The organism is Vibrio sp. R12-SG2-ISO1, assembly GCF_059834045.1.
Window position 1 is genome coordinate 1 of the sequence record NZ_JCBDGO010000003.1, and the last position, 41,133, is coordinate 41,133.

Sequence of the window (41,133 nt, forward strand, 5' to 3'; positions counted from 1 at the left end):
GGGGTTAGACTTCGGTCGAAGCTCTTGATCGAAGCCCCGGTAAACGGCGGCCGTAACTATAACGGTCCTAAGGTAGCGAAATTCCTTGTCGGGTAAGTTCCGACCTGCACGAATGGCGTAATGATGGCCACGCTGTCTCCACCCGAGACTCAGTGAAATTGAAATCGCTGTGAAGATGCAGTGTACCCGCGGCTAGACGGAAAGACCCCGTGAACCTTTACTACAGCTTGGCACTGAACATTGAGCCTACATGTGTAGGATAGGTGGGAGGCTTTGAAGCAGGTACGCCAGTATCTGTGGAGCCGACCTTGAAATACCACCCTTGTATGTTTGATGTTCTAACTTAGCCCCGTTATCCGGGGTGAGGACAGTGCCTGGTGGGTAGTTTGACTGGGGCGGTCTCCTCCCAAAGAGTAACGGAGGAGCACGAAGGTGGGCTAATCACGGTTGGACATCGTGAGGTTAGTGCAATGGCATAAGCCCGCTTGACTGCGAGAATGACAATTCGAGCAGGTGCGAAAGCAGGTCATAGTGATCCGGTGGTTCTGAATGGAAGGGCCATCGCTCAACGGATAAAAGGTACTCCGGGGATAACAGGCTGATACCGCCCAAGAGTTCATATCGACGGCGGTGTTTGGCACCTCGATGTCGGCTCATCACATCCTGGGGCTGAAGTCGGTCCCAAGGGTATGGCTGTTCGCCATTTAAAGTGGTACGCGAGCTGGGTTTAGAACGTCGTGAGACAGTTCGGTCCCTATCTGCCGTGGGCGTTGGAAGATTGAAGGGGGCTGCTCCTAGTACGAGAGGACCGGAGTGGACGAACCTCTGGTGTTCGGGTTGTGATGCCAATCGCATTGCCCGGTAGCTAAGTTCGGAATCGATAACCGCTGAAAGCATCTAAGCGGGAAGCGAGCCCTGAGATGAGTCTTCCCTGGCACTTTAAGTGCCCTTAAGGGTTGTTCGAGACTAGAACGTTGATAGGCAGGGTGTGTAAGCGCTGTGAGGCGTTGAGCTAACCTGTACTAATTGCCCGTGAGGCTTAACCATACAACACCCAAAGGGTTTTGATGGACTCAATGAAAGAACATTGAATGTGTATAAAAAGTGACTAGAGACGAGTGACTAGTTGCTAGAGAATGACAGCTTTCCGAATTATTAAGTTCTAGGAACTAGGCACTAGCTTCTAGGAACTTAAACAAAATTTGCTTGGCGACCATAGCGATTTGGACCCACCTGATTCCATGCCGAACTCAGAAGTGAAACGAATTAGCGCCGATGGTAGTGTGGGGCTTCCCCATGTGAGAGTAGGACATCGCCAGGCTTCGATTGTAAATTGTTCCAGTAACTTGCATCTTTTGCTACTGTGATGCTCATGTGCGATTGCACATTGCGCTTATCACACCAAAATCTGCGGCGTTACAGAAACAATTTCCTAATCAAAGCGACCTTTAAGGGTGAGTAAGACTTTGATTAAACAATTTGTGGAGAGATGGCTGAGTGGTTGAAAGCACCGGTCTTGAAAACCGGCATACGTTAATAGCGTATCTAGGGTTCAAATCCCTATCTCTCCGCCACCATTGAAAGCCTCGCTAGTGATAGCGAGGCTTTTTTTATATCTGCGCATATCTATTTTTTCAAATCTATATCTACCGACTGCGACTATCACCATCATGTGTTTTTCGAGTCGCTGCAAACTACCTGTCCTTGACCTTTCCCCTCAAAAACGATACCCACAAACGCCAAATACAAAAAAGCCAGCACTATGGCTGGCTAGATGCGGTCGGCTAGATGCGGTCGGCTAGTTGCGGTCGGCTAGTTGCGACCGGCCAGGTGCGGCCTAGACGCGCTGGGCGACTTTCTCTCTCAGGGCTTGTTTGTCGGCTTCGGACAAAAAGGCCAACTCTAAACCATTGATCTGAGCTTGACGGATGTGCTCTGCTGATAAGCCTGCTTGCGGCGCGGCAACCTCATACTCATAAGGAAGCTCGATGCCCTCAACAGCAGGATCGTCGGTGTTGAGACAAGCTAGCACGCCATGTTCAAGGAAGGTCTTAATTGGGTGGTTGGCCAATGAATCCACGGTACTGGTTTGGATATTAGACGTCAGGCAGGACTCAATGCCAATGCGCTGCTCAGCGAGATAATCCATCAATTTCGGATCGTGGATGGCTTTTACACCGTGGCCAATACGCGTCGCACCAAGTTGGTTAATTGCTTGCCACATGCTTTCTGCTCCCGCCGCTTCGCCAGCGTGAACCGTGACGTTGAGGCCCGCATCCTTCACTTGCTTAAAGTGCTTCACGAAGCGATCACCGGGTTGGCCGAGTTCATCACCAGCGAGGTCAACGGCGACAATGTGATCTTTTTGCGTCAAAATCGCATCCAACTCTTGCTGGCAGGCATCGGTGCCAAAAGTGCGGCTCATGATCCCAATCAGATTGGCTTGAATGCCAAAATCTCGCACACCCGCTTTTACACCATCGACGACGGCTTCCACCACACCAGCCACGGGCAGTTTGTGTTTCATCGCCATGTAGTAAGGAGAGAAACGCAGTTCGGCATAGTCAATACGAGCATTCAGAGCGTCTTCCACGTTTTCGTAGGCGACTCGGCGACACGCGTCGAGATCACCCAAGACCGCTACACCCCAATCAAGCTTGGACAAAAAGGCAACCAATGAAGGCTCTGCTTCCACAATTTGGACGTGGGGGGTTAACGATGCCACATCATACGCGGGCAAGGCGACGCCAAACTTCTGGCCCAGTTCTAAAATCGTTTGAGTGCGAATATTGCCGTCAAGGTGACGGTGCAAATCGGTAAGCGGGAGATTTTTCGTTATCATTATGACGGATCCAATGGGTCTAATTTGAGCTAAGTATAAGAGCCAATGATGTGAGTGTCAGTAGGATAAGCGCGCAAAATCGACCCGATGTGCTGATTATCGCTTCATGTTAACCAGATCTGTTGGCCAATCCTGATAGGTAATGGGGCGGCTGTAGAGGAAGCCTTGACCTAATGGGCAGGCGAGGGAGGTGAGCATCTGCGCTTGCTCTTGGGTCTCGATCCCTTCGGCAACCAGTTCCACTTTCATGCTTTTGGTCATGTTGACAATCGCAGCGACGATCGACGTATCGAGCTGCTCTGGGCGCATTTTGTTGACAAAGGTGCGGTCGATCTTTAGACAATCGAACGGCAGCTTGTGCAAATACGCCAGTGAGCTGTAACCCGTACCAAAATCATCGATGGCGATGTGGACACCAAGATCGCGAATGGCCCGCATGTTTTTGATGATCACTGGGTCATTATCGACAATTCGGGACTCGGTGATTTCCAACGTCAGGTTATCAGCATCGAGTCCGGACTCATCAAGGATGCGCTTGAGTGAGGCAATCAAATCGACATTCGACAGTTGTTTAACCGACAAATTGACGTGGATATGGAAATCCTCATCCCATTTGCCTTCTTGCATCCCCTTCACCGTGTCGTTACACGCTTGACGCAAAATGGTCTCACCGATGGCGCCAATCAGTCCGCTCTCTTCTGCGATAGGGATGAACTCCAGAGGAGAGATAAGCCCAGAGTCTGCGGATTGCCAACGTGCTAGCGCTTCGGCGCCGACCACCTTGCCACTGGCTAAATCGACGATCGGTTGATAGAAAGGCAAAAACTCTTGCTTCTCCACGCCGGATTGGATCTTCGCTTGCATCAGTGTGCGTTTACGCGAAATATCCGCCATCTCAGGTTTGTAGTAACTGATGTTGGACGGCTCTTGCTTAGCGTTACTCAGGGCAATACTGCCGTTTCTCAGCCACAGGGTCATGTTGTGGCTCGGCCCTTCTTCCACAACCCCGACGGAGACATTGACCACCACATTTTCACTCGCCATGGAAAACGGCGAGGCAAACATCTGCAACACTTGGTTGGCGTAGACGTGCGCCGGCTCGTTGTCGCGATGAGCTGGAATATAAATCGCAAACTCATCGCCCCCGATGCGCGCCAAATAGCTGTTTTGTTCAAACCGTGTTTTCAGCCGCTCTGCAATGATCGCCAGCAGTTGATCGCCTTGCAGGTGGCCGAGGCTGTCATTGATATCACGGAATTTGTTGATCCCGACCAACAGCAGGGTCCCCTCGAGCTTTCTTAGGCTATCACAGGTATCGACCAGCCCTTCGCGGCTGTATAAGCGAGTCAGCGAGTCGTACAGCAGTTGCGATTTTAAGGCTTTGAAAGAGGCTTTGAGATTGTTGGCCATTTCGTTAAACGCGAACACCAAGAGATTGGTTTCATAAATATGGCCAGGCTTAGGCATGTGGCTATCCCAATCGCCTTTGGCAAGATGCTTGGCGGCATCAGCGGTTGAGGTGATGGGTTTGACCACTTTGTTCAGCGCGATAAGGCAGACGAGGACCCCCAAGACGCTGACTAATAAACCCGTTAACCAACCGTTGCGCTGACTTTGTGCTAAATCGCCCAGCAAGTCTTGCTCAGCGATGGCGACGCCGATATACCAGGTCAAACCATGCGAGTCGGTGTAGGGCGTAATATGGTTGAAGTAACGTTTGCCGCTGAGCGAGAGTGGGAAACGATAATATTGCTGCTGCTCGAAACGTCCTTGCTGGAATAGGTTGGCCTCGCTGGCGTGCAAGGCACTGGCTTTAACCACCGGATGACCACTCTCGATGGCAAGCAGGCGGTCACCTTTTTTGCTCTGCGTGGTCCCCCAAGAGACGACGCTCCCTTCGGTGGAATGGGCGACTAAACGCTGCTCGGCATCCGTAATGTAAATAATCACGCTGTTCTTATCGCGCTGCTTACGCAAGAAAGCATTAAACGTGTCGATTTTCAGATCGGCGCCCACCACGCCGACAAACTTTTCTTCAGTAAACACGGGCGTGAGTGCGGTCAGAGTGATCTCTTGCCGCTCATCGGCATTGGCGTAAATGGACGACCAGGCACCATGTTGATTGTCTGCGATTGGCGTGTACCAAGGGCGCACACGTGGGTCATAGTTATCGATGACGGAGCGCACTTCGCCAGAGACCTGTTGACCGCGATAAATCACCAGTTTGTCTAAAGTGCGGCGGTCTTTTAGCATCAAGGTCAGCCCTTGATTGGCTTCGCGGCGATAACCGACATATTCAGCGCCTTCACCACCAAAACCAATCGCATCCAAATTAGGGATCGAGCGATAGAGGTCCGAAAAGCTGCTGCGCAGATACGCTTCGATTTGGCGCATATCATCAGGGCGATAGAGCTCACCAAAGCCGATGGTGTGGCTGATCGCTAGACTGGCATCAAAGGCGGGACTGAGAAAGTGATTGAGCTCTAAGGTGACGTTATCGGTCAGTGACGAGAGCGCCTTGTCGCTGACGTTGACGACCATGTCTTCATAACTGCTTTTTTGCACCGCGATAATCACACCCAGTGTGATGATAAAGATCATCACGAATGGGAGAACAACTGCGGTTCTTAGAGTGATTTGTGTCGTCGCCATAAAGTCCGGATTCTTGCGTGTGCGTTAAGTCATCTTATCGGCTTTAAAACGGTCGAGCGAGGAAAAAATCAGAGAAAAATCGAGACCTTGGATCCTTGTCATGCAAAGGGTTGCACCTCGATTTTCTCTTTAAATACAATCAGTAAAGCTCTTTCAGTTTGCGGGTAAGTGTATTGCGCCCCCAACCAAGGAGCTTTGCGGCATCCTGCTTATGGCCGTTAGTATGCTCAAGTGCTGCTTCTAAAAGTATACGTTCAAATTCAGGAAGTGCGTAGGAGAGTAGCTCGGAGTCGCCTTTGGAGAGTGCGTCTCGCGCCCAGCTCGACAGTTGCTGCTGCCAGTTTCCTTCGCCACTGCTTTGCGTCGTATGGCTGTCTTGCAGTAACTGCGTCGGCAAATCGTTGGGCAACACTTCACTGCCACTGGCCATCACGGTCAGCCAGCGACAGACGTTCTCTAGCTGGCGCACGTTACCCGGCCAATCGAGGCGGTTTAAGGTGTCTACTGTGGTCGGATGCAGTGTCTTCACGTCTACGCCCAGCTCTTCGGCGGCCAGTGCTAAGAAGTGCAGCGTCAGTTTTTCAATGTCTTGTTTGCGTTCGCGCAGTGACGGAATCTTGATGCGGATGACATTCAGGCGGTGGAACAAATCTTCGCGGAATTTGTTCTCATGAACCAGTTTCTCTAAGTTTTGATGGGTCGCCGCAACGATACGCACATCCACTTTGATTGGCGAGTGGCCGCCAACGCGATAGAACTGACCATCGGCCAAGACACGCAGCAAACGCGTCTGAATATCGAGCGGCATGTCACCAATCTCATCCAGAAACAGGGTTCCCCCATTGGCTTGTTCAAAGCGGCCTTGACGCACGTTGTTGGCGCCGGTGAACGCCCCTTTTTCATGGCCAAACAGCTCCGATTCAATCAAGTCTTTGGGAATCGCGGCCATGTTGAGGGCAATAAACGGTTTACTCGCTCGAGGGCTATGACGGTGCAGTGCGTGTGCTACCAGCTCTTTACCGGTACCGGACTCGCCATTAATCAGCACCGAAATGGACGAGCGTGATAGGCGGCCGATGGCGCGAAATACCTCTTGCATCGCCGGTGCTTCACCGATGATTTCTGGCGGGCTGTAGGTGTCATGGTCGGCGGTGGCGTGCTCACGCTTTTGCTCGTGGCTGTGCGTAATCGCACGCTCCACTAAGGTGAGGGTTTCGTCGACATCAAAGGGTTTCGGCAGGTATTCAAACGCCCCTTTCTGGTAGGCGTTGACCGCGGCATCCAGATCAGAGTGCGCTGTCATGATGATAACAGGCAGGTCAGGTGAGGCCTCGTGAACCTGCTTGAGTAGCTGAATGCCATCAATGCCCGGCATGCGAATATCTGACACCAATACATCGGGTGACTCGCGCTCAAGAGCCATTAAGACACTCTCAGCATCCGCGAAAGTTTCGCATTTAATATTGGCCGACGATAAGGTCTTCTCCATTACCCAACGAATCGAGCTGTCATCATCGACAACCCAGACGTATCCTTTACTCATAACTTCCTTTCCTCACAGCATCGCCAAATGACAGTCTTTCCCTTCGCCTTTGACGTCGGGCAGCAAATAAATCTCTACCTTAAATGGGCAGATAAATCGTAAATGTGGTTCTTCCTGGCCAGCTTTCGACATCGATTTTGCCTTGATGTTGATCGATAAGGTTCTGCGCGATGGATAATCCTAGACCCGTTCCGCCGTCTCTGCCGCTGACCATGGGGTAAAACAGCGTATCTTGCAGTTCAGATGGAATGCCGGGGCCGTTATCAATCACTTCAATGCGCGCTGCCAGTTTGCAGCGCTGGCCATGGATATTGGTTTGGTGCACCGTTCTGGTGCGAATGGTGATCTTGCCATTGTCTTGCGATGACAAAATCTGTCCGGCATTACTCACGATATTGAGCAGTGCCTGCTCAATCTGGTCGGCGTCCATCAAAATTTCCGGCAAACTTGGGTCGTAGTCGCGTTCTATCTCGATACGCTGATTGACTTCAAGATCCACCAACTGACGGACTTTTTCCAAAATGAGGTGTAAGTTTTCGAGCTGCTTTTTGCCCGGTTTCTGCGGGCCAAGCAGTCGGTCGACTAAGGCGCGCAGGCGATCCGCTTGCTCGATGATGATGTGGGTGTATTCGGTCAGTGTCGGATCGGGCAAGGTGCGCTCGAGCAATTGAGCGGCACCACGCAAGCCGCCCAGTGGGTTTTTGATCTCGTGCGCAAGGCCACGCACCAAGAGTTTAGCGGCTTGCTGCTGCGCATGCTGATTCAACTCTTGTGATAAGCGGCGCTGTTGACCAATCTTACGCATCTCAACCAGCAGCATCAGTTTCTTTTCCCAAGAGATTGGGCTGACGGTGACTTCCAACATCAGCGGTTTGCCATCAACGACAAAGGTCACGTCACTGTCGGTAATGCTTTGACCACTTTGCAGGGGCTGCGACAACAAGGCGAGATCCATCGAAGCGTGCTGAACCAAGTGAGAGAGTGGTTGGCCCACAATGCGTTTCATGCTCTGGGCAAAGAGTTGCTCGGCAGCAGGGTTGGCGTAGCGAACCTGAAGCGACTCGTTCATGATGAGTATCGCGGTCACTTGATGATTCAAGATGATGTCGTTTAATCCACTTTCCACTCGGTTTACCCTCTTCCGTGAACCTGAATAGTGCAATGCACAAAAATGGTGCATTGCAACACCCAAGTATGGCGCAATCCCAGAGAGAGTAAAAGCTCAAAAGCTTGATTTTATGGGCTTAGGGCGAGCTCGGCGCCGCAGCGGTACTGACTCTCTGTAGATGCACCGTAATAGGGTTGGAAGATGCAATAAGCTTGCCGTCTCTAAAGGCTTGAATAATAAAAGAGTGTGAGCCTCTGTCCACATTGGTCAAGGACCAGTTTGGGCGGTGTGTTGGCGCATCGAAGGGTTGACCGTTCATCAACAGTTGAAACTGCTCGCCAATCGCCAGTTTTCGGTTGGCTTCGCCTTGAATCGTCAAACGGCCGCTGTTGCTGCGCACGGCTTGATCGTCACTGGGTGAGATAATCGTCACTTGCAAAGGCGTACTCACTTGCAAAGATGTCGCGGCATGCTCCGAAGGGGCGATTGCGTCTTCTTGGCTGCGCGCGTCTGCTTGTGCGTTGGAATGGTCTGTTCTTAGTACTGGCTGGGCGGAATCAAATTCCGGCTGGGGCGGCGGGGAGTCGACGTCAGGCAAGGTTAACGCGCTTGCCCGCTCATGACCGGGTGAATCACTGAAGTGGCGTACCCCCTCATCATCGACCCAAGTGTAGACAGTCTGGGCGTGACAAAGCGGCAGGCTTACAAAGGATAAACTCAGTAAGATGAACGCAGTGAAAGGGGCTAGAGGTATCATACTTAAGCTCTCACGTTGACGGTGTGAACCCATAGTAGTCAAGAGTGGCAATGTGCACAGATAAAAAAAGCTCGCCTGCGAGGCGAGCCTTAGAATTATGTAACGTGACGAAACGTCGCGACTAGATTTTTTATACCGAGACTTATACTGAGTAGTAAAGTTCGAATTCTAGTGGGTGCGTTGTCATGTTCACTTTCTCTACATCTTGCGCTTTTAGGCCGATGTAAGAGTCGATGAAGTCGTCAGAGAATACACCACCTGCTGTCAAGAACTCACGGTCTGCATCCAGCTCTTCTAATGCGTCTTTCAGTGAGTAGGCAACAGTTGGGATTTCTGCTGCTTCTTCAGCTGGTAGATCGTACAAGTCTTTGTCCATTGCTTCGCCTGGGTGGATCTTGTTCTTGATACCGTCAAGACCAGCCATCAGCATTGCTGCGAAACATAGGTATGGGTTCGCTGCTGGGTCACCGAAGCGTACTTCGATACGACGCGCTTTAGGGCTTGGTACCACAGGGATACGGATTGATGCAGAGCGGTTACGCGCTGAGTAAGCGAGCATAACAGGTGCTTCAAAGCCTGGGACAAGACGCTTGTACGAGTTAGTTGACGGGTTAGCAAATGCGTTGATTGCGCGAGCGTGCTTGATGATACCGCCAATGTAGTAAAGCGCAGTTTCAGATAGACCGCCGTACTTGTCGCCAGCAAATAGGTTCACACCGTCTTTCGCTAGAGATTGGTGAACGTGCATACCGCTACCGTTGTCACCCACTAGTGGCTTAGGCATGAAGGTCGCTGTTTTACCAAATGCGTGAGCAACGTTGTGTACAACGTACTTGTAGATTTGGATTTCGTCAGCTTTGTTTGTCAATGTGTTGAAACGAGTTGCGATTTCGTTTTGACCCGCAGTTGCCACTTCGTGGTGGTGCGCTTCAACAACCAAACCCATCTCTTCCATGATCAAACACATGGCGCTACGGATGTCTTGAGAAGAGTCAACTGGCGCAACTGGGAAGTAACCGCCTTTCACACCAGGACGGTGGCCTTTGTTGCCTTCTTCGTAATCAGCACCTGTGTTCCAAGACGCTTCTACATCGTCGATTTTGTAGAATGAGCCTGACATGTCAGTCGCAAATTTTACGTCATCAAACAGGAAGAATTCTGGCTCAGGACCGATAAGTACTGTGTCAGCAATACCTGTTGAACGCATGAAGTCTTCCGCGCGTTTTGCGATAGAGCGTGGGTCGCGATCGTAGCCTTGCATGGTTGCAGGCTCTAGGATGTCACAACGAATGTTCAGAGTCGCATCTTCGGTAAATGGGTCAAGTACAGCGCTTGTTGCGTCTGGCATCATCACCATGTCTGACTCGTTGATGCCTTTCCAGCCAGCAACAGAAGAACCGTCAAACATTTTGCCTTCTTCGAAGAAGTCCGCATCAATTTGGTGAGCCGGGATAGAGATGTGTTGCTCTTTACCCTTTGTATCTGTGAAACGTAGGTCAACGAACTTAACTTCGTTCTCTTGGATCAGCGATAGAACATTTTCTACTGACATCTTGGAAAACCTCCAGTGTTGATAAAGCGTGAATGACTCGATTTGGAAAAATCCAGCATTGATTAATTCCGTGTCGCTTGATTAACCGATGCTGATCCAAACTAAGCCAAAATCATGCCAAAAAAATTAATCCATTAATTTCAATTAATTAGCGGATGGGGCTTAAGTTTGGTGCACGTTGTTGCACCAAAATGATCTTGTAGTGCATTGTTTTGGTGCAATTTAATTTTTATGCACCAATATGACTCAAGACCGAACACCATTCAGCCTAGATTTTGCTCAATTGTCAATCCGCATTTTTCACCTGCTCTGCGCAGTGCGTCGGCACATGAGGCCATATCGGAACGCCGGTGAGAAAAAAGCAGAGAATAAAGGTGAAAAGAGCCGAACTAGATCACATATTTCTGGGTTTTTTGCGAAAATCTGGTACATTATGGCCGTTTTTTTAATCAAGTAAGCACGCGGTTTGATAGGTATTAAGGCAATGGCCCTTATTCACCTAAGATAAACGGCGTGTTTCTCATATTCGAGTGAATCAAATCCATGGCTACTCCACAGATTGATAAATTAAGAAATATCGCGATCATCGCGCACGTTGACCACGGTAAAACCACGCTGGTTGACAAACTGCTCCAGCAATCAGGCACGCTTGAGTCTCGCGGTGAAGCGGAAGAGCGAGTCATGGACTCGAACGACATCGAGAAAGAGCGCGGCATCACCATTTTGGCGAAAAACACCGCCATCAACTGGAATGACTACCGCATCAACATCGTTGATACTCCAGGACACGCGGACTTCGGTGGTGAAGTAGAACGTATCATGTCGATGGTAGACTCAGTGCTACTGATCGTTGACGCGGTAGACGGCCCGATGCCGCAAACCCGTTTCGTGACGCAAAAAGCCTTCGCACACGGCCTAAAGCCTATCGTTGTCATCAACAAGATTGACCGCCCTGGCGCTCGTCCTGATTGGGTTATGGACCAAGTGTTCGACCTATTTGATAACCTAGGCGCGACCGACGAACAGCTAGACTTTAAAGTGGTCTACGCGTCAGCACTGAACGGCTGGGCTACGCTGGAAGAAGGCGAAACAGGCGAGAACATGGAACCTCTATTCCAAACCATCGTTGATGTGGTTGATGCGCCAAATGTTGACCTTGATGGTCCACTGCAGATGCAGGTTTCTCAGCTAGACTACAGCTCTTACGTGGGTGTTATCGGTGTGGCTCGTGTGACTCGTGGTAGCGTAAAAGCGAACCAACAAGTCACGATCATCGGTGCAGACGGTAAAACGCGCAACGGTAAAGTTGGCACAGTGATGGGCTACCTTGGCCTAGAGCGTCACGAAGTGGAGCAAGCGAACGCGGGTGATATCATCGCCATCACAGGTCTGGGTGAGCTTAAAATCTCTGACACCATCTGTGCACAAAACGCGGTAGAAGCGCTACCACCACTGTCTGTTGATGAGCCAACAGTAACGATGACGTTCCAAGTCAACACGTCTCCATTCGCGGGTAAAGAAGGTAAGTTCGTGACGTCACGTAACATCCTTGAGCGTCTAGAGAAAGAACTGGTCCACAACGTAGCACTACGCGTTGAGCAAACTGACGATCCAGACAAATTCCGCGTATCAGGCCGTGGTGAGCTTCACCTCTCTATCCTGATCGAAAACATGCGTCGTGAAGGCTTTGAGCTGGCGGTATCGCGTCCTGAAGTTATCATCAAAGAAGAGAATGGTCAGCTATTGGAACCATTCGAGACGGTAACGATCGATGTGATGGAAGAGCACCAAGGCGGCATCATGGAGAACATCGGCCTGCGTAAAGGTGAGCTGAAAGACATGTCTCCAGATGGTAAAGGCCGCGTTCGTATGGACTTTGAAATGCCATCTCGTGGTCTGATTGGTTTCCAAACCGAATTCATGACGCTAACGTCGGGTTCTGGTCTTCTTTACCATACGTTCGATCGCTACGCGCCACACAAAGGCGGTAACATCGGTCAACGTGTCAACGGTGTACTGATTGCTAACGCTATGGGTAAAGCGCTGACTAACGCGCTGTTCAACCTACAAGAACGTGGTCGTCTATTCATCGGTCACGGTGTGGAAGTGTACGAAGGCATGGTGATTGGTATCCACAGCCGCGACAACGACCTAACAGTAAACGCACTGAAAGGTAAGCAGCTAACTAACGTTCGTGCATCGGGTACAGATGACGCACAGGTGCTTACTCCGCCAATCAAGATGACGCTTGAGCAAGCGCTAGAGTTCATCGATGATGACGAGCTAGTCGAAGTGACGCCGGAAAGCATCCGTATTCGTAAGAAGTTCCTAACGGAAAGTGACCGTAAGCGTGCGTCTCGCGCAGCGAAGTAATCGCCTTAAGGCATAATGCGTTTAATGAGCCCCGAGTCTGTGACTCGGGGCTTTTTTTCGTTTTGGGGAGAGGCTCTGGGCAGAAATATCGTTTGGAGAGAAAGACCGAATAGGGCTCTATTGCTGCAAAGTTTGCAAGAACTTGTCGGATTCGCTGATCGCCTCGTTCATCTCGGCGATGGCAAACTGAATCTCTTTCTCTAGGTTGGTAAATTCACCCTGCAAAGAACCGATCGCGCTGGCGTTGAGGTTGTGTTTGAGATAGAGCGTATTGTCACGCAGCGTGTTGAGTACCGGGGTCATCTTGCTCTCTGCGCGCTTCATCGCCTTGAGCATGGTTTGGTAAGAGGCTTTGGTCTCGCGTAGCTTTTGCTCGCTTGAGCGGCGCAGCGTCGCGCTGGTGTAGAGATCCAGCTCCTCTTGCCACTCATCAAACAGCGCCTCGGAAACATCTTCAATCGCGGCAATGCGCGCGGCTACCTCTTCAGCCGCCTCTTCACTGGCTTGGTACTTGTCGTTGATTTGCTCGTAGACGCTTTCCAGCTCACCGCCATCAAACTGCGTCAGTACCGAGAGCGCTTCAAGCGCACTGCTGAACTCTTGCTGCGCCTCTTGCTGTGACGTTTTGGCGTCTTCGACCCGATCGATCATGATATCGCGTTTGTGATAGCCTACTTGCTCCATCGCTGAATAGTAGGTGGATTGACAGCCAACCAAGGTCAGCAGAGAGAGCATAAGGGTGAGTAACTGCGGCATAGTGAATTCCTTTTCTGACCGAACACGCGTGCGAGAAGTTTGGCTTATTGCCCCACGGCGCGCACGTTTAGGGTTATACTGTTAATCCTGATAAAGTCATAGGATGACTGAGGAAACAAGGAGATACAAGTTGAAATTGGAGCCTGTCATCAAGCTGGCTGCGCTGTTTGTGCGCTACCTCGCTGCGCGTATTGACCACGACCGCGTCAGTGTGAATGCGGGGTATTTGGCCTACATTACGCTGCTGTCGATCGTGCCCATGTTGACGGTGCTACTGTCCATTTTGTCCTCGTTTGCGGTGTTTGAGAACGCAGGCGAGGTGATTCAAGACTTTGTCATTACCCATTTTGTCCCTGCGGCGGGCGATGCGGTGAAAAACGCGCTGCTGCAATTTGTTACCAATACGGGCAAGATGACGGCGATCGGCAGTGCGTTCTTATTTGTCGCGGCGCTGATGCTGATCTCCAACATCGATAAGAACCTCAACTACATCTGGAGGGTGCGCAAAAAGCGCCGTTTGGTGTTCTCCTTTTCGATGTACTGGATGGTGCTCACACTCGGCCCTATCCTAGTTGGGGCAAGTATCGCTGCGACCTCTTACGTCACCTCGCTAAACATCCTCGAGCATGAAACCTTGTCGAGTATCTACACCTTGATGCTGCGCTGGTTGCCGTTTTTGTTGTCCTTTTTCGCCTTTATTGGGCTTTATATGTTGGTGCCCAATAAAAAGGTCCGTTTTACCCATGCGGTGATCGGCGCGATTGTTGCGGCGCTGCTGTTTGAGGCGAGCAAAAAAGGCTTTGCGCTCTACATTACCCAGTTTCCTTCCTATCAGTTGATTTATGGCGCGCTGGCCGCGATTCCGATTTTGTTCGTTTGGGTCTATTTGTGCTGGCTGATTGTGTTGATTGGCGCAGAAGTGACCGCTTCTCTTGGTGAGCGGGAGAAGTGGAGCCAGACGTTAGCCGTGGTACACTCACGCCCAGATGAGACAGCACAACCAGAAGGAAAAGAGAGTGATAGCGCTGATTCAAAGAGTGAGTGAAGCGGCCGTTCGCGTCGATGGCGATGTCGTGGGTGAGATTGAACATGGCTTATTGGTACTGCTTGGGGTCGAAAAAGACGACGACGAAGCCAAAGCCAAGCGCTTGATGGAGCGCGTCACCGCTTATCGTGTGTTCAGCGATGAGGAGGGGAAAATGAACCTCAACGTCCAGCAAGTGGGTGGTAAGCTGTTGGTCGTCTCGCAGTTCACCTTACCCGCAGACACCAAAAAGGGCACGCGAGCGGGCTTTTCTCGCGGCGCGGCGCCACACGATGCCGAGCGCCTCTATAATTATTTCTCCGATCTGTGTGAGCAAGTACTGCCCACAGAGCGAGGACGCTTTGCCGCGGATATGAAAGTCTCTTTGGTCAATGATGGCCCAGTGACCTTCTGGCTCCAAGCGTAAATACACAGACACAAGGATAGATATGTTTAAGCTAATCACGCCAAAGACGGATAACCAGCTCAACAAGTATTATCATTTTCGTTGGCAAATGCTCAGAGAGCCGTGGCGGATGCCAATCGGATCTGAACGCGATGAGTTTGATCCGCTGAGCCACCATCGTATGATTGTTGATGGCCGTGGCCGACCGATGGCGATTGGGCGCTTATACATTACCTCAGACAACGAAGGTCAGATCCGCTTTATGGCGGTCAAAGGCAATCGTCGTAGCAAGGGTATGGGGTCACTGGTGTTGGTCGCGCTCGAGTCGCTTGCTCGTCAAGAAGGCGCCAAGCGCTTGGTGTGTAACGCCCGTGAGGACGCGATCGATTTCTATGAGAAAAACGGCTTTGAGCGCCGTGGTGAGTTGACGGATGAACGTGGCCCCGTGCGCCATCAGCAAATGGTCAAGCCGCTCGATCCCATGGCAAATGTCCTGCGTAAACCCGAATGGTGCACTGAGCTGCAAGAGCGCTGGGAGCATCAAATCCCGATCAGCGACAAAATGGGCATTAAGATCAACCAGTACACGGGTTATCAATTTGAGTGCGTCTCTCAGCTCAATCCAAACCTCAACCCGCACAACACCTTGTTTGCAGGCTCCGCCTTTACGTTGGCCACCCTGACTGGCTGGGGCATGACTTGGCTGTTGATGAAAGAGCGCAACTTGCACGGTGACATCGTGCTCGCTGACAGCCAAATTCGCTATCGCCACCCTGTGGTACAAAACCCGGTGGCGTCGACCTCCCTGGATGGCATCAGCGGCGATTTGGACCGCTTAGCGCAAGGGCGCAAAGCGCGCATCGTCATCCATGTCACCATCTACAGTGGCGATGTGGCGGCGGTGGAGTTTATTGGTACCTACATGCTGCTGCCTGATTACCGCACTATGCTTGGCGAAGCCGGGCGCGAACTGGCCGTTTAACCCGCTAATTAAGGGCAGCGGTCGAAGATCTGAGTAGTCTGACTGAACACTTCTGACCAAAGGTGCTGACAGCCAGATTCGCTTTTGATCAGCAAGGTGGCAAAGCGTGGTTTGGTCAAATCGATGTGACCGGCAATACTGGGCGCGTCAAACGGCGCGCTCAGTTCAATGCGGCCGCGATCAACGTGGCTGACGAGCGGATCACTGGGCAACGCGAGCTGATACTGCTGCTCACCATCACTGCTGTGCGCTTCCAAGTTGGCTTGATGCATGGCCAATGTCACTTTGCCCGACACGCTGTGCGCCAGCATGTTGTAATCACCCGCTAATCCTGACAGCTCGGCGCTGAGTTCGGCAAATCCGCTCAAGGTAAAGGGCAGCCAGCGCAAAAGCCAGCTTTGCTCTAGCGGCACGCCATCGCCGTGCAAAGTGAGCGACCAAGGACGGCTGATGGTGCGCCTATCGAGGTGACCGTTCGCATCAATATAGCCTGTGGCCAACGGCGCAAAAAAGCGATCCAGATAGACGATGCCTTGCTCCACGCGCGCATTGAGCACCGCTTGCGTCGTCAGCAGCTTGTCGTAACTGGCGTTGTTGGCGCTTACTTCCAGCTCCCCCGCATAGAGTCCAAGCTGGTGGTCTTGAATCAAGGTCAGCCCTTTTCCTCGAACATTGAGGCCGCTGAGCTGCCAATAGGGCGTCTTTTCGACTTGGATCACTTGGCCATTGTTGATGTGTAATTGTTCGATAGAGAGTGTGTCGAGGGTGGAGTGCGAACGCTCAAACCAATTCAGCAGGCTTTGTGTATCCTCCAACCATTTGATGTTATTGAGTTTGACCTCATCGAGCGCCACGTGCGTTGGGCTGACCTTACCGCGCAGCTGCACCCGCCCCTGTTTGAAATCCGCATCCCACTCCTGAACATTGAGCTCACCTTGGCTGAAGGTGATTTTGGTCAGTGGTGAGAGCAATGCCAGCTCGCCATTGTGGATACGATCGGCGCTGAGTGATAGGTAGCCATTGTCTTGTTGCCACAGCGATTGGGTGAGGTCTAGGTTTTCCAGCGAGGCATCGAGATTGTCCAATTGCCAATCTTGATAGCGCAAGGTCGCGCCAAGAATATCTAAGCTGTTGATGTGAACAATCGGCAGCGTCACCGCGGCGAGACTGCGGCGCAGGCGCTCAATGTTGAGCGGCTGATTTTGGTTTGGATGGGTTAACGTCACATTGACCAGTGACCAGCCGTGCGGGTATTGCTCCGCCTGGCCTGACAGTTGCGCGTTATTCCAGTCAAACGAGGCACCATAGACGGTGCTGTTTTGTGCGCGATAGCGACCGTCAATCAGTAGGTTATTCAATGCTTCGCCGTGAATATAGAGCTGCTTCGCCGCCAGTTGAATGTCGCCAAACGGTACTGTTTGCGTATCGGATTGCCAACTTGGTGCTTGAATTTGCAGATCCACATCGCGCGCGGACCAGTGGGCACCGCTCAAATCGACATGCTTCAACGCCAGTTGCTGGGTATGAATGGGCAGAGGGGAACGCGCAGCATCGCGCAGCGGGTTCAACCAATCGCGCAGTTGTGTGACATCCAAGCGCGCTTCTTCTATCAAAACGGCGTCGAAGGCGAGTTTGCTCTCCTTCCACGGCCACTGGCTGAGCCACAGAGTCAGTTTGGGCAACTGGAGCGTGGGTGGGTTATGATCTGTATCGCTAGAGAGTGAATCGGGCTTTCCAGCGGCAAGGCGCAGGGAGACTTGCTCCATTTCAAACTGGTAAGGCGCTGTGTAACGCAGTGACCCAATCTCGATCTGATACGGCGTCAGGGACTCAAGCAACTGCTTGACCACTTGCGGCGCTTTGGCCGTGTGCAACGCAGCAAACAGCGCACCGATAGCCATCATCGCCATCAGTAATATTGAGATCATTAACCACTTGAGTGTTTTCTTCACAGTCCAGTCCGTTGGGGTCACCTTGTGTTTAGAGTGAAACATTTTGCTTCAACAGGCAATCAAAAAGCCCCTCAAATGAGGGGCTTGGCGACAGTTAACGGTGAAGGGTCACGTTATTTGAGTTGTGGCCCTGCCGCAACCAGTGATTGACCTTCGGCGTTGTCGGTGTACTTATCAAAGTTCTTGATAAAGCGCTCGGCCAAATCGTTGGCTTTGCTTTCCCACTGCAACGGATCAACGTAGGTATCACGGGGATCCAAAATCGCAGGGTCGACACCCGGTAAAGAGGTCGGCACTTCGAGGTTGAAGATTGGAATGTGCTTCGTTTCAGCCTGTTCAATCGAACCATCTAAAATGGCGTCGATGATGCCGCGCGTATCTTGAATTGAGATACGTTTGCCACTGCCATTCCAGCCGGTATTGACGAGGTAGGCTTGTGCACCTGCCGCTTCCATACGTTTGACCAACACTTCTGCATACTTGGTTGGGTGAAGCGTGAGGAACGCAGCACCAAAACAGGCAGAGAAGGTCGGCGTTGGCTCGGTAATGCCACGCTCTGTACCCGCAAGTTTGGCGGTAAAGCCAGACAAGAAGTGGTACTTGGTTTGCTCCGGCGTCAATTTAGACACAGGAGGCAGCACGCCGAAGGCATCCGCAGAGAGGAAGATCACTTTGTTCGCATGACCCCCCTTCGACACCGGTTTAACGATGTTGTCGATGTGCTCGATAGGGTAGGAAACGCGCGTGTTTTCAGTCTTCGAACCGTCATCAAAATCGATGGAGCCGTCATTGCGTACCGTGACATTTTCCAACAAGGCATCACGACGGATGGCGTGGTAAATATCTGGCTCGGCTTCTTTCGATAGCTTGATGGTTTTGGCGTAGCAGCCGCCTTCGAAGTTGAACACGCCATCGTCATCCCAGCCGTGCTCGTCGTCACCGATCAGGGCACGTTTTGGATCGGTGGATAGTGTGGTTTTACCTGTACCAGATAGACCAAAGAAAATCGCCACATCGCCTTCTTTACCCATATTGGCACTGCAGTGCATAGACGCGATGCCTTTCAATGGTAAGAAGTAGTTCATCATGGCGAACATGCCTTTCTTCATTTCACCGCCGTACCAGGTACCGCCGATCAACTGCATGCGCTCGGTGAGGTTGAACACGGTGAAGTTCTCTGAGTTGAGGCCGTGCTCTTGCCATTTATCGTTGGTGCACTTCGCGCCGTTCATGACGACAAAGTCGGGTTCAAACGTTGCCAACTCTTCTTCGCTTGGGCGAATGAACATGTTCTTCACGAAATGGGCTTGCCACGCCACTTCAGTGATGACGCGAATACTGAGGCGCGTATCAGGGTTGGCGCCGCAGTAGCCATCAATCACAAACACGCGTTTGCCAGATAGCTGATGGGTGACCAAGGCTTTGAGGTCGTTCCAGACCGCTTGATCGATAGGTTTGTTGTCGTTTTTCACCGCGTCGGATGTCCACCACATGTGCTCTTCGGTGGTGGCGTCTTTCACGATGTATTTATCTTTTGGTGAGCGGCCGGTAAAAATCCCGGTATCAACAGCGACTGCGCCGAGTTCGGTGACTACGCCTTTTTCGTAGCCTTCCAGATCCGCGCGAGTTTCTTCTGCGAACAACATTTCGTAACTGGGGTTGCGTACCACCTCTTTTACGTTGTGAAGTCCGTGCTTGGTAAGATCAAGTGTTGCAGCCTTTGTATGTTCCATAACGGTCATAGGTGCTCCTTATAGGAATATTTTTGTAGGGATTTTGTAAGTATTTTTTTATTTATCTGCTCACCATGCTAGCAATGGGCTTGCTCGAAAACAGGGATATAGTTCAAAGATTAACCGTAATTTTCGTGGGGTTTTAAGCGACTCATCACATATTGGCGCGATCAGTGTATCGTGTGCGCAAAGCATTGCGCTAGAGCGCAAGGGATTATTAATTGCTTAAAATTAAGAGGTTAGTTTATTACGGCTGAAGCGAGTGATTACGGCCATTGGATCACAAAAAGGCCGACACAGAGTCGGCCTTTTGATAGAAAAATTACACGCTTGCTGCGTTATGAAAATTAATGCAGCGTGGAATTGCCATTTGAGGCTTGTGAGAACAGTTCGGCGACTTCGAATTCATCAAACGAATAATTCGTGCCGCAGTAATCACAATGTAAAGAAATTGAACCGGCTTCGGCCAAAATGTCGTTTACTTCCACCCGGTCGAGCGTAATGATCGCCGCGCCGCTGCGTTCACGCGAGCAGCCACAATGGAACGCAACAGGTTGCGGATCAAACAGGCGGACTTTCTCTTGGTTGTATAGACGGTAAAGCAACTCATTGGCTTCAAGTGAGAACAACTCTTCATCTTTGACGGTATTGGTGAGCTGCTCTAAGTGCTCAAAATCATCGGCGCTGCCGGTGCCATCGGGCATCACTTGGATCAACATGCCAGCGGCTTTCGGCGTCCCTTCATATTCACCGGTGCGAATCCATAGGCGCGTTTTCAACTGCTCAGAGTTAGCAAAGTAGCCTTCGAGGATTTCGGCTAAGGTGTCGCCTTCCAGCGCAACGATGCCTTGGTAACGTTCGCCTTGTTTCGGATCGATGGTGATCACCAAGTAGCCTTTACCCATCATATCGTGGATGCTGGCATCATCGGCAATGTCGCCCTCAAAGCGCGCCACACCGCGGATTTTCTGTTTGTTGTCACCGTTAATCACCGCGAGAGAGACCGGGCCATCCCCTTGCAGTTGCAGTGTGATAGACCCTTCAAACTTCAGCGTAGCGGTGAGAAGAGTGGTTGATACAAGCAGCTCACCCAGTAGCTTTTGAATAGCGATCGGGTATTCCTTGCTGGAAATGATGCGTTGGTAGGCTTCGTCCAGTTGTACCAACTCGCCACGTACCGATAGATCTTCAAATAAGTAGCGATTCAAAACATTGCTTGCCATGTGGCGATTCCTCGTAAATTTTTGCCTTGCTGGTGCGGGTAGACATTATTGATGTTTAAATTTGATGATGTCGCGACGCTGCTTTTTATCCGGGCGACGATCTGGGCTTGGGTTGTGAGCATGAAGCTTACGACGCAAGGCATTGTCTTCGCGCTTGGCGATACTTTCTGTGGTTTCACTATATAGAGTTTGCGCTTCAGGGGCGCCGCGGCGTTGATCGGAAATCTTCTCGATCACCACGGTTTTCTCTTCCGTACCTTGGCGCAGAGTGATGACAGCACCAAGTTCCACCGCTTTACTCGGCTTACTGCGCTGGCCATTATAGTGAACTTTGCCACCATCGACCATGTTTCGTGCAATCGAGCGTGTTTTGTAAAATCGAGCCGCCCAGAGCCATTTATCCAGCCTGACGACATCTGTTTGGGAACCCATTGTGGTTTTTACTCTCTAATAAGCGTGCATGAACGTCGTCGTCTCTTTCTTGGCTCTTTATCGAGGTGAAAGAGGCGAAAAAAGGCGACCTCATGCGCGAAAAACATCGAAGTGGGATGCCGATGACCTGGTCACGGCATAACCGATTCGTTAACAATGGTGATGGAGATCCGATTTTTCAAGCAAATCGGCAGATTTTCGTTCGTTAACAGCGCGCCCAGTGGCATTGATAGTGAGCTCATAGCAAACTTTGATACAATGAGAACCGTGTTAACTCCCTGCACAGAGTCGTTTTTCCCGAATATCAGGACTCCCAGGCGCAGACAATAAGGAAATTGAGTGGAATTTTCGGCAACTCGGCTGTCGCAACTCGGCATGTCGCTCAAAAACAGTCAGGTTCAAGCAAAAATCAGTCGCGGGTTAACCGTTGTGCTATTGATGGTGTGCGCTTGGCTGGCGGGCGAGCTGGTCTGGTGGATGGTGGACTCGCCGAGTGTGGACTCGCCGAGTGTGGTGTCACGCTCTATTCGCGCCAGTGGTGAGGTTACCCGAACTGCGCCAGAGCGTTTAAATCTCTCCTCTCTGCAAAATAGCCACCTGTTTGGCCGCTACACCCAAGAGGCCCCAGCCGAGACCGCGCCAATTCAAGAAGCGCCCAAAAGTCGTCTCAATTTGGTGCTGGTGGGCGCGGTGGTCAGCTCCAACAGCGAGAAGAGCTTGGCGGTCATCGCCAACAAGGGCCAGCAAGAGACGGTCGGCATCGGTGAAGCCATTCAAGGTACGCGCGCCAAGTTGGTCCAAGTCCACAGCGATCGCGTCATCATCGACAACGCGGGGCGCAATGAAACCATCATGCTGCAAGGCATCGACTACTCTGCGCAGTCGGCGCCTTCTTCCTCTTCATCGAAAGGGGCCTCTTCTTCCTCATCATCGAGCCATCGAGTGGACATATCCCCTGATACCTTAGAGCGTATCCGAGAAGAGATACGTCAAGACGCCAAACAGGTGTTTCAGTACGTGCGCATGTCGCAAATTAAAGAGGGCGATAATGTGGTGGGTTACCGCCTTTCTCCGGGTAAAGACCGAGAATTGTTTGATGAGGTGGGTTTGCAAAATGGCGATATCGCGGTGCAGATCAATGGCCTCGACCTAAAAGACGCTGCGGCAATGACACAGGTGTTCAACGCCTTGTCTGAGTTAACGGAATTGACGCTCACCGTAGAGCGAGAAGGCCAACCCTATGAGATTTATATTGAATTATAAGACTTGCCCAGCGGCGCGAGTCACAAGGAGAATAATGTGAAGCAGTGGCTTGAGAACTTTGTTTGTAAGCGCTTTTTTTGTGGGGATGTGAGAATTAAGAGCAGTGCTTGGCTGTTAGCAGCAAGCTTATTGACCCCACTAGTGAGCGCCAATGATTTCAGTGCCAGTTTTAAGGGCACGGACATTCAAGAGTTCATTAACATTGTGGGTCGAAACTTAGAAAAGACCATCATCGTGGATCCTGCGGTACGCGGCAAAGTCGATGTGCGCAGCTACGACATGTTGACCGAAGAGCAGTACTACCGCTTTTTCCTCAATGTGCTCGAAGTGTATGGCTTTGCCGTGGTGGAGATGGAGAACGGCGTACTCAAAGTCATTCGCGCAAAAGACGCCAAAACCTCGGCTATTCCTGTGGTGGGTGATGGCAGCGTGCAAGGCGACGCCGTGGTCACTCGCGTAGTGGCCGTGCGCAATGTCTCGGTGCGCGAGCTCTCGCCACTGCTAAGACAGCTCAATGACAACGCCGGTGCCGGTAACGTGGTGCACTACGACCCTGCCAACATCATTTTGATCACCGGACGCGCCGCCGTGGTTAACCGCTTGGCGGACATCATCAAACGCGTCGACCAGGCGGGCGACAAAGAGATCGAAGTGGTGGATTTAGCCAACGCTTCTGCCGCAGAGATGGTGCGTATTGTCGATGCGCTGAATAAAAGCGCCGATAAAAACACCCCAGCGTTTTTGGAGCCTAAGTTGGTGGCAGACGATCGCACCAACTCGATTTTGATCTCCGGCGATCCGCAAGTGCGTGAACGCCTGCGCCGACTGATCAAGCAGCTTGACGTGGAAATGGCGTCGAAAGGCAACAACCGCGTGGTCTACCTCAAATACGCCAAAGCCGATGAAATGGTTGAGGTGCTCAAAGGCGTGTCGGCCAACCTACAAGCGGAGAAAAAAGCTGGCAGCAACAGCAATTCGCAGCGCAACGACGTGATGATCGCAGCCCACCCCGGGACCAACGCGCTCGTACTCACGGCGCCGCCCGATATCATGAACGCGTTGCAAGAGGTGATTTCACAGCTGGATATTCGCCGCGCGCAAGTGCTGATTGAAGCACTGATTGTTGAAATGGCGGAGGGCGATGGCATCAACCTTGGCGTGCAATGGGGCTCGCTTGAAACCGGCGCTGTGATTCAATACGGCAACACCGGCGCGGGCATCGGGCAGGTGATGGTGGGCCTTGAGGAAGCGAAGACTACGACGAAGGAAGAAACCTATTGGGACTCCACTGCTGGTGCGTACAAAACGAGAACCTATGATGAAGAAGGCGACTACTCGACACTGGCCTCGGCACTCTCTGGCGTCAATGGCGCAGCGCTCAGTGTGGTGATGGGCGACTGGACGGCGCTGATCAGTGCGGTATCGACTGACTCCAACTCCAACATTCTCTCCTCACCGAGCATTACCGTGATGGATAACGGCGAGGCCTCGTTTATTGTCGGTGAAGAGGTGCCGGTATTGACGGGCTCTACGGCCGGTTCGAACAACGATAACCCATTCCAAACCGTCGATCGTAAAGAGGTCGGCATCAAGCTCAAAGTGGTGCCGCAAATTAACGAAGGCAATTCGGTGCAGCTCAATATTGAGCAAGAGGTGTCAAACGTGCTTGGCGCCAATGGCGCGGTGGATGTTCGGTTTGCCAAACGTCAGCTCAACACCACTGTGATGGTTGAAGACGGTCAGATGATTGTCCTCGGCGGTTTGATTGATGAGCGCGCGCTAGAGAGCGAGTCGAAAGTGCCACTGCTGGGCGACATTCCTTATCTTGGCCATCTGTTCAAATCGACCAGCACCCAAGTGGAGAAAAAGAACCTGATGGTGTTCATCAAACCGACCATCATTCGTGATGGCATGACGGCCGATGGCATCACGCAGCGTAAATACAACTTCATCCGCGCTGAGCAGCTTTATAAAGCGGACCAAGGTCTTAAGCTGATGGACGATGCGCACATTCCCGTGCTGCCAAAGTTTGGTGATGAGATCCGCCATCCGGTGGAAATCCAAGCCTTCCTTGACCAAATGGATGTGCAGTAATGGAGAGACCGTCCGTTCGTCGCCTGCCGTTTAGCTTTGCCAAGCGTTTCAGCTTGGTGTTGGAAGCCGCGCAGACCGCGCCACCTGGCTTGGTGCTCTATTATGTTGAACCGCTAGCGGTAGACGCCCTGCTTGAAGTGAATCGCGTTGTCGGCGAGCCGTTTGGCATGCAAGCGGTCAGCAGCAGTGAGTTTGAACAACGTTTAACCCGCGCCTACCAGCGCGACTCGTCGGAAGCGCGCCAGTTGATGGAAGACATTGGCGCGGACAGTGACGATCTCTTCTCACTGGCCGAAGAACTACCGCAAGATGAAGACTTGCTGGAGTCAGAAGACGACGCGCCGATCATCAAACTCATCAACGCCATGCTGGGAGAGGCGATCAAAGAGGGCGCGTCGGATATCCACATCGAAACCTTTGAGAAAAGCTTAGCGATCCGTTTTCGCGTCGATGGTGTGCTGCGTGATGTGTTGTCACCCAGCCGCAAACTTGCCCCCCTTCTGGTCTCGCGGGTGAAAGTGATGGCGCGGCTCGACATCGCAGAAAAACGCGTGCCTCAAGATGGGCGAATTTCCTTGCGTATCGGTGGCCGCGCGGTCGATGTGCGTGTCTCGACCATGCCATCGTCGCACGGCGAGCGTGTGGTGATGCGTCTTTTGGACAAAAACGCCACGCGATTGGATCTGCACAGTCTTGGTATGACCACGGCCAATCACGATGATTTCCGCCAGCTCATTGGTCGCCCGCACGGCATCATTTTGGTCACAGGTCCTACGGGCTCAGGTAAATCGACCACCTTGTACGCGGGTTTAAGTGAAATCAACAGTAACGAGCGCAACATTCTGACGGTAGAAGATCCGGTCGAATTTGATATCGACGGCATCGGCCAGACGCAGGTCAATCCCAGAGTGGATATGACGTTTGCGCGCGGCTTGCGCGCCATTTTGCGCCAAGATCCGGATGTGGTGATGGTCGGTGAAATTCGCGATCTCGAAACGGCGCAAATTGCCATTCAAGCTTCATTGACTGGCCACTTGGTGATGTCTACTTTGCACACCAATACCGCCACAGGGGCGATTACGCGTCTGCGTGATATGGGCATTGAGCCGTTTTTGATCTCCTCCTCGCTGCTTGGTGTGTTGGCTCAGCGTTTGGTGCGTACCCTGTGCCCATCGTGTAAAGCGCCCTATCAGGCTGATGCGCAAATTAAACAGTGGTTTGCGCTCGGTGAAGACGAGAACCTCACGCTGCACAAAGCCGTTGGCTGTGAAGCGTGCAACTTTAAAGGCTATCGCGGCCGAACCGGGATCCATGAGCTGCTTAGGGTCGATAGCGAGGTGCAATCGCTCATCCATGATGACGCGGGCGAGCAAGCGATTGAAAAAGCCATTCGCGCCCGTACGCCGAGCATTCAACGCGATGGCCTTGAGAAAGTCAGACAAGGCATCACGACGCTTGAAGAGGTGTTGCGCGTGACCAAGGAAGCGTAATGGCGGCATTTGAATACAAAGCGTTAGACAGCAAAGGCAAAACCAAAACCGGCGTGCTCGAAGCCGATACAGCGCGCCAGTTGCGCTCACGGCTAAAAGAGCAGGGTTTGGTGCCGATGGAGGTCAAAGAGACGCGGCAGAAAAACGCCAAGCAAGCCCATGCAGGGCGCAGCGGTTTTCGTCGTGGACTCAGTACACCAGATTTGGCGCTGATCACCCGCCAGCTCGCCACCTTAGTGCAATCGGGCATGCCCCTTGAGGAGTGTTTGCGCGCCGTGTCGGAGCAGTCAGAAAAAGCGCGCATTCGTTCGATGCTGCTCGCGGTGCGCTCCAAAGTGACCGAAGGGTACACCTTGGCTGACAGCTTGGCGGACTTCCCTCATGTGTTTGACGACCTGTTTCGCTCTATGGTCGCGGCGGGGGAAAAATCGGGTCATCTGGACTCCGTGTTAGAGCGCTTGGCGGATTACGCGGAAAATCGGCAGAAAATGCGCTCGAAACTTCAGCAAGCGCTGATCTACCCTGTGGTATTGGTGGTGTTTGCGATTGGTATTGTGGCGTTTTTGTTGGCGGCGGTGGTGCCGAAAATTGTCGGTCAGTTTGTCCAGATGGGCCAAACGCTGCCGCAATCGACCCAGTTTCTGCTCGCCTCAAGCGAGTTCGTTCAGAGCTTTGGTCTCTACTTATTACTCGCGATCGTGGCGCTGGGCTACGTTATCAAGCTGGCGTTAGCCAAGCCGAGAGTGCGTTTGGCTTATGATCGAAAACTGATTGGCCTACCGATGATTGGCAAAATCAGCAAGGGGCTCAACACCTCGCGTTTTGCCCGTACACTGTCGATTTGCACGTCGAGCGCGATCCCGATTTTGGATGGCATGAAGGTCGCGGTGGATGTGATGAGCAATCGCTACGTCAAGCAGCAAGTCACCCTTGCCGCCGATAGCGTGCGCGAAGGGGCAAGCCTGCGTCGCGCACTCGAACAAACCAAACTGTTCCCGCCTATGATGCTGCACATGATTGCCAGTGGTGAACAAAGTGGCCAGCTAGAAGGCATGCTGACGCGCGCCGCCGACAACCAAGACGCCAACTTTGAATCCATGGTCAATATTGCGCTGGGCATTTTTACCCCGGTATTGATTGCGCTGATGGCGGGATTGGTGTTGTTTATCGTCATGGCGACCTTAATGCCCATTTTAGAAATGAATAATTTAATGGCGGGATGATCCCGCACTCGGAGAGAACAACAATGACAAACAGAATCAAAAAACAGTCGGGCTTTACGTTATTAGAAGTGATGGTCGTCGTGGTGATTTTGGGGATTTTAGCCAGCTTTGTGGTGCCTAACCTGTTAGGCAACAAAGAGAAGGCGGATCAACAGAAAGCGGTCACAGACATCGTCGCCTTGGAAAACGCACTCGACATGTACAAGCTCGATAACAGCGTTTACCCGACCACAGATCAGGGGCTAGAGGCGTTGGTCAGCAAGCCGTCCAACCCAGAGCCGCGTAACTACCGTGACGGTGGCTACATTCGCCGTTTGCCAAGCGATCCTTGGGGTAACGACTACCAATACCTAAGCCCAGGTGACAACGGCAATATCGACATCTTTACCTTGGGCGCCGATGGCCAAGAGGGCGGTGAAGGTATCAATGCCGACATTGGTAACTGGAACATCCAAGACTTTCAATAATGCGTCAACGCGCTCGCGGCTTTACCTTACTTGAAGTCTTGCTGGTGGTGGTGATCGCCGCGCTGGCATCGGCGGCGGTGGTCTCCACCTTGGTCAGCCGCAGTAGTGATGAGGCAAAAAAGCACGCCAGCGCAGCGTTTCATCGCCTGCAACTCCTCAACGAAGAGGCGATGCTGGCAGGGAAAGACTACGGCTTGTGGGTCGATGAAAAACGCAGTCTCTATCGTTTGATGAGCTTAACCGCGAAAGGATGGCAGCGTCTAGACGATAGCCACATTCCGGCAGAGACGGAGCTTGGAGAAAACTTGGCACTCAAGCTAACGATGGGCGGCTCAGCGTGGCAGGTCGAAGATCGCCTGTTTCGACCCGGCAGCTTGTTTGATGACGACCGTTTTGCAGACCTTGAAGAGAAAGACGCACTACCGACGCCGCAAGTCTTTATTATGTCGAGCGGGGAAGTGAGCCCATTTGAGCTCGCGATTGCGCCCAAGGCGAGTAGCCGCCAGTGGTCACAAGAGGCCGCATGGCGCGTGATCGCCAAAGAAAACGGCCAAATTGTGCTGCTGGCGCCGGGAGAGAGCGATGAGTAAACCACACGCGATGATGACACGGCGATTTGCTGCTGCTCGCTACGCCACAGCGCGCGGTTTTACCTTATTGGAAGTGTTGGTCGCGCTCGCCATTTTTGCGACGGCGGCGATCGCCACAGTGCGCTCGGTCAGTCAGCACATCAATACCTTAAGTTACATCGAGGAAAAGACGTTCGCCGCCTTGGTCGCCGACAACCAAATGGCCAAAGTACATTTAGCGGGCGTGAAGCCCAGCGCGCAAAAGGGCACCGCTCAGTTAGCGGGGCGCCAATGGCAGTGGCAGGTGGTGCCAGTAAGCACTACCGGCGATCTGTTGGCGGCGTTTGATGTCAAAGTATCACTGGGCGCGCAAGCGACGCCGATTGTGGTGGTGAGAAGCTATGTGGCGCTCTAGACAAGCAAGCCGGACACAAGGTTTTACCTTGATTGAGGTCTTGGTCGCGATGGCGATCTTTGCCAGTTTGAGCGTCGCGGCCTATCAAGTGCTCAGTCAGGTGCAGCGCAGCAATGCGCTCTCAGAGCAGCGCAGTGCGCGCTTGGGGGAATTGCAGCGTAGCCTTGTCTATCTCGACAATGATTTTCGCCAAATGGCCCTGCGCCAAACGCGCTCCGGCGGTGATTCGCCTTCATCTACCCTGATCGCTTGGCAAGATAACTTGCTCGACAGTGATGAAAAAGGGGTGATGTTTGCACGCCTGGGTTGGTTTAACCCGCAGCAGCAGTTTCCGCGCGGCGAGGTGACTAAAGTGGGTTATCGCATCCAAGATGGCGTATTACAACGAATTTGGTGGCGATACCCAGATACGCCCACCGGGCAGGCGGGCATCGTGATGCCACTGCTCGATAAGGTCGAGCAGTTTGATTTGCGCTTTTTTGATGGCAGTGAGTGGCAGCGTGAATGGCGTGCCAGCAACCAGTTGCCGAGTGCGGTGGCACTCACCTTAACGCTGGAAGATTATGGTGAGATAGAGCGCATTTATTTGACGGGTGGCGGCACATTGGCGGGCGTAGGAGAGAGCGATGAGAACGGCTAGCTCGCAGCGTGGCGTCGCCCTGATTGTGATCCTACTGCTGCTGGCAGTGATGGTCAGCATTGCCGCCAGCATGGCGGATCGGCTCTTTTCTCAGTTTCGCCGTGCCAGCAGTCAGCTCGATTATCAGCAGGCGTATTGGTATAGCTTGAGTGCAGAGGCGCTTGCGCGGGCGGGCATTGAACAAAGCTACCAAGACAGCGACACGGTCAATCTCTCGCAGCCTTGGGCGATAGAAGAGCAGACCTATCCGCTTGATTTTGGCACGCTGCGCGGATCACTGACCGATGGGCAAGCGTGCTTGAACCTCAACGCGCTCTACGCGGTGGTGCAGGTGGCCAACTCCAACGCCACGCCCTATTTGGTTGAGGTGTTGCAAACCTTGCTCGAATACCTAGAGGTGGAGAGTTATCAAGCGCAGGCGATCGCGGAGTCGGTGTGGGAGTTCATTGATGAAGACACCACGGTCAACACCTCTTCCGGTGTGGAAGACAGCTACTATGAGTCGATGTCGCCAGCCTACCTGACGGCCAACTCTTTACTGGCGGATGCCAGCGAGCTGCGCGCGATTCATCCAGTGAGCGCAGAGGTGATGACGAAGCTGCGTGGCTATGTGTGCGCGCTGCCGACCAGTGATTTTCGCCTCAACATTAATACGCTGGATGCGCGCCACAGTGCGCTGCTCGCGGCCATGTTGGCGCCAAACTTGAGTGTCGAACAAGCTAAAAACGTCATCGACAATCGCCCCTATGATGGCTGGCAATCGATCGACGAATTTTATGCCGAGTCGGCGCTCTCTTCGGTCAGCGCTGATGTGAAAAGTCAGGCGAAAGGCTATTTGGATATCGATAGCCGCTATTTTGAAATGGATGCTGAACTGCTGGTCAACGACTCGCGCGTGCGAGTGCGAAGCCTGCTGTATAGTGAAAATCGTGAAACTGCAACGGTGATACGCCGTCGCTTTGGAGGTATCGGTGAACGAGAGTCTGATCGTTCGACTGAGTCACAACCCTAATGCCGCTGTTCAATGGCTGGTCTGGTCTGCGAGCGAGCGCGCCGTGATCGCCAGTGGCGAGTTGGCCAATTATTCACAGCGTGATGCGTTAGCGCAATACGCCAAGGGGCGCGCGACGACTGTGCTGCTCGCTGCGTCCGATGTGGTACTCAAACAGGTTGAGATCCCGGCCGGCGCTGGGCGTCAATTTGAGTCTATGCTGCCTTATTTGCTCGAAGATGAGTTGGCGCAAGATGTCGACGAGCTGCACTTTGTTGTGCTGGCTAAACAAGGCAATCGAGCGCATGTGTGCGCCGCGCCGCGTGTTTGGCTGGCGAGCGTGCTCGATGATCTGCGTGAGCTTGGCTGCTCGGTGCGCAAAGTGCTGCCGGATGTGTTGGCTTTGCCGAAAGAGACGCCGCTGTGCGCCGTGCAAATCGGTGAGCAGTGGCTGATTGGCAAAGGTCAGTGGCAAGGCATCTCGGTAGAGGCGAGCTTTTTACCCTGGATTACCGCCTCTGATTGGGTCAAAGATAGCGCTGGCGAGCCTTTAGCGATGACCGCGCTTACCCCACTGCCTGAGTCTATTATCAAGGCGCATTCCGCTTGGCAAGATTCCGCTTGGCAAGATGGCGTTTGGCAAAACGAGGAAGGCAAGCTCGTGATGCAGGTGCTCGCCGAGCACGCCTTACTCAGCCCAGTCAATGTATTAACCGGTGCATTCAAGCCCAAATCGTCACTCGGCAAATATTGGCGCGTCTGGCAAGGCAGTGCGATGGCCGCGATGCTGCTACTGGCGCTGATTTGCGTCGACAGTATGCTGAAAACCGCACGCTTTGAAGCGCAAGCCGACGCGTATCGCAATGAGAGTGAGCGCCTGTTTCGTGAGGCACTACCGGGGCGCACGCGCATCCCGACCGTCAGCTATTTAAAACGGGAGATGGAGCGAGAAGCGGCGCAACTGTCAGGCGGCAGCAGTGAAACGGTCTGGCTAGAGTGGATGGTGCAACTGCCTGATGCGGTTAGCAAAGTGCCGGGGCTGAGCTTGACCAGTATCAAGTTTGATCGCAATCGAAAAGAAGTGCGCCTTGAAGCGCAAAGCGATGATTTCCAAAGTTTTGAGCGCGCCAAAGCGCAGCTTGAGTCGCGTTTTAAGGTTGAGCAAGGGCAGCTCAGTCGCAGTGGCGAGCGTGTGAACGGCTCGTTTGTGTTAACGCTACGTGACGGCCAGTCGTAAGGAGAGTCATGAAAGCACGTTTTCAATCGAGCCTTGCGCCGCTGTTGGCGCCACTGGGTACCAAGCTGAGCGCATGGTGGTCCGCCATTACCCCGCGTGAGCAGCGCCTTGTGATGGTGTGCGCGGGCCTTGTGATGGCGGGCGGCCTCTACTGGGGCATTGTCGAGCCCTTGACCACACGCGCAGAGCAGGCAGAGCTTAGGATGCAAAGCGAAAAGCAGTTACTGGGCTGGGTCGAAGATCAAGCCGAGACGATAGCGAGTTTGCGCGCCGCCGGTGGGCGCTCGGTATCAACCTTAGCGCTGAATCAGGCGGTCTCCTCAACGGCGAAGCGTTTCAACGTCGAGTTGGTGCGCGTTCAGCCACGCGGTGAGGAGCTGCAAGTGTGGATAAGCCCGATGCCGTTCAACCAGTTCGTCAGTTGGATTGCCTTTTTGCAAGAGACCCACGGCGTGCACGTCACCGCGCTCGATCTCGATAGAGGCAAGCAAGAGGGCGTGGTGGATGTGCGTCGCTTACAGTTGGTGAAGGGGTAGAGGGATGAAAAAACGGCTTCTGCTCGGCGCAGGTTTACTGGGTGTATTTGGCTTGAGCGCCTTGGTGCACATGCCGGCATCGTTTGTTTATCACACCTTAGGCCAGTATGCCGCCATCCCAGCGCAGCTGCGTGTCGATGGCATTCAAGGCACCCTTTGGCAAGGGCGCGCGGCGCAAGTGCGTTGGCAGCGCTACGATTTGGGCGCAGTGAATTGGTCGCTTGATATCGGCGCGCTTTTGAGTGGCCGCTTACAAGCGCAAGTGCGCGTGGGTCAAGGTGGCGGCCTTGTCGTGGGGCGTGGCACACTGGGTCTCAATCGCCAAGGCGCATTCGCACAAAACGTGGTGGCCAGTCTCTCCGTTGAGCAAATCATACCTTGGCTACCTCGCCCGCCCGTACCACTCGATGTGCAAGGGCAGGTGGAGTTCAATATCCAGCACTGGGATTATCAAGCGCCGTGGTGCCGCTCGGCGAAAGGCAGCGTGGTGCTCAATACTCAAGGCGTCGGCACGCCCATCGCCGAATTAACCACAGGCCCAGTTGTCGCGCCGTTTACTTGTCAAGACAGCGCGCTTAGCGTCGCAGGCAATCAGCAAAGCGATCAAGTCGAGAGCGCCTTCACGCTCGATCTCACCCCCGATCGCCGCTACCAAACCCGTGCCTGGTTCACACCACAATCCAACTTCCCCCCAGCGCTCCAAGAGCAGCTAAAATGGCTCCCTGCGCCCACGGACGGAAAGTACGCGTTTGAATATGGGGGGAGGTGGTGAAGTTCCTAGTGCCTAGTTCCTAGTGCCTAGTGCCTAGTTCCTAGTTCCTAGAGGGTGGTTTCTAGGGACTAGGCACTTGTTTTTTCTAGGCACTGATTTCTCTAGGAACTAGGCACTTGTTTTTTCTAGGCACTGATTTCTCTAGGAACTAGGCACTTGTTTTTTATAGGCACTGTTTTCTCTAGGAACTAGGCACTTGTTTTCTCTAGGCACTGTTTTCTCTAGGAACTAGGCACTTGTTTTCTCTAGGCACTGTTTTCTCTAGGAACTAGGCACTTGTTTTCTCTAGGCACTGTTTTCTCTAGGGACTAGGCACTTGTTTTTTCTAGGCACTGATTTCTCTAGGAACTAGGCACTTCTTTTCTCTAGGAACTTGTTTTCTCTAGGAACTAGGAACTTCTTTCTCTAGGCACTTATTTTCCTAGGCACTTCTTTTTCTAGGCACTCCGATTTCCACCGGAAAACTCAACTGCACTTTTAAGCCGCCGCCGCTGCGGTTATTGACGATCACCGAGCCGCTGTGTTGGCTCATGATACGTTTGACAATCGCAAGGCCCAGTCCGGTGCCTTCGCTGCCTCGGGCGGTGTCGCCGCGGGTGAAGGGTTCAAATAATTTGCCGATGTCGCTTTGCTTGATGCCGGGGCCGTTGTCTTCAATGGACACCCAGGCCAGTTTGCTGTCGGCGGTCATGCCGGTTGAGATTTTCACCCAGCCGTTGCCGTAGCGGACGGCGTTGACCACGAGATTGCTGATCGCACGTTTAATGGCAATCGGGCTGCCGCTGATTGGCTTGAGCGCCGGGTGCCAATGGGTGTCAATTTCCATCTCATAGCCGCCCTCTGAGCTGGCGACATCACTGGCAATCTCATTAAGCGCCACCTCCACAAACGACTCTTTATTCACCGGTTTGAGGTAATCCATAAACTGGCTGATGATTTCGTTGCACTCTTCGGTATCGCTGATGATGCCTTCTGCCAAGTAGCTGTCTTCGGGCGACATCATTTCGGTGGCAAGGCGAATGCGCGTGAGCGGGGTGCGTAAATCGTGGCTGATCCCTGCCATCAGCAGCGCGCGATCTTCTTCGAGCGCCTGAATCCCCTTCGACATCTGATTAAACGCTCGCGTGACCGAACGGATCTCTGAGGCGCCTTGTTCCACCAGTGGCGGTGGGATTTCACCGCGACCCACCACTTTGGCCGCCTTCTCTAGTGCGATCAGCGGACGGTTTTGCAAGCGAATAAACAGCCAACACCCAGCAACAATCAGCAGCGCCATGATGACGCTATTGCGAAACAGGGGCGTGAAATCCTCTTCTTGCAGCTCAGAGAGCGGGATGCGCAGCAGCGAGCCGGGCAGGGACTCGATTTTCATCCACAGCACGTAGCTGTCAGTGCCAAGCATCATCCGCACGTCGGTTGCTGAGCCTAGCTCTTGGCTCATCTCCTCGCTCATCAAATCGATGGTCACCGCATGCTCGTACTCCGCAGCAATCGGGCTGTTTTCGGCGTGAATGGTGACACCAAGCTGCTCAAGCACTCGGCGACGCAGCGGCGCGTCCATATCGAGCTCGCTGTCTAAGTTTTGTGTATCGTCGAGCATCAGATTAATCTCATGGCCGAGGATCTTATTGAACTGCTGCAAACTGGGCATCAACGCATAGTTGAAAACGGCGTAATAGGAGTAGACTTGGCTGGCAATCAGCAAGGTCAGAAAGATGAGAATCGATTGAGTGAATGAGCTGCGAATGCGCATGGGGTTTTCCTAGCGGGTCCGAAGGGTGGCTAGGGGATGGGGAACGCCTGTGGTGGGCGCGCCCCGTTCTCTAGCCGCTTAGGCGTCTTTGCCATCAGGGACAAAGACATAACCTAAGCCCCAAACGGTTTGAATGTATCTTGGCTTGCTGGGGTCGACTTCCAACATGCGGCGCAGACGTGAAATCTGCACGTCGATGGATCGCTCCATCGCGGAGTACTCTCGGCCGCGAGCCATGTTCATCAGTTTATCACGCGACATCGGCTCGCGCGCGTTGGTCACGAGCGCTTTGAGTACCGCAAACTCGCCCGAGGTTAACGGCATTGCTTCCTCGCCGCGATGCATTTCACGCGTGCCGAGGTTTAAGCGAAACTCACCAAACTCAACAATCGACTCAGCAGAACTCGGCGCGCCTGGCAGCTCGACCGTTTGGCGGCGCAGCACCGCTTTAATGCGCGCTAACAACTCACGCGGGTTAAACGGCTTAGGTAAATAGTCATCGGCGCCCACTTCGAGGCCCACGATGCGATCGATTTCATCGCCTTTGGCGGTGAGCATCAGAATCGGTAGTGAGCTGCCGGCATTGCGCAGACGGCGACAAATCGACAAGCCATCTTCACCAGGGAGCATCAGGTCGAGCACCATCAAATGAAAGTTCTCGCGGGTTAATAAACGATCCATCTGTTCGCTGTTGGCGACACTGCGTACCTGAAATCCCTGTTCAGACAAGTAACGTTCTAACAATGCACGCAAACGGGCATCGTCATCCACGACGAGGATTTTGTGATTTTCTTGCATGTGTGAATCCACCTATGTCATTCCAATGCGACCGAGTCGATTTGAGTGGGCGCACAGTAAAATGTAACAGAGCGCCGCGCAAAGTGGTGCAAAGAATTGTTAGCGAGTATGACTTTTTTGATATTAAACCGGATCTTAATCGTGGGGTCGGTGAGAGACGCGTATCAACATTCAGGCTTCTGGTAGCTGATGGCGTTGATAAACCACTCTTTGTCGCCCTCAGGGGTGCGAACGGTGAACTCGTCATCGACCTCTTTCTTGAGGAGCGCGCGCGCCATCGGTGAATCAATGGAGATGTAACCTTTGGCGTCGCCATAAATTTCTTCAGGCCCAACAATTCTGAATGTTTTGACCTCACCCGCTTCATTCTCAATCTCGACCCACGCGCCAAAAAAGACTTTACCTTCTTGTTGCGGCGAGTAGTCCACGATAGTTACCTCAGGGAGAAACTTGCGCAGAAAGCGCACTCGGCGATCGATTTGACGAAGCAAGCGCTTGTTAAAGGTGTAATCCGCGTTCTCAGAGCGATCGCCAAGGCTGGCCGCCCAGGTGACTATTTTGGTAATTTCCGGGCGTTTTTCATTCCATAGATGGTCATGCTCGGCTTTGAGCTTGTTGTAACCTTCGCGGGTGATGAGTTTTGTTTTCACTGCTGTAATCCAAGTTATTGAACCATCTTGCTGGCATGCCAAGCAGCCATCGTTGAGCAAGAATCGTTGGTCATCGTTGAGCAAGACTATACTGCCATTTTTTATCTGCTCCAATGCATGCGCACGCAAAATGTGGGTAAGGGACGCTGACCTCAGGGGAAATGACGAGGGTGAGCAAGATAAGCAGAGGGGCCAAGGTGGTGTCCCACTTTGGCCCCTCTAGCAAGGATTATTCGCCGCTTGGCCTTTTCGTCACTAGATAGTCATCATCACTGCTGACCACCACGCCATATTTGAGGAAGTTCTTGCCCAAAATCATGCTGTAGTGGAAGCGGTCGCGGTCTTGCAAATTGACGCGAATCTTCTTCTCTAGCTCGCCGAGCTTCACGCGCATCTCCACCACTGGGCGCACGTTGGCTTGCTCGCCTTTTTTGGCGCGCACGCTCATCTCATGCACCACCGGCAGGGTGAAGGTCTTTTTATCGCCCTGATCGTTTTCATAATCAAAACGCACCATGGCTTGACCATCACGTTCAAAGCGCTCGATGTTTTGCGCGTTCAGTGAGGAGACATCAGCGCCGGTATCGAGTTTCACCGGGAAGGTCAGTCCTTCCACTTGCGCGACTTCAATGTGGCCGGCTTTAAACAGCGGGTCGCGGCTGAGTAATTCTTCACTGCGAGTATTGATCAGCACGCCGCCCTCGGTCATGTTGCGGCCGATGATAAAGTGCTCGCGCGGTTCTTTATCGCCAAGCACCTCAATCGCGTATGGCAGCTCCACCTCTTGCCCTTTTAACATAAACGAGCCAAACACCACTGGGCGCGTAGTCTCCCCCACTTTGAGTTTTTTATGGATCGGTTTGGAGAACTGCTTGGCCTCGCCCTTGCTGTCATTAAGCCCGCTTTTGTTGTCATTGAGCCCGATTTTGTTGTCATTGAGCCCGATTTTGTTGTCATTGAGATAATAAGTGACCCACTCTTTGCCTTTTTGTTGATAGGTCTCAAAGCTGGCGACTTTCAATAGCGGTGTGCCGACCGTCCAAGAGGCCTCGGCGGGCAGGGCGATACCATCGAGCAGCAGCGTTTCTTGCCCCGTGATCTGCAGCGCCGCTTGCGCTTGACGAGTGGCGAGTGTTTGCGCTTTGCCGGCCAATAGATCCGGCGCGCTTGGGTCAATCACAAAGTGCTCGCTGAGCGTCTGTTTACCGAGGCGAATGTCACTGCTCTTGTGGTGGCGGTCGGTGAGATACACCAGCCACTGCTGACTCTTTTGCTCGCCGAGAGTGACAGGCACGTAGACCATAGGGCGCGACTTGCCGCTCACCTTAAGCGCGCGAATCACTGGGCGAGTGAGCGTTGTGCGCTCGCCTTGCGGGCCTTCAATTGTAAAACGCACGTGCATGCCATCGTCACTCACGTCAATGTCACTGGCATCGAGCGCGCTGTAGGCGGCGTTTAATGAGTAGCTGACGCGCTGCGCCACGCCGTCAATCTCTACGGTTTCTTTGCGGCCAATCAGCTGCGCGCTGTGCCACGTTTGCAGATGATCGGCGCCGGCAAACACCCAAGCGTGACCTTTGAGGAACGTTTTACCAATCAAGATTGGCGCTGAAAACTGACTGCGATCGGTTAAGTTGACGTCGGTCTCCACCGTTGTGCCAGCAATGGTCAGCGGCACATTGACCGTCGGACGCAAAATGGGCTCCGCGCTGGAGCGGCTGCGAATTACGCCGACACGCTCGAGAGGCTGAGCCAAGGTGACGCGCTCTCCACTATAGGGGTGAATGATGGAAAAGCGCACGCTGACTTGATACGGCTCAAACACCGCTCGGTTCCAATCGTTGTAATTAATGTCGCGCACTTGCTCGACGTCTTTGACCAGCGCGCGCATCAAGTCTTCATCTTGCCACTGGGCGTAGTCCGGATGTTGGCTAGAGACATGAATGTCGATGGCGTGCATCGAGGTGGTGTCCGCGCCGGTATCAATTTTGCCGGCAAAAGGCACCCCCTTTAGTGCCGTTTGCCCTTGCTCATCTTTGACGCTCAGGGTGACGTTTTCGAGTCGACCGAGCACCAATTTCTCATCGAGGCGGGTGACGGGCGCATCAGTGGTCGCGTCGATGCGCGTATCGAATGTAACGTACGCGGCGTCTGCCAGCGCATACGTCGGCGCCAACAGGGAAAGAAGCGTTAAGGAGAGACTGAGCCAGAGTTTTTTCATCGCATTTCCATCATGATTAGTGAATATCACTCGTTGAAATGAGTGAGAGGGGTGCTGAGTGATTAAGTTCGTGACGTTTTCTAGTTCTGACACAATTTTCACACAATTGCCAACCAGTTTGGCGACTATCTTGACCTTGATACTGTTTGAGGTGCGATGCGTCTCGAATGGAAAATCGTTGCATTTCATCGTGCACACCCCAATATATCGCCCATTAAAGAGAAAAATGAGAGCCAACGGATGAGCCAAGCACTCTGCCAATTGATCGCTCAGGAGTTGAATGTTCGCCCTGAGCAAGTCGTGTCTGCCGTCAAGCTGATTGATGATGGCAACACGGTGCCGTTTATCGCCCGTTACCGTAAAGAGGTGACCGGCGGACTCGATGATACCCAACTGCGTACCCTAGATAGCCGCTTATCTTACCTGCGTGAGCTGGATGACCGACGTCAGACCATTCTGAAATCGATTCACGATCAAGGAAAACTCACTCCGGAGCTCAAAGCGCAGATCGAACAAGCGGACAGCAAAACCCGTCTCGAAGATTTATACCTGCCTTACAAACCTAAGCGTCGCACCAAAGGGCAAATCGCCATTGAAGCGGGGCTCGAGCCGCTCGCCGATGCCTTGTGGCATCACCCTGAACATGACCCGGAGCATGAAGCGCTGCGCTACGTCGATGAAAGTAAAGGGATTGCCGACAGCAAAGCGGCGCTCGATGGCGCGCGCGCTATCGTGATGGAGCGTTTGGCAGAAGACGCCAGCTTACTGGAGAAGGTGCGCGCCTACTTAACCCGCCACGCCGAGTTAGTCTCGCGTGTTGTCGAAGGCAAAGAGCGTGAAGGCGAGAAGTTTAAAGATTACTTTGACCACCGCGAGCCGCTCGCCAAAGTGCCGTCTCACCGCGCCTTGGCGATGTTGCGAGGCCGCAATGAAGGCTTCCTCACGCTGACCATGGACGCAGACCCTGCCCAGGAAGAGGGCGTGCGTCAATCCTATTGCGAAACCCTCATCGCCGATCACTACGGCTTGTCACTGAGTGACGCCCCTGCCGATGGTTGGCGCAAACAAGTGGTGAGCTGGGCATGGCGCATCAAAATTGCCATGCACATGGAAACCGAACTGATGGGTGCATTGAAAGAGCGCGCAGAAATCGACGCCATCGAGGTGTTTGCCACTAACCTAAAAGATTTGTTGATGGCCGCACCGGCGGGCCCGCGCGCAACACTCGGTCTCGACCCGGGTCTGCGTACCGGCTCCAAAATTGCCGTGGTGGATGCCACAGGTAAAGTGCTGGCCACTGAGACCATCTATCCGCATCCGCCACAAAACCAATACGACAAAGCAGGACAAGTGGTGGCTGCGCTGGTCAAGCAGCATCAGGTGGATTTGATTGCAATCGGTAACGGCACCGCCTCGCGTGAGACGGACAGCTTTGTTGCGGATCTGATCAAGCGCTACGGATTGAAGGTGCAGAAAATCATGGTCAGTGAAGCGGGTGCTTCGGTTTATTCGGCGTCTGAGCTGGCGGCGAAAGAGTTCCCGGATCTGGACGTGTCGCTGCGCGGCGCGGTGTCGATTGCGCGTCGCTTGCAAGACCCTTTGGCTGAGCTGGTGAAAATCGACCCTAAATCGATTGGTGTGGGTCAGTACCAACATGACGTGAGCCAAGCGATGTTGGCCAAGCGTTTGGACGCGGTGGTGGAAGACTGTGTGAACGCGGTTGGTGTGGATGTGAATACCGCCTCACCGGCGCTCTTGACGCGTGTGGCGGGCCTAAGCAGCACGTTGGCGCAAAACATTGTCGAATACCGCAATGAACATGGCCGATTTGATGCGCGCAGCGCCTTGAAAAAAGTCGCGCGTTTGGGGCCCAAAGCGTTTGAACAGTGTGCTGGCTTCTTGCGCATTATGGATGGCAAAAACCCACTCGATGCGTCAGCGGTACACCCAGAGGCGTACCCTGTGGTGAAAAATATCGCAGAGAAAAATGGCGTGTCGCTTCAATCGCTGATTGGCGACAGTGCGTTCCTGCGCGATCTGCGTGCGGTGGATTACACCGATGAGCATTTTGGTTTGCCAACGGTGACCGACATCATCAAAGAGCTCGACAAACCGGGCCGAGATCCTCGCCCTGAGTTTAAAACCGCGACCTTTGCTGAAGGCGTCAACAAAATCACCGATCTGGAACCGGGCATGGTGCTGGAAGGGGTGGTGTCGAACGTGGCCAACTTTGGCGCCTTCGTCGACATTGGCGTACACCAAGATGGCTTAGTGCATATCTCAGCGCTGACGGATCGCTATGTCGCGGACCCTCGTGATGTGGTGAAAGCCGGCGATATTGTCAAAGTGAAAGTGATGGAAGTGGACGCTGCGCGTAAGCGTATCGGCTTGTCGATGCGTCTCAATGATGAGCCAGGGCAAGAGCGCCGCGCCAATGCGCCGCGTCGTCAGGGGCCATCGAATGGGCGTTCGCGCGAGCATGCCAGCAAAGAGAACCGAGGCGCGAGTGCGATGGGCGGAGCGTTTGCCGCCGCGTTCGCCAAAGCGAAGCGCTAACCCCAAACCCACTACCCATAACCCTAAACCCCAAACCCAGCATCACCAAGAAACTCCCCGCCACGGCGGGGAGTTTTTTTCGGCATTTCCGAGCGGTGTGTTTGGAGCTTCCAAAGCACAGTG

General features: G+C 53.0%; 32 protein-coding genes, 1 tRNA gene and 2 rRNA genes. 20 read left to right on the forward strand and 15 right to left on the reverse strand.

Features of this window, described 5'->3' with window-relative positions; all coding sequences use genetic code 11:
• The 3 genes from AC6R10_RS03745 to AC6R10_RS03755 all read left to right on the forward strand — a co-directional run.
• Positions 1-1,047 (forward strand): 23S ribosomal RNA (locus AC6R10_RS03745); the annotation flags it as partial.
• Positions 1,048-1,205: 158 nt separating this feature from the next.
• A 5S ribosomal RNA gene (rrf, locus tag AC6R10_RS03750) occupies positions 1,206-1,321 on the forward strand.
• Between the two features lie 162 nt (positions 1,322-1,483).
• A tRNA-Ser gene (locus tag AC6R10_RS03755) sits at positions 1,484-1,574 on the forward strand.
• 263 nt (positions 1,575-1,837) lie between these two features.
• On the opposite strand, the gene add is transcribed toward AC6R10_RS03755, so the two are convergent.
• The 6 genes from add to glnA all read right to left on the reverse strand — a co-directional run bounded on the left by add (position 1,838) and on the right by glnA (position 10,454).
• Positions 1,838-2,842, reverse strand: a complete 1,005-nt coding sequence (add, locus tag AC6R10_RS03760; protein WP_500671490.1) for an adenosine deaminase — start codon at positions 2,840-2,842, stop codon at positions 1,838-1,840.
• Between the two features lie 96 nt (positions 2,843-2,938).
• Positions 2,939-5,494, reverse strand: a complete 2,556-nt coding sequence (gene gepA, locus AC6R10_RS03765; protein WP_500671491.1) for a phosphodiesterase GepA — start codon at positions 5,492-5,494, stop codon at positions 2,939-2,941.
• A 139-nt stretch (positions 5,495-5,633) separates the two neighbouring features.
• Positions 5,634-7,037, reverse strand: coding sequence for a nitrogen regulation protein NR(I) (gene glnG / locus AC6R10_RS03770; protein ID WP_334554965.1), 1,404 nt, complete (start codon positions 7,035-7,037; stop codon positions 5,634-5,636).
• Between the two features lie 79 nt (positions 7,038-7,116).
• A complete protein-coding gene (gene glnL, locus AC6R10_RS03775) occupies positions 7,117-8,163 on the reverse strand; it encodes a nitrogen regulation protein NR(II) (RefSeq protein ID WP_334554963.1) in 1,047 nt (348 codons plus the stop codon).
• Between the two features lie 118 nt (positions 8,164-8,281).
• Positions 8,282-8,902: a DUF4124 domain-containing protein gene (locus AC6R10_RS03780; RefSeq protein ID WP_500671492.1), complete on the reverse strand. Its 621-nt coding sequence runs from the start codon at positions 8,900-8,902 to the stop codon at positions 8,282-8,284.
• A gap of 142 nt (positions 8,903-9,044) precedes the next feature.
• Positions 9,045-10,454 carry a glutamate--ammonia ligase gene (gene glnA / locus AC6R10_RS03785; protein ID WP_334554959.1) on the reverse strand — a complete coding sequence of 470 codons (1,410 nt, stop codon included), beginning with the start codon at positions 10,452-10,454 and terminating at the stop codon, positions 9,045-9,047.
• 543 nt (positions 10,455-10,997) lie between these two features.
• Here glnA and typA point away from each other — a divergent pair.
• On the forward strand, positions 10,998-12,827 hold the full coding sequence (gene typA, locus AC6R10_RS03790) for a translational GTPase TypA (protein WP_500671493.1): 1,830 nt from the start codon (positions 10,998-11,000) through the stop codon (positions 12,825-12,827).
• 117 nt (positions 12,828-12,944) lie between these two features.
• Here typA and AC6R10_RS03795 read toward each other — a convergent pair whose 3' ends face one another.
• Positions 12,945-13,583 (reverse strand): DUF2959 domain-containing protein, encoded by a 639-nt coding sequence (locus AC6R10_RS03795; protein ID WP_500671494.1) that lies wholly within the window; start codon positions 13,581-13,583, stop codon positions 12,945-12,947.
• Between the two features lie 103 nt (positions 13,584-13,686).
• Here AC6R10_RS03795 and AC6R10_RS03800 point away from each other — a divergent pair, with 103 nt between their 5' ends.
• Genes AC6R10_RS03800 through AC6R10_RS03810 form a run of 3 tightly spaced genes read left to right on the forward strand, consistent with a single transcriptional unit; the run spans position 13,687 to position 15,995 of the window.
• Positions 13,687-14,628 (forward strand): virulence factor BrkB family protein, encoded by a 942-nt coding sequence (locus AC6R10_RS03800; protein WP_500671495.1) that lies wholly within the window; start codon positions 13,687-13,689, stop codon positions 14,626-14,628.
• Positions 14,600-15,034, forward strand: coding sequence for a D-aminoacyl-tRNA deacylase (gene dtd / locus AC6R10_RS03805; protein ID WP_334554950.1), 435 nt, complete (start codon positions 14,600-14,602; stop codon positions 15,032-15,034). Before AC6R10_RS03800 ends, dtd begins: the two co-directional genes overlap by 29 nt.
• Positions 15,035-15,056: 22 nt before the next feature.
• Positions 15,057-15,995, forward strand: a complete 939-nt coding sequence (locus AC6R10_RS03810; RefSeq protein ID WP_500628046.1) for a bifunctional GNAT family N-acetyltransferase/hotdog fold thioesterase — start codon at positions 15,057-15,059, stop codon at positions 15,993-15,995.
• An 8-nt stretch (positions 15,996-16,003) separates the two neighbouring features.
• On the opposite strand, the gene AC6R10_RS03815 is transcribed toward AC6R10_RS03810, so the two are convergent.
• The 4 genes from AC6R10_RS03815 to hslR all read right to left on the reverse strand — a co-directional run bounded on the left by AC6R10_RS03815 (position 16,004) and on the right by hslR (position 21,335).
• The gene (locus tag AC6R10_RS03815) at positions 16,004-17,947 is read right to left on the reverse strand and encodes an AsmA family protein (RefSeq protein ID WP_500671496.1); all 1,944 of its coding nucleotides are present in this window, start codon (positions 17,945-17,947) and stop codon (positions 16,004-16,006) included.
• Between the two features lie 113 nt (positions 17,948-18,060).
• Positions 18,061-19,689 carry a phosphoenolpyruvate carboxykinase (ATP) gene (gene pckA / locus AC6R10_RS03820; protein ID WP_500671497.1) on the reverse strand — a complete coding sequence of 543 codons (1,629 nt, stop codon included), beginning with the start codon at positions 19,687-19,689 and terminating at the stop codon, positions 18,061-18,063.
• Between the two features lie 338 nt (positions 19,690-20,027).
• Positions 20,028-20,903: an Hsp33 family molecular chaperone HslO gene (gene hslO, locus AC6R10_RS03825; RefSeq protein WP_500671498.1), complete on the reverse strand. Its 876-nt coding sequence runs from the start codon at positions 20,901-20,903 to the stop codon at positions 20,028-20,030.
• 45 nt (positions 20,904-20,948) lie between these two features.
• Positions 20,949-21,335 (reverse strand): ribosome-associated heat shock protein Hsp15, encoded by a 387-nt coding sequence (gene hslR / locus AC6R10_RS03830; protein WP_334554939.1) that lies wholly within the window; start codon positions 21,333-21,335, stop codon positions 20,949-20,951.
• A 375-nt stretch (positions 21,336-21,710) separates the two neighbouring features.
• Here hslR and gspC point away from each other — a divergent pair, with 375 nt between their 5' ends.
• The 12 genes from gspC to AC6R10_RS03890 all read left to right on the forward strand — a co-directional run bounded on the left by gspC (position 21,711) and on the right by AC6R10_RS03890 (position 33,032).
• Entirely contained in the window at positions 21,711-22,598 is an 888-nt protein-coding gene (gene gspC, locus AC6R10_RS03835; RefSeq protein WP_500671512.1) for a type II secretion system protein GspC, read from the forward strand.
• 87 nt (positions 22,599-22,685) lie between these two features.
• Positions 22,686-24,692 carry a type II secretion system secretin GspD gene (gene gspD / locus AC6R10_RS03840; protein WP_500671513.1) on the forward strand — a complete coding sequence of 669 codons (2,007 nt, stop codon included), beginning with the start codon at positions 22,686-22,688 and terminating at the stop codon, positions 24,690-24,692.
• On the forward strand, positions 24,692-26,182 hold the full coding sequence (gspE, locus tag AC6R10_RS03845; RefSeq protein WP_500671499.1) for a type II secretion system ATPase GspE: 1,491 nt from the start codon (positions 24,692-24,694) through the stop codon (positions 26,180-26,182). The genes gspD and gspE overlap by 1 nt, the downstream gene beginning before the upstream one ends.
• Positions 26,182-27,405 carry a type II secretion system inner membrane protein GspF gene (gene gspF / locus AC6R10_RS03850; protein ID WP_500671500.1) on the forward strand — a complete coding sequence of 408 codons (1,224 nt, stop codon included), beginning with the start codon at positions 26,182-26,184 and terminating at the stop codon, positions 27,403-27,405. The genes gspE and gspF overlap by 1 nt, the downstream gene beginning before the upstream one ends.
• A 23-nt stretch (positions 27,406-27,428) precedes the next feature.
• The gene (gspG, locus tag AC6R10_RS03855; protein WP_500671501.1) at positions 27,429-27,872 is read left to right on the forward strand and encodes a type II secretion system major pseudopilin GspG; all 444 of its coding nucleotides are present in this window, start codon (positions 27,429-27,431) and stop codon (positions 27,870-27,872) included.
• Entirely contained in the window at positions 27,872-28,462 is a 591-nt protein-coding gene (locus AC6R10_RS03860) for a prepilin-type N-terminal cleavage/methylation domain-containing protein (RefSeq protein ID WP_500671502.1), read from the forward strand. The genes gspG and AC6R10_RS03860 overlap by 1 nt, the downstream gene beginning before the upstream one ends.
• Positions 28,455-28,856, forward strand: a complete 402-nt coding sequence (gene gspI, locus AC6R10_RS03865; RefSeq protein ID WP_500671503.1) for a type II secretion system minor pseudopilin GspI — start codon at positions 28,455-28,457, stop codon at positions 28,854-28,856. Before AC6R10_RS03860 ends, gspI begins: the two co-directional genes overlap by 8 nt.
• Complete coding sequence (gene gspJ / locus AC6R10_RS03870; protein WP_487903073.1) at positions 28,843-29,496, forward strand: type II secretion system minor pseudopilin GspJ; 654 nt, start codon at positions 28,843-28,845, stop codon at positions 29,494-29,496. The genes gspI and gspJ overlap by 14 nt, the downstream gene beginning before the upstream one ends.
• Entirely contained in the window at positions 29,483-30,508 is a 1,026-nt protein-coding gene (gspK, locus tag AC6R10_RS03875; RefSeq protein WP_500671504.1) for a type II secretion system minor pseudopilin GspK, read from the forward strand. The genes gspJ and gspK overlap by 14 nt, the downstream gene beginning before the upstream one ends.
• Entirely contained in the window at positions 30,468-31,724 is a 1,257-nt protein-coding gene (gene gspL, locus AC6R10_RS03880; protein ID WP_500671505.1) for a type II secretion system protein GspL, read from the forward strand. The genes gspK and gspL overlap by 41 nt, the downstream gene beginning before the upstream one ends.
• Positions 31,725-31,732: 8 nt before the next feature.
• Positions 31,733-32,260 carry a type II secretion system protein M gene (locus AC6R10_RS03885; protein ID WP_500671506.1) on the forward strand — a complete coding sequence of 176 codons (528 nt, stop codon included), beginning with the start codon at positions 31,733-31,735 and terminating at the stop codon, positions 32,258-32,260.
• A 4-nt stretch (positions 32,261-32,264) separates the two neighbouring features.
• Positions 32,265-33,032 (forward strand): type II secretion system protein N, encoded by a 768-nt coding sequence (locus AC6R10_RS03890; RefSeq protein WP_500671507.1) that lies wholly within the window; start codon positions 32,265-32,267, stop codon positions 33,030-33,032.
• Positions 33,033-33,453: 421 nt separating this feature from the next.
• Here the strand turns inward: AC6R10_RS03890 and envZ are convergent, their stop codons facing one another.
• The 4 genes from envZ to AC6R10_RS03910 form a co-directional block, all read right to left on the reverse strand.
• Entirely contained in the window at positions 33,454-34,785 is a 1,332-nt protein-coding gene (gene envZ / locus AC6R10_RS03895) for a two-component system sensor histidine kinase EnvZ (RefSeq protein WP_500671508.1), read from the reverse strand.
• 78 nt (positions 34,786-34,863) lie between these two features.
• Complete coding sequence (ompR, locus tag AC6R10_RS03900) at positions 34,864-35,583, reverse strand: osmolarity response regulator transcription factor OmpR (RefSeq protein ID WP_500671509.1); 720 nt, start codon at positions 35,581-35,583, stop codon at positions 34,864-34,866.
• Between the two features lie 164 nt (positions 35,584-35,747).
• Positions 35,748-36,233 (reverse strand): transcription elongation factor GreB, encoded by a 486-nt coding sequence (greB, locus tag AC6R10_RS03905; protein ID WP_500671510.1) that lies wholly within the window; start codon positions 36,231-36,233, stop codon positions 35,748-35,750.
• Positions 36,234-36,462: 229 nt separating this feature from the next.
• Positions 36,463-38,454, reverse strand: coding sequence for a putative ATP-dependent zinc protease (locus AC6R10_RS03910; RefSeq protein WP_500671511.1), 1,992 nt, complete (start codon positions 38,452-38,454; stop codon positions 36,463-36,465).
• Positions 38,455-38,694: 240 nt separating this feature from the next.
• Between AC6R10_RS03910 and AC6R10_RS03915 the strand changes: the two genes are divergently transcribed.
• The gene (locus AC6R10_RS03915) at positions 38,695-41,010 is read left to right on the forward strand and encodes a Tex family protein (RefSeq protein ID WP_500671514.1); all 2,316 of its coding nucleotides are present in this window, start codon (positions 38,695-38,697) and stop codon (positions 41,008-41,010) included.
• Positions 41,011-41,133: the final 123 nt, after the last annotated feature.

Excerpts from the sequence above, each read along its gene's own strand:
- add (WP_500671490.1), bottom strand. The coding sequence starts at position 2,842 with ATGATAACGAAAAATCTCCCGCTTACCGATTTGCACCGTCACCTTGAC.
- gepA (WP_500671491.1), bottom strand. The coding sequence starts at position 5,494 with ATGGCGACGACACAAATCACTCTAAGAACCGCAGTTGTTCTCCCATTC.
- glnG (WP_334554965.1), bottom strand. The coding sequence starts at position 7,037 with ATGAGTAAAGGATACGTCTGGGTTGTCGATGATGACAGCTCGATTCGT.
- AC6R10_RS03780 (WP_500671492.1), bottom strand. The coding sequence starts at position 8,902 with ATGATACCTCTAGCCCCTTTCACTGCGTTCATCTTACTGAGTTTATCC.
- glnA (WP_334554959.1), bottom strand. The coding sequence starts at position 10,454 with ATGTCAGTAGAAAATGTTCTATCGCTGATCCAAGAGAACGAAGTTAAG.
- typA (WP_500671493.1), top strand. The coding sequence starts at position 10,998 with ATGGCTACTCCACAGATTGATAAATTAAGAAATATCGCGATCATCGCG.
- AC6R10_RS03795 (WP_500671494.1), bottom strand. The coding sequence starts at position 13,583 with ATGCCGCAGTTACTCACCCTTATGCTCTCTCTGCTGACCTTGGTTGGC.
- AC6R10_RS03800 (WP_500671495.1), top strand. The coding sequence starts at position 13,687 with ATGACTGAGGAAACAAGGAGATACAAGTTGAAATTGGAGCCTGTCATC.
- AC6R10_RS03810 (WP_500628046.1), top strand. The coding sequence starts at position 15,057 with ATGTTTAAGCTAATCACGCCAAAGACGGATAACCAGCTCAACAAGTAT.
- pckA (WP_500671497.1), bottom strand. The coding sequence starts at position 19,689 with ATGACCGTTATGGAACATACAAAGGCTGCAACACTTGATCTTACCAAG.
- hslO (WP_500671498.1), bottom strand. The coding sequence starts at position 20,903 with ATGGCAAGCAATGTTTTGAATCGCTACTTATTTGAAGATCTATCGGTA.
- hslR (WP_334554939.1), bottom strand. The coding sequence starts at position 21,335 with ATGGGTTCCCAAACAGATGTCGTCAGGCTGGATAAATGGCTCTGGGCG.
- gspC (WP_500671512.1), top strand. The coding sequence starts at position 21,711 with ATGTCGCTCAAAAACAGTCAGGTTCAAGCAAAAATCAGTCGCGGGTTA.
- gspE (WP_500671499.1), top strand. The coding sequence starts at position 24,692 with ATGGAGAGACCGTCCGTTCGTCGCCTGCCGTTTAGCTTTGCCAAGCGT.
- gspF (WP_500671500.1), top strand. The coding sequence starts at position 26,182 with ATGGCGGCATTTGAATACAAAGCGTTAGACAGCAAAGGCAAAACCAAA.
- gspG (WP_500671501.1), top strand. The coding sequence starts at position 27,429 with ATGACAAACAGAATCAAAAAACAGTCGGGCTTTACGTTATTAGAAGTG.
- AC6R10_RS03860 (WP_500671502.1), top strand. The coding sequence starts at position 27,872 with ATGCGTCAACGCGCTCGCGGCTTTACCTTACTTGAAGTCTTGCTGGTG.
- gspI (WP_500671503.1), top strand. The coding sequence starts at position 28,455 with ATGAGTAAACCACACGCGATGATGACACGGCGATTTGCTGCTGCTCGC.
- gspJ (WP_487903073.1), top strand. The coding sequence starts at position 28,843 with ATGTGGCGCTCTAGACAAGCAAGCCGGACACAAGGTTTTACCTTGATT.
- gspK (WP_500671504.1), top strand. The coding sequence starts at position 29,483 with ATGAGAACGGCTAGCTCGCAGCGTGGCGTCGCCCTGATTGTGATCCTA.
- AC6R10_RS03885 (WP_500671506.1), top strand. The coding sequence starts at position 31,733 with ATGAAAGCACGTTTTCAATCGAGCCTTGCGCCGCTGTTGGCGCCACTG.
- AC6R10_RS03890 (WP_500671507.1), top strand. The coding sequence starts at position 32,265 with ATGAAAAAACGGCTTCTGCTCGGCGCAGGTTTACTGGGTGTATTTGGC.
- envZ (WP_500671508.1), bottom strand. The coding sequence starts at position 34,785 with ATGCGCATTCGCAGCTCATTCACTCAATCGATTCTCATCTTTCTGACC.
- ompR (WP_500671509.1), bottom strand. The coding sequence starts at position 35,583 with ATGCAAGAAAATCACAAAATCCTCGTCGTGGATGACGATGCCCGTTTG.
- AC6R10_RS03910 (WP_500671511.1), bottom strand. The coding sequence starts at position 38,454 with ATGAAAAAACTCTGGCTCAGTCTCTCCTTAACGCTTCTTTCCCTGTTG.
- AC6R10_RS03915 (WP_500671514.1), top strand. The coding sequence starts at position 38,695 with ATGAGCCAAGCACTCTGCCAATTGATCGCTCAGGAGTTGAATGTTCGC.